Source organism: Kitasatospora sp. NPDC096204 (assembly GCF_044763205.1).
Lineage (GTDB): Bacteria > Actinomycetota > Actinomycetes > Streptomycetales > Streptomycetaceae > Kitasatospora.
This window is the reverse complement of the sequence record NZ_JBIWFT010000008.1, coordinates 53,784-109,225: the sequence shown is the minus strand read 5'-3', so window position 1 is coordinate 109,225 and position 55,442 is coordinate 53,784. Positions and strand designations below refer to the sequence as shown.

Genomic DNA, 55,442 nt, shown 5'->3' with positions numbered 1-55,442 from the left:
AGCCGGAGTCGATCAGCCAGCGGACGTGCTCGGCGTAGGCGTCGTAGTCGACGGAGTGGTCCGGGCGCAGCGGAAGCGTGGTGGCGACCATGATGCCGCGCCAGGGACGGGTGGTGTCGTGCTGGGTGGTGGACACATGAGCTCCTTGATGAGGTGTGACATTTTACTAGAGCGGGCAGGCCGGAGACAAGGTCCCCGGCCCACCGTTCGGCGGCGGACCGGTTACGCCTCGGGCGCGGGCCCGGCGGCCAACTGGGAGAGCGGCACCGGACAACCCAGTGGCCGCCGGTCCGGCCCCGGCTCACCCGAACCGGCCAGGCAAGCCACGGCCGGACCGCACATCCGGCCCTGGCACCAGCCCATCCCGGCCCGGGTGAGCAGCTTGACGGTGCGCGGATCGCCCGCGCCCAGCTCGTCGACGGCCTCCCGGATCGCCGCGACCGGCACCTCCTCGCACCGGCACACGTCGGTGTCCGGGCTCAGCCAGCCGGTCCAGCCGGGCCCCGGCCGGTGGGCGGCGGCCATCAGGCCGGCGAAGGCCCGCAGCCGCGAGCGGCGGCGCAGCAGCGCGGCCGCGGGCAGCTCCCCGGCCACCGCGTGGGCGGCCAGCTCGCCCTCGGCGAGCGCGAGGTCCGCGCCGCCGACGCCGTTGGTCTCCCCCGCCGACCAGAGGCCGGGCACGCTGGTGCGCAGCCGGGCGTCGACCTCCAGCGCGACGGCGCCGTCCGGCCCGGTCACGGTCCGCGCGCCCAGCTCGGTGGCCAGGTCGATCTGCGGCAGCAGGCCGTGGCCGACGGCGAGCGCGTCGCAGTCGATCCGCCGCCCGGTGCCGGGCACCGGCCGCCAGTCGGCGTCCAGCCGGGCCACCGTGACGCCGGTGACCCGGTCCGTCCCGTGCGCCTCGACCACCGCGCTGCGCGGGCGCAGCCGCACGCCGTGCCGCAGCAGCGCGCCACCGTGCCCGGCGCCCTCGACCAGCTTGCCGGGGACGCCCGCCAGCACATCGGGGCGCCGCACGTACCCGAGGTAGGCGGTGGCCTCGACCACGGCGGGCACCTCGGCCCCGGCGGTGACCAGCGAGGAGGCGGCCGCGAGCAGCAGCGGGCCGCTGCCGGCCACCACGATCCGCTTCCCGGGCAGCACCAGCCCGGCCTTGAGCATGGCCTGGGCGCCGCCCGCGGTGACCACCCCGGGCAGGGTCCAGCCGGGGAACGGCAGCTGCCGCTCGTACGCGCCGGTGGCGAGCAGCACCGACCGGGACCGGACGGTGGCCCGGTCGGTGCTCTCCGGCCCGCGGGTGACGTGCGCCGCGAAGCCGTCGCCGGTGCGCTCCAGCGCCCAGACATGGTGCCCGGCCAGGAAGGCGGCCCGCCCGGCGCGCTCGTGCGCGTCGAGCCGGCCGGCCAGACCGGTGTAGGCGGACCAGTGGTGGTGCAGCCGGTCGGGGCGGGCCGCGCCGAGGCCGGGCGCCGGGTGGCGGTAGTACTGCCCGCCGGTGCTCTGTCCGCCGTCCAGCAGGGCGCAGCGCAGCCCGAGGTCGGCGGCGGTGACGGCGGCGGCCAGCCCGGCCGGGCCGGCGCCCACCACGACGAGGTCGAAGGTCTCAGACGGCGAGGTCGGCACGGCCGTGGCCCTCCTGGGTGGTGACGGTGGTGCCGGGCTCGGCGGGGAGCAGGCAGGTGCGCTGGTTGGGGCGGCCGTCGACGGTGGCCAGGCAGTCGAAGCAGGCGCCGATCCCGCAGAACGCCCCGCGCGGCCTGCCGCCGACCCGGGTGGTGCGCCAGGCGAGCACGCCGTCGGCCCAGAGCGCGGCGGCGATCGACTGCCCGGGCAGCGCGGGGACGGGCCGCCCGTCGAACTCGATGTGGTGGGCGGGCCCTGGCTCGGCCTCGACCAGCCCGGCGGGGGTGCGGCGGCGCATCGGCGGCTTCTCCAATCCTGGACGGAATCTCATGTCTGGCGGTCGCGGGGCCGGTGGTCGCCCGGCCGGGCCGTCACCCGGCCGGGCTGTCCTCGGCGGGGCTGCCTTCGGCGGGGCTGTCCTCGGCGGGGCTGCCACTCGGCAGGAACCGGTCCGCCCGGAACGGCGCGACGTCCAGCTCCGGCCGCTTGCCGGTGAGCTGCTCGCTGATCAGCAGACCGGTCGCCGGGGCCAGCCCGATGCCGGCCCCCTCGTGCCCGCAGGCGTGGTACAGCCCGGGCACCCTGGGGTCCGCCCCGATGGCCGGCAGGTGGTCCGGCAGGTACGGGCGGAAGCCCCGGTAGGTGCGCATCACGGTGACTCCGGCGAGCACCGGGAACAGCGCGGCGGCCTGGGCGGCGAGCCGGCTCAGCACCTCCTGGGAGAGCGTGCGGTCGAAGCCGACCCGCTCCCGGCTGGCGCCGATCAGCACCGGCCCGCCCGGGGTGCCCTCGATCACGGCGGAGGTCTCCAGCCCGGCGGATCCGCTGGCCACGTTGGCGACGTAGTCGGCCGCGTAGACCTTGTGCCGCACGACCCGCGGCAGCGGCTCGGTGACCAGCACGAAGCCGCGCCGGGGCAGCACCGGCAGGTGCACCCCGGCCAGTGCGGCCAGCTCGCCGCCCCAGGTGCCGGCCGCGTTCACCACGGCACCGGCGGCCAGGCCGCGCCGGTCGGTCCGCACGCCGCGCACGGCGCCGTCCGGGCCCCGGTCGATGGCGGTGACGCTCTCCCCGGTGATCAGCCGGGCGCCCATCCGGCGGGCCTCGCGCAGCAGGTGGGCGGCGGCGAGGGCGGGCTGGACCTGGGCGTCCTGCGGGTAGTGGAAGCCGCCGGCCAGGCCCTCGGCCAGGTGCGGCTCCAGCTCGCGCAGCCGCTCGCCGGGCACCTCCTCGGCCTCGACCCCGACGGCCCGCTGCCCGGCGGCGAAGGCCCGCAGCGCGTCCTGTCCGGCGGCGGTGGAGGCGACCACCACGCCGCCCTTGGGCTCGTACTCGACGGCCGGGCCGAGCCGCTCGGCGAGTTCGCGCCAGAGCCGGGTGCTGAGCAGGGCGAGGTCGAGTTCGGGGCCGGGTTCCTTGTCGGAGACCAGCAGGTTGCCCTCGCCCGCGCCGGTGGTGCCGCCGGCCACCGGGCCGCGGTCCACGACGGCGACGGCGAGCCCGGCGCGGGCGGCGTAGTAGGCGCAGGCGGCGCCGACCACACCGGCGCCGACCACGACGACGTCCAGGGGAGGTCTCTCGGTCTTCAGCACGTCAGTAATATGTCACATGCCATGAGAGCTGCCAAGCCCGCCGCCCGAAACCGGGAGCGCCCCCGACCAGCGGAAAGTCCCGAACGCCGAGGAGCCCCGGCCCACCGCTCGGCAGAGCGGCGGACCGGGGCTCCCTCAGGGCCTACCGGCTCGGGCGGCTCAGGTGATGTCGTCCATCTCCTCGCGGCGGGACGCCGGCACCGCCGTGCCGGCCGCCGGGGCCGCCGAGGCCTCGACGGACTCCGCACCGGCCACCGGCTGCACCGAGAGGTCCAGGTGCGAGGCCTCCTCGTCGTCCAGCCCCGCGTCCGGGTTGCGGCGCGCCTTCCGCTTGTCGTTGAAGAGGGCGATCGCCACCGCGATGAAGTACAGCCCCCAGATCGGCGCGGCCAGCGCCAGCATGCTCAGCGGGTCGGCACTCGGCGTGGCGAAGGCCGCGAACACCGTGATGCCCATGACCATGCCGCGCCACCAGCCCAGCAGCCGCTTGCCGGTGACCATGCCGATGACGTTCAGCATCACCAGCAGCAGCGGGAACTCGAAGGCCAGACCGAAGACCAGCACCATCCTGGTGGCGATGTCGAAGTAGTCCTCGGGCGGCAGGATCGGCGTGGTGTTGTTCGGGGTGAACGAGATCAGCACGTCGATCGTGGTCGGCAGCACCAGGATGGCCACGGCCACACCGGCCAGGAAGAGCGGCGTCCCGCAGAGCAGGAAGACGACCGTGTACTTCTTCTCGTGCTTGTGCAGGCCGGGCGCCACGAAGGCCCAGACCTGGTAGAGCCAGATCGGCACGGTCGCGACCACACCGGCCGTCAGGGCCACCTTGAGCATCCAGGTGAAACCGGCGGTCAGACCGATGTTGGAGACCTGGGCGCACTTGCCGTGGTAGTGCTTGGCCAGCTCCGGGGTGTTGCACTGCGGCAGCGGCTTCAGCAGCAGGTCCTCGAGCTGCTTGTGGTAGATCGCCGCCACGATGGTGATCACCACGATCGCCAGGACCGACTTGACCACGCGGTTGCGCAGTTCCCGCAGGTGGTCGGCGAGGGCCATCCGCCCCTCAGGATCCTTTGACGCCTTCGGCGCCTTGGAGAGCTTGCTCAACCCCGGTCCTCAACTCGTGCGTGGGGGCCCGCCGGTCGACGGGCCTCCGAAGTCGCGTACGTCACGTGCGCCGCGCTCAGTGCGGGCGGTCGCCGTCGGGCGCGGAGGCCCCGGCGGCGGACTCGTTCACCGGACGGGCCGTGGCCGCCGCGCCCGGGGCGGACCGGACGGTCTTGCCCGCACCACCGTCGACCGGAGCCGGAGCGGGAGCGGGCTGGGCCGGCTGCTCGGACTCGCCGTCCGAACGCATCGCCTGCGCCTCGCTCTTCAGGATCCGCATCGACTTGCCCAGCGAGCGCGCCAGGTCCGGCAGCCGCTTGGCTCCGAACAGCACGATGGCGAGAACCACGATCACCACGATCGCGGTCATCGAGATGCGCATGCGCGACCACCTTCAGTCATGGCGGCCCGACGGGCCGTCCGCTGCGGATGGTAACCGCTGCGGATGACGCCACGACGACGGCCGCCCGAACAGGACAGCGGCCCCCGGAACGCGGTTCAGGAGCCACCTCAGAGCGTAACCCGACCCCACCCGCGCGCAGCAGCCCCCGTACCGCCGCCGGCCCGGCCGTGCTATGCGGAACTACGCGACCGGGACGGTCCGCTCCTCGACCGGGGCGTTCGCCGCCGGTATCGCCTCCGCCAGGTCCTCGGCCGCCGCGGCCAGTGCCCGCGAGGCCCGGTCCACGCCCTTGGCCAGCGCCCGCACGTCCAGCCAGAGCCGGATCGCGAGGACCCCGAGGACCAGCAGGCCCGCGGTGGCGAGCAGGACGGCGGCGACGAGCATCCAGGACATGCGCCCCACCCTATACGGGGGTCACCCCTCCGCCGGGACGAGCCGCATGGTGCGCACCCCGGCCCCGGTGAGCGCCTCGACGATCTTCTCCCCGGCCGGCTTGCGCACCGCCGCCCCGCACCGCGGGCAGCCGAAGCTGTAGTGCGCCTGGGCCGGGGTGCGACCGAGGGTCAGGCGGAAGTCCTCGGCCGGGAGCTCCACCTTCTCCCGGCATTCGGAGCAGTACACCTTGAATCTGGTCCCGGGTTCCACCGCTCAGACCCGCCCCTCCCCGTAGGCGGCCAGCGCCTCCCGCCCGGCCGAGCGCGCCTGCTCGGCCAGTTCGGGCGGCGAGACGATCCGGCCGTCCCGGCCCAGCCGCAGCGCCAGCGGGCGCAGCTGGGAGGGGTCGGCACTGCGCAGGGTGATCCGCAGCCCGCCGTCGGGCAGTTCCTCGGCCCGGTCGTGGGTGTAGTACTCGGCCACCCAGCGCCCGCCGGAGGAGACCTCGACGACCACCTCCGGGTCGTCCGCCGCCGGGTTGACCAGCCCGCCGCTGAGGTCGCGCGGCTCGCGCCGGGGCGGGTCGGCCGGGACGTCCAGGACGCGGATCTCGGCGACCCGGTCGAGCCGGAACATCCGGTGGTCCTCGGAGGTGCGGCACCAGGCCTCGAGGTAGGTGTGGCCCTCGGTGAGCAGCCGGATCGGGTCGACCTCCCGCTCGGTCATCCCGCCGCGCCCGTGCGAGTAGTAGCGCAGCCAGAGCCGGCGGCCCTCGCTGAGCGCGCGGTCGATGTCGGCGAAGACGTGGCTCTCCGCCTCGAAGGTCACGCCGACCCTGGCGCTGCCCTCGGCGCTCTCCCCCGCCGCGTTCTCGATCTTGGCGACGGCCCGGGTGAGCGCCTCGCGGTCCCCGGCCCGCAGGCCCGGCAGCCCGGCCACCGCGCGGGCGGCCACCAGCAGCGCGGTCGCCTCGTCGGCGGCCAGCCGCAGCGGCTGGGCCACGTCGTCGACGTTGTGCCACCAGATCCGCTCGCCGTCGGTGTCGATGTCGAGCAGGTCGCCGCCGCGGAAGCTGGTGCCGCACATCGGCAGCACGTTGAGGTCCGCGATCAGCTCGCGCTCGCTGATCCCGAACGCCCGGGCCACCTCGGCGACCTCGGCCCCGGGCCGCTCGCGCAGGTAGGTGACCAGCGACAGCATCCGCCTGGTCTGGTCGATGGCGTTACTCATGCGTCCACCTCGCTGCGCTCGGCGGGCGCTTCGCACAGTACGCGCCCTTCCATGGCTCGCTCGCTCCGCTCGCTCACGCACCTTCTCCTTCAAGCCCCGCGACCGCCCGCAGCCGGTCGACCACATCCGCCCGCAGCTCCTCCGGCCCGAGCACCAGCACGTCCGGCCCGAACTCGGCCAGGTCCGCGCCCAGCCCGTTGCCGTACGGGATCTCCAGCTCGTCCCAGGCCTCGTCCACCCGGGTGCTGCTCAGCGCCTTGGTGCGCAGCGGGAAGCCGGCGCCCCGGCGGACCCGGACGGTCGCGGTGGCGGTGGCCCCCTCCCCCGCGAACTTCGCCACGGTGGCCCGGACGTCCACGTGCTCGGGCACGGTGCCGAGGAAGGCCCCGGACCGCGCCTTCACCCGGCCGGTGATCCGGCTGAGCCGGAACACCCGGGCGTCGCCCCGGTCGCGGTCGTACCCGGCCAGGTACCAGTGCCCGCGCCAGCACTCCAGCGCCCACGGCTCGACGCTGCGCTGCTCGACGGCGGCGGCGCCGGCCTTGCGGTACTCGAAGGTGACCGGACGGCGGTCCCGGGCGGCGGTGAGCAGCGGCTCGAACGCGGCCTCCCTGGCGGGGATGCGCGGCTCCAGGGCGGTACGGCCCTCGGCCTCGGTGAACGGCACCCCGGCCGCGCGCAGCTTCTGCAGGGCGCCGCTGGCCGCGCCGGACATCTTCGCCTGCTGCCAGACCCGGGCGGCCAGGGTCAGCGCGGCCGCCTCCTCGGCGTCCAGGGCGATCTCGGGCAGCCGGTTGCGGTCGGCCCGGGCCAGGTAGCCGAGCTCGCCGTCCAGGGTGCTCTCGTCGACGTCGATCACCAGGCCGAGCTCGCGCAGGTCGTCCTTGTCCCGCTCGAACATCCGGTTGAAGGCGTCCTCGCTGCTGGTCTGCCAGGCCTCGCGGTACGCCTCGATGGATTCCCGCAGCTCCTTCTTGGAGAGCGGACGTCTGGTGTTCATCAGGCACAGGGCGAGATTCATCAGCCGCTCTGCCTTGGCGATCGCCATCGCTGACCCTTCCGGTGTGCCGCGCCGCGCGCGGGGTGCGCCAACCGGGCGATCTCCACCCGGCGGGACCGACCGTACCGGTAGCGGTACGCACTGCAAAAGCCGCCTCCGGGAACGCCCCCGGACACGGCCGTGGGCCGGGCCCCCGAAGGGGTCCGGCCCACGGTCACGGCAGGCTCAGACGCCCAGCAGGTCGACCACGAAGATCAGGGTCGAGTGCGGCGGGATGGCCGGGGTCGGCGACTGGGCACCGTACGCCAGGCGCGACGGGATGGTCAGCTCGCGGCGGCCGCCGACCTTCATGCCGGCGACGCCCTGGTCCCAGCCCTTGATGACGCGGCCCTTGCCCAGCGGGAACTGGAACGGAGCGGTGCCCCGGTTCCAGCTCGCGTCGAACTCCTCGCCGGTCTCGAAGGTCACGCCGACGTAGCGGACGCTGACGACCTGGCCCGGCTTGGCCTCCTCGCCGTCACCGACGACGATGTCGCGGATCTGCAGCTCCGTCGGGGCGTCGCCGATCGGGAAGTCGATCTCGGGCTTCTCGTTGAGGTTGACGCTCACAGTCCCTCTTCTCACATTCGCTTGCATTCACGACCAAGCGGCGGGCACCCGTACCGGGTCCGCCCCGACAGAAGTCTCGGCAAACCACCGTACGCGCACCCGCCGCCCGTTCCGGTCCGGCCACACGGCCGGACCGGAAGGTCACACGTGCACCATTGTCACCCGAAAGTGGATCAGCCCTGACCGGCGTCGAGGATGTCCACCACGAAGACCAGCGTCGCGCCGGGCGGGATGTCGCCCTGGCCCTTGTCGCCGTAACCCAGCGAGGCGGGGATCACCAGCTCGACCCGGCTGCCGACGGTCTGGCCCTCCAGGCCCTGGTCCCAGCCCTGGATGACCTGGCCGCCGCCGACCGGGAAGGTGAACGCCTGGCCCTTGCTGAGCGAGGAGTCGAACACCTTGCCGTCCTTGAACAGCGCGCCGGTGTACTGGACGACGACCTTCTCGCCCTTCGCCACCACCGGCCCGGTGCCCTTGATCAGGACGTGCGACTTCAGCTCGGTCGGGTCCTTCGCCCCGGCCACCGGGGTGATCTCGGCCGGCTTCTTGCCGTTGTCCTTGACCTGCGGGAAGTCCGCCGGCGGCGGGGTGACCGTTCCGCTCACCACGGAGTCGGGCGCGTTGGCGTTGCGGATGTCGATCACGAAGATCAGGTCGTCCTTGGGGCCGATCGACATGTCGGCCTTGCCCTGGGCGCCGAACGCGGCGGCCGGCGGGGCCACCACCAGCAGCCGGCTGCCGGCCTTCTTGCCGATCACGGCCTGGTCCAGGGCCGGGATCAGCGAGTCGGTGCCGGCCTGGAAGATCTGCGGCTTCCCGTTGGCGTCGTACGAGCTCGGGATGTCCTTGCCGGTGTTCCAGTCCTTGGCGGTGTAGTCCACCGAGGCCCAGGAGTTCTTCTCGACCTTGGCGCCGCTGCCCTCGGTGAGCACCTTGACCACGAAGGAGCCGTCGGAGGCCTCGCCCGGCACCTGGATCTCGGCCTTCTTGCCGAAGTCGCCGGCGACCGTCGGCAGCACCTTGGCGCTGTCCTTGATCGGCGGGACCGGGTCGGCGGTCGGCGTGGGCGGCGCGGTCTTGGCCGCGTCCGGCTTGGCCGCGGCGCTGTCCTTGGAGCCGTCCTTGTTCACCATGTAGAGCGTGACGCCACTGCCGACCAGCAGCAGGGCGATCACCGTGCCGAGGATCACACCCAGCTTGCCGACACCGGGCGGGTTCTCGTCGTACCCGGCCTCCGAGGTGTCGGACTTGCGCACGTTGGAGGCGAAGATCTGCGGGGCGTCGTCCGTCTTGGTCCCGCCCGGGGCGCGCGGCGCCTCGCCGGGCTGCGCCCAGCCGGCCTGCTGCGCCAGGATCGCCGGGGGGACGACGATCGACTCGCGGTCCCCGCCGACCGGGCCGCCGGGACGGGAGGCGGCCGGGTCCGCAGAGCCGTCGTTCGCCGCGGTGCCGGCCCCGCCCGGGCTCGGCGTCTTCTCAGTCATGACTCCCCATCCATCTCGCCACGAGGTCTTCCAGGTCTGCGCCCGGCGTGGGCACGCCGGCCTGCGGTCGCACCGCCCGCCCCAGGCCTCGGCGCCGGGCGGCGCCTGCCACAGTGCGTGGGCAGTATGACAGCTCAGGATGAGGGCGGACGCTTCGTTGTACGAGCGTCCGCCCAAGCGTACGGAATCCCCGGGGTGAGTTCGAGGGGCTGTGCCCGGTGGATCCCACCAGGCACAGCCCCGTCGATCCCCGCCGACCGCTAGACCGCTTCGAGGATGTCGATCACGAAGACCAGGGTCGAGTTCGCGGGCACCGAGCCCTGCGCCTTGTCCTGGTAGCCGAGCGCCGGCGGCACCACCAGCAGGACCCGGCTGCCGACGTTCTGCCCGACCAGGCCCTTGTCCCAGCCCTCGATCACGCTGCCGGTGCCGATCTGCACCGCCTGGGCTCCGCCGTGCGTCCAGGAGGAGTCGAACTGCTGGCCGTTGGCCCACAGCACCCCGGTGTACTGCACCACCAGGGTCTGCCCGCTCTTGACCTGCTTGCCCTCGCCCTTGATCAGCACCGCCTGCTGGAGCTCGTTCGGCGGGGCCTGCCCGGCCGGGATCGTGATCGTCGCCGGGGCCTTGCCGTTGTCCTTGACCTGCGGCATCGTCGCGGGCAGCTCGGTCATCGTCCCGCTCAGCGTGGAGTCCGGCGGCAGGCTCTCCATGATGTCCAGCACGAACACCACCGTGTCGCCCTTGTTGACGCCCAGCTGGGTGGAGCCCTGCTCGCCGAAGGCCGCCGCCGGCGGGGCCACCACCAGCAGCCGGGAGCCCACCTTCTTGCCGATCACGCTCTGGTCCAGCGCCGGCACCAGCTGTCCGCTGCCGGCCTGGTAGAGCTGCGGCTTGCCGTTGGCGTCGTACGAGCTGGGCAGGTCCTTGCCGGTGGTCCAGTCCTTGGCGGTGTAGTTGACCGTCACCCAGTCGCCCTTGTTGACGGTCGCCCGCTCGCCCTCGGTGACCGTGTTCACCACGAACTGGCCGCTGGGCTGCTGGCCCTCGGGGATGGTGATGGTGGCCTTGCTGCCGTACCCGCCACCCGAAAGGGTGGGCATCGGTGACGCCTCGCTGACCGGCGCCGGCACCGTCGGGGCGGCGCTCGCCGTGGTCGGCGTCGCCGGGCCGGCCGCCGGGGGGGAACTGCTGCAGGCGACCGCGAGCAGCAGCGGCAGGGTGAGAAGCAAACCGGCGGTGCGGCGCACGGTGGTCCTAACTGTCGGTCGAAGTCGGCTCTCCTGACTCGACGGACAGCGTATGCCCGGCACGCGTCCGGCCCCGGTAGACACCACCGGGGCCGGACGCCTCCTTGATCACAGCATTTTGGTCACCCTGAGTGACCGTTCGGCCTCAGTGGGTTCACATCCCCGCGATCAGCTTCTCCACCCGCTCGTCCACCGAACGGAACGGGTCCTTGCACAGCACCGTGCGCTGGGCCTGGTCGTTCAGCTTCAGGTGCACCCAGTCCACCGTGAAGTCCCGGCGCTGCTCCTGCGCCCGGCGGATGAAGTCCCCGCGCAGCCGCGCCCTGGTGGTCTGCGGCGGGATCGACTTGGCCTCGAAGGTCCTGAGGTCGGTGGTCACCCGCTGCGCCTGGCCCTTGCCCTGGAGCAGGTAGAACAGGCCGCGGCGACGGTGGATGTCGTGGTACGCGAGGTCGATCTGCGCCACCCGCGGGTTGGACATGCTCATCTGGTGCTTCTCGCGGTAGCGCTCGATGAGCTTGTACTTCATGATCCAGTCGATCTCCTGGGCCACCCCGTCCAGCCGCTCGGTGCGGACGGCCTCCAGGGTGCGGCCCCACAGGTCGAGCACCCGGGCGACCGTCCCGGTGTTGATGCCCTTGCGGTCCGCGAACTCCAGGGCCTTGGTGTAGTACTCCTCCTGGATGTCCAGCGCGCTGGCCTCCCGGCCGTTGGCGAGCCGCACCTGATGGGTGCCGGTGAGGTCGTGGCTGACCTCGCGGATCGCCCGGATCGGGTTCTCCAGGGTGAGGTCGCGCATCACCACGCCGGCCTCGATCAGCCGCAGCACCAGGTCGGTGGAGCCGACCTTGAGCAGCGTGGTGGTCTCGGACATGTTGGAGTCGCCGACGATCACGTGCAGCCGGCGGTAGCGCTCGGCGTCCGCGTGCGGCTCGTCCCGGGTGTTGATGATCGGTCGCGAGCGGGTGGTGGCGGAGCTGACGCCCTCCCAGATGTGCTCGGCCCGCTGGCTGACGCAGTACACCGCGCCGCGCGGGGTCTGGAGCACCTTGCCCGCGCCGCAGATCAGCTGGCGGGTGACCAGGAACGGGATCAGCACGTCGGCCAGCCGGGAGAACTCGCCGTGCCGGGCCACCAGGTAGTTCTCGTGGCAGCCGTAGGAGTTGCCGGCCGAGTCGGTGTTGTTCTTGAAGAGGTAGACGTCCCCCGCGATGCCCTCCTCGTGCAGCCGCCGCTCGGCGTCCACCAGGAGCCCTTCGAGGATGCGCTCGCCGGCCTTGTCGTGCGTCACCAGCTCGACGACGTCGTCGCACTCGGGGGTGGCGTACTCGGGGTGGGAGCCCACGTCGAGGTACAGGCGGGCGCCGTTGCGCAGGAAGACGTTGCTGCTGCGCCCCCAGGAGACGACCCGGCGGAACAGGTACCGCGCCACTTCGTCCGGCGACAGCCGCCGCTGCCCGCGGAACGTGCAGGTCACGCCGTACTCGTTCTCCAGCCCGAAAATCCGGCGGTCCATGAGCACTCCATTCTCTGTCGGAGCTGTCCGAAACCGCCTCCACGACGACTGGGCCGCCGCAGGGGCACCGGAGTCCCGTACGGGCGGCAGGCCGCCGTACGGGACTCCGCAGGAACTGCTACACCGGCGTGCCGTCCGCCGGGTTGTCCTCGTCGTCCGCCTCGGCGGACTGGTCACCGTCGAGCAGCCGGCCCAGCTGGTTGCCCAGGATCCGCTTGAACTTGCGCTGCTGGAACCGCTGGCGGTCGAGGACCGCGACCTCCAGCTGCTCCGTCGTGAGGCTGCGCGGGCTGCCGCCGCTGGGGTCCCGGGCGAGCGAGTCCACGGCGAGCCTCACCGCCTCGGTGAGGCTCATGCCGGCCCGGTGGCGCTGGCCCAGGTAGTTGCCGATCGAGTCGGCGTTGCCGCCGACCACCACGTAGTTCTTCTCGTCGACGACCGAGCCGTCCGGCGTGAGCCGGTAGATCTGGTCGTTGTCGGAGGTGCGGCCGACCTCGGCCACGATCAGCTCGACCTCGTACGGCTTCTCGCCGACCGAGGAGAAGATGGTGCCCAGGGTCTGGGCGTACACGTTGGCCAGGCCGCGGGCGGTGACGTCGGCCCGGTCGTAGGAGTAGCCGCGCAGGTCGGCGTAGCGGACGCCGCCGATGCGCAGGTTCTCGAACTCGTTGTAGCGGCCGACCGCCGCGAAGGCGATCTTGTCGTAGATCTCGGAGACCTTGTGGAGCGCCCTGGAGGTGTTCTCCGCGACGAAGACGATGCCGTCGGCGTAGGTGAGCACGACCACGCTGCGACCGCGGGCGATGCCCTTGCGGGCGTACTCCGCGCGGTCCGCCATGGCCTGCTGGGGTGAGACGTAGAACGGTGTCGACACCGGCGGTCGTCCCTTTCCTGTGAGGGGGTGGCTAGATCAGCGGGGCCTGCGGGCCGTTGGGCCGGGTCAGGCGCTCGTCGGTGATGGCCACGGCGACCTCCGTGACCTCCGCCTCGGTGAGCCGGCGGAAGCCGTCCTCGGTGATCAGCGAGACGATCGGGAAGATCTTGCGGGCGAGGTCGGGACCGCCGGTGGCGGAGTCGTCGTCCGCGGCGTCGTACAGCGCCTGGACGACCATGGTGACGGCCTGGTCGGCCGTCAGGTCCTCGCGGAAGAGCTTCTTCATCGAGCCGCGGGCGAAGACCGAGCCCGAGCCGGTGGCGGTGAAGCCGCGCTCCTCGGAGCGCCCGCCGGTGACGTCGTAGTTGAAGATCCGGCCGCGGCCGAGGTCCAGGTCGTAGCCGGCGAACAGCGGCACCACCGCGAGGCCCTGCATCGCCATGCCCAGGTTGCCCCGGATCATGGTGGTGAGCCGGTTGGCCTTGCCCTCCAGGGAGAGCGTGGTGCCCTCGATCTTCTCGTAGTGCTCCAGCTCCAGCTGGAACAGCCGGACCATCTCGATCGCGAGGCCCGCGGTGCCGGCGATGCCGACCGCGCTGAACTCGTCGGCCGGGAACACCTTCTCCATGTCGCGCTGGGCGATCACGTTGCCCATGGTCGCCCGCCGGTCACCCGCGATCACCACGCCGCCGTCGAAAACCGCGGCCACGATCGTGGTCCCGTGCGGGGCCTCGACCATGACGCCCTCGGGGAGCCCGCGGCGGCCGGGGAGCAGTTCCGGCTGGTGGTCGGCGAGGAAGTCGATGAAGGACGACGACCCCGGGGTCAGGAAGGCGGCCGGCAGACGCCCGGTGCCGCGAGTGTTGGCTTCCACACGATTCCTTCCAGGTAGCTTGAAGCGCGCGCTGCCCGCACCCTACCCGTCCGACGATCACCGTGAACGCGTGGAGGGGCCGGTGCCGGACGGCCGGGCGGTGTTCTCCGCCCGGCCGCCGGGGACGATCGCGACCGTGAATTCCGGAATGCCCGGGGCCGGACTATTGCCCGCCCTTCTGGACGAATCCCCGAACGAAATCCTCCGCATTGGATTCGAGGACCTCGTCGATTTCGTCCAGCACCGCGTCGACGTCGTCACTCAGCTTTTCCTGGCGCTCCTTGAGGTCGTCGGAATTCTGGCTTTCCGCGGCCTGCTCCTCGACCTCCTCGGAGGAACGGTTCGCCCGCTGCTGGCCGCCGCCGGTGTCCTTGCTCGCCATTTCCCTCACCCCGCTCGATTCGTCTGGCACGGTTCGGTCGTTGCTTGCTGCACCGACCCTATACACAAGGTGCGACTGCTGCTCCCGGTTTGCCGGTGGCGCTTCCTGTCCAACACCCGCTGCCACCCCGGATGATTCCCATTCGGCGGACGTTCACCCATGGTGATCGAAAAGTTACCCGCCGGACAGCACCCGGAGCAGGTCCTCGGCCGTGCGGCAGCGGTCCAGCAGCTCCTTGACGTGGTTGCGGGTGCCGCGCAGCGGCTCCAGGGTGGGTACCCGCTGCAGGGAGTCCCGTCCGGGCAGGTCGAAGATCACCGAGTCCCAGGAGGCCGCCGCGACGTGCTCCGCGTACTGCTCCAGGCAGCGCCCGCGGAAGTACGCCCTGGTGTCCTCCGGCGGCTTGGAGACGGCCCGCTCGACCTCGTCCTCGGTGAGCAGCCGCTCGAACCTGCCGCGCGCCACCAGACGGTTGTAGAGGCCCTTCTCGGGCCGTACGTCGCTGTACTGGAGGTCGACCAGGTGCAGCCGCGGGTTGTCCCACTGCAGGGCGTCCCGGCTGCGGTAGCCCTCCAGGATCTCCCGCTTGGCGATCCAGTCCAGCTGCCGGGAGAGCGACATCGGGTCGCGCTCCAGCCGGCCCAGGACGTCCTCCCAGCGCGCCAGCACGTCCACCGTCTGCTCGTCCGCGTCGGTGCCGAAGCGGTCCTCGACGTACTTGCGGGCCAGCTCGAAGTACTCCAGCTGGAGCTGGACGGCGGTGAGCTTGCGCCCGTTGCGCAGGGTGATCAGGTGCTTGAGCGTCGGGTCGTGGGAGACCCGGTGCAGGGTGCGCACCGGCTGGTCGACGGCGAGGTCCGCGGCGATGAACGAGTCCTCGATCATCGACAGGACCAGCGAGGTGGTGCCCAGCTTGAGGTAGGTGGAGATCTCGGAGAGGTTGGCGTCCCCGATGATCACGTGCAGCCGGCGGTATTTCTCGGCGTCGGCGTGCGGCTCGTCCCTGGTGTTGATGATCGGGCGCTTGAGCGTCGTCTCCAGGCCCACCTCGACCTCGAAGTAGTCCGCCCGCTGACTGATCTGGAAGCCGTGCGCCGAGCCGTCCTGGCCGATGCCGACCCGGCCGGCGCCGGTGACCACCTGGCGGGAGACGAAGAACGGGGTGAGGTGGCGGACGATGTCGGCGAACGGTGTCGCCCGCTTCATCAGGTAGTTCTCGTGGGTGCCGTAGGAGGCGCCCTTGTTGTCGGTGTTGTTCTTGTACAGGTGGATGTTCTGGCCGTTGGGCAGCTCCAGCGCGCGCTGCGCGGCCGCCGCCATGATCCGCTCGCCGGCCTTGTCCCAGAGCACGGCGTCACGCGGGTTGGTCACCTCGGGCGAGCTGTACTCGGGGTGCGCGTGGTCCACGTAGAACCGGGCCCCGTTGGTGAGGATGACGTTGGCGAGGCCGATGTCCTCGTCGGTCAGCTGGCTGGCGTCCGCGACCTCGCGGGCCAGGTCGAACCCCCGTGCGTCGCGCAGCGGATTCTCCTCCTCGAAGTCCCAGCGGGCCCGCCGTGCCCGGTGCATCGCCGCCGCGTACGCGTTGACGATCTGGGACGAGGTGAGCATGGCGTTGGCGTTGGGGTGCCCGGGCACGGAGATCCCGTACTCGGTCTCGATGCCCATCACGCGCCGTACGGTCATGCGGCCCTCCTTGCCCGGTGCACCGCCCCCGACGGGCGGAGCACGCTGACGTACCGCCGAACAACACCGGCCGGGCCTCTGCCCGCGGACGGTGGGTCGAGCCTAGAACCCGGCGCCGAGCGGCGGGCCCGGAGACGCGCCGTCCGGCTGTGGGGCCGCGAGGCGCCACAGCCGGACGGGGTGCGTACAGCTCCGGGGACCGCTGCCGGCCCGGACAACCGCGTGCTTACAGGTACTGCCCCGTGTTGGCGACAGTGTCGATCGAGCGGCCGGACTCGGCGCCCTGCTTGCCGGTGACCAGCGTGCGGATGAAGACGATCCGCTCGCCCTTCTTGCCGGAGATGCGGGCCCAGTCGTCCGGGTTGGTGGTGTTCGGGAGGTCCTCGTTCTCCTTGAACTCGTCCACGCAGGCGGCGAGCAGGTGGGAGACGCGCAGACCGCGCTGACCGTGGTCGAGGAAGTCCTTGATGGCCATCTTCTTCGCCCGGTCGACGATGTTCTGGATCATCGCGCCGGAGTTGAAGTCCTTGAAGTACAGGACCTCCTTGTCACCGTTGGCGTAGGTGACCTCCAGGAAGCGGTTCTCCTCCGTCTCGGAGTACATCCGCTCCACGACCGACTGGATCATCGCGGCCACCGTGGTCTCGACGGAGCCGTCGTGCTCCTTGAGGTCGTCCGGGTGGAACGGCAGCGAGTCCTTGAGGTACTTGGAGAAGATGTCCTTCGCGGCCTCGGCGTCCGGGCGCTCGATCTTGATCTTGACGTCCAGGCGGCCGGGCCGCAGGATCGCCGGGTCGATCATGTCCTCGCGGTTCGAGGCGCCGATGACGATGACGTTCTCCAGGCCCTCCACGCCGTCGATCTCGGCGAGCAGCTGCGGGACGATGGTGTTCTCCACGTCCGAGCTGACCCCGGAACCGCGGGTGCGGAACAGGGACTCCATCTCGTCGAAGAAGACGATGACGGGCGTGCCCTCGCCCGCCTTCTCCCTGGCCCGCTGGAAGACCAGCCGGATCTGCCGCTCGGTCTCGCCCACGTACTTGTTGAGCAGCTCGGGGCCCTTGATGTTGAGGAAGTAGCTCTTCCCCTGGGGGCGGCCGGTGACCTCGGCGACCTTCTTCGCCAGCGAGTTGGCGACCGCCTTGGCGATCAGCGTCTTGCCGCAGCCGGGCGGGCCGTAGAGCAGCACGCCCTTGGGCGGGCGCAGCTCGTACTCCTTGAAGAGGTCGGCGTGCAGGTAGGGCAGCTCGACCGCGTCGCGGATCTGCTCGATCTGGTTGCTCAGGCCGCCGATCTGGCGGTAGTCGATGTCCGGGACCTCCTCGAGGACCAGCTCCTCGACCTCGGACTTCGGCACGACCTCGAACACGTAGCCGGAGCGGGGCTCCAGCAACAGGGCGTCCCCGGCCCGGATGGTCATCCCGCGCAGCGGCTCGGCGAGGCGCACCACGCGCTCCTCGTCGGTGTGACCGAGGACCAGGGCGCGCTCGCCGTCCTCCAGGAGCTCCTTGAGGGTGACGATCTCGCCGATGTTCTCGAAGGCCATCGCGTCCACGATGTTGAGGGCCTCGTTGAGCATCACTTCCTGGCCGCGCCGCACCTCGTCGAGGGCGACGTTGGGACTGACGTTCACGCGGAGCTTGCGCCCCCCGGTGAAGATGTCCGCGGTGCCGTCCTCGTTCGCGTCGAGGAAGGTGCCGAAGCCGGCCGGGGGCTGTGCGAGCCGGTCCACTTCCTCCTTGAGGGCCACGATCTGGTCGCGGGCCTCGCGCAGGGTGGAGGCGAGCCGTTCGTTCTGGGCGGTCACGCCCGCCAGGTTGGTCTGGAGCTCGACGATCCGCTCTTCGAGGATCCTCGAATTGCGCGGCGAGTCGGCGAGCTTGCGGCGCAACACGGCGATTTCCTGCTCAAGGTACGAGACCTGAGCGGCCTCGTCGGAACCACGAGCGGGCCTGCCGGTGCTGCGGTTGTAGTCGTCATCGTGGGCTGCCACGGTCCTCACCTCCTCCGGGGAGCTGGACGCTTCCAGACCCTACCTGGGACCAGGGGTCCGTAAACCCCTAGATCAAGAAAGATGGAACGGGCGTGTCCGATCTTCGCCCCAGCGCGCTTCCCCTCTGCTAAGGGGGATACCCACCGCGCACCACCCAAAGCGGGCCAGATGTATCGTCGAGCGAAGTGATATCCGATCGCGACCACAACTCGAGGTCCGATCGTTGTACGAATGGCGGGATTGCTCCAGGAATAGGGGCGACCCGGGACAGAAACGGCAGGGGACCATGTCGGTGACCGAGCAGACGGCGGCAGCGGCCGAGGAGCTGGAGGTGTGGATCGACCAGGATCTGTGCACCGGCGACGGCATCTGTGCGCAGTACGCACCCGAGGTCTTCGAGCTCGACATCGACGGGCTGGCCTACGTGAAGGGGCCGGACGACGAGCTGCGCCAGCAGCCCGGGGAGACCGCCCCGGTGCCGCTGACGATCCTTCAGGACGTGGTGGACTCGGCGAAGGAGTGCCCCGGCGACTGCATCCACGTGCGCCGGGTCGCCGACCGGGTCGAGGTGTACGGGCCGGACGCGGAGTAGCCGGGTCCGCGGTGTCCGCGGCGTAGTCGGTCCGTCACACGGCGGAGACCGGGGCGGCGGTCTGGGAGCGTTCCCAGCCGCCGCCCCGGTGCGTCCAGGTGAGGTCGACCGAGATGTCCGGCCGGAACCGCGGCACGTCCTCGCTCGAATACCCCTGCGCGTGGCCGGTGATGGCGCCGTCCGACCTCACCGCGAGCCGGCTCACGGTGAGGTTCTCGCGTTCGGCGAGCAGGGTGGCCACCACCTCGGGGCGCTCGCCCGGGCCGAAGCCGAGCAGGAAGACGGCGTCCGGCGGGGTGCCGGTCTCGGCGGCGCAGTGCGCGGTGACCACCGTGCCGGGGCGGCCGTCACCGAGCCGCGCGGGCACGGCCAGCGTCGTCTTGACCGGGAACGGACCGCAGTCCAGCGGGAGTTGAGCCCGGGCCGGGTCGGGGGCGGCGGTCGCGGCGAGGGCCTTGGGGGTCTCGTGGGCGGGCACCGGGGTGCCGGTCGCCGGGGAGGCGGCCAGCGCGGCCCCCACCACCGCGCCGCAGCCGGCCAGGGCGACGGCCCAGTGCCAGGGGGCGGTGCGCGCGTGTCCGGGCCCGGAACGGCCCCGCGGTGTCCGCTGTCCAGTCGTCGCCGTCGTCGTCCCGACCGCGGTCTCCACCAGGCGTCCCCTCCAGGGCTCCACAAGCCGCTCTGCGTGAGCGAGCATCGTCCCACACCGTGTTCGGCGGCATGCGAAAGGGGTGGTGCGAGCACGGTGCTCGCACCACCCCTTCTCGGTGGGTCCGGGTCAGCCCAGGTCGGGCTGGTCCGCGTCCGTGGCGCGGACGGCCTTGCGGGCCGCGGCGCGCTCCTGGAGGGTGGGCTCGGGCGCCCCGTTGTCGTAGTCCTCGCCGTACGCGCCCTTGGCCGGGCGGCGGCGGCGCAGCGGCGGCTCCACGCCGTCCGCCAGGCGGCGGGCGGTGAGCAGGAAGCCGGTGTGGCCGATCATCCGGTGGTCCGGGCGGACGGCCAGGCCCTCCAGGTGCCAGGTGCGGACCATGGTCTCCCAGGCCTGCGGCTCGGTGAAGGTGCCGTGCTCGCGCAGCGCCTCGACGGTCTTGGACATCTGCGTGGTGGTGGCCACGTAGCAGCAGATGAGGCCGCCGGGGACGAGCGCCTTGGAGGCGACGTCCAGGCACTCCCAGGGGGCCAGCATGTCCAGGATGACGCGGTCGACGTCGGTCTCGACCAGGTTGTCCTGGAGGTCGCCGACGGTGAGCTTCCACGCCGGGTGCGGGCCACCGAAGTAGCGCTCGACGTTCCCCTGGGCGATGTCGGCGAAGTCCTGCCGACGCTCGTACGAGGCCAGCAGGCCCTGCTCGCCGACGGCGCGCAGCAGGTACGTGCTGAGCGCGCCCGAGCCGACACCCGCCTCGACCACGCGGGCGCCCGCGAAGATGTCGGCCATCGCCAGGATCTGCCCCGCGTCCTTGGGGTAGATCACGGCGGCGCCGCGCGGCATGGACAGGACGTAGTCGGGGAGCAGGGGGCGCAGCGCGAGGTACGGGACGTTCCCCGTGGTGCGCACGACCGTGCCCTCGGGAGCGCCGATCAGCTCGTCGTGCGGGAACGCACCCTTGTGGGTGTGGAACTGGTTCCCGGCCTGGAGCGTGAACGTGTAGTGGCGACCCTTGGGGTCGGTCAGCTGGACCTGGTCCCCGACCTGGAAGGGCCCGCGTCGGCGGGCGGCACCGGTCGGTTCGGACATGCCGACAATCCTAAGGGAAGCGGACCGGCCCGCGGGACGCGGGTGATCGTCGGCCGGTCGGTCAGCGGCCGGTGAGGGCGGCGGTCAGCCGCTGCTCGATGTCGCTGAGCGCGGCGACGCCGTACACCCGGCCGTCCGACTCGACCACCAGGTACTCCCCCGCCGGCGTGGCCTGGACGGCCCGCAGCAGGTCCTCACCGCCGAGGTCGGCGTCCAGCCGCATGCCGGGTTCGAGGTCGCGGGCGAGCGGTCCGACGGCCACCCAGGGGCGGCGGTGCTCGGGCACCGAGCGGACGGCGGACTCGCGCACCAGGGCGATCGGCTCGCCCCGGCCGTCGACCACGATCACCGCGCCGGCCTGGGCCTCGCGGGCGCGCCGCAGCGCCTCGCCGAGCGGGGTGTCGGCGGTGACCTCGACGGCCCGCCGGGCCAGCTCGCGCAGCCGCAGGCCGGGCAGCACCTCCTTGAGCCGGGCGTTGCGCAGGCTGCCGGTGGCGCCGTTCCAGATGATCGCGGCGAGCACCGCGGCCAGCACCGCGTCCACCAGGGTGTCGGTCGTGGTGCGCTCGACCCCGCGGGAGGCGCTGAGCAGCGGCAGGCCGATCAGCACGGCGACGGCCAGCCCGCGGCCGACCCAGGCGGCGGCCACCGTGCCGGCCATCGGCTTGCCGGTGACCGCCCAGACGAGCGCGCGCAGCATCCGGCCGCCGTCCAGCGGCAGGCCGGGCAGCAGGTTGAAGGCGGCGACCACCAGGTTGGAGACCATCAGGCCGGTGAGCAGCACCCCGGGCACGGTGGACGGCTCCACCGCCCGCACGGCGAGGTAGAACACGCCGCCGAGCGCCAGCGAGAGCAGCGGGCCGACGAAGGCCAGCCAGAACTCCCGCCAGGGGCGCTCCGCCTCGTTCTCGATCTCGGAGACCCCGCCGAAGAACTGGAGCTGGATCCGCCGCACTCCCAGCCGGTAGCGCAGCGCGACCAGGGTGTGGGCGAGCTCGTGCACCAGGACGGAGGCGTAGAAGGCGACCGCGAAGAAGAACGCGACCAGGTAGCGGGCACCGCCGAGGTCGGGCAGCACGTCGCCCAGCTGTCCGCCGAACACCCAGGTGATCAGCGCGGCGATGACGAACCAGGAGGGGGTGACGTAGACGGGCACGCCGAAGGGCCGGCCCATCAGGATGCCGCTGCGGCGGTCGGGCGGCGGCCCGGCCGGGCGCCCGTCGCCCGCCTGCGGTGGCTGGTCGGAGGACTGCTGCCCCCTGCTGTCGCTCACCGTGATCCCTTCGGTCGTCTCCCCCGTCGTGCCCGGTGCGCCCACGCTACGTGATCGTGGCCCTCCGGCGCTGCGCGGCCCTGCTTCCAGCTTCCTACCCACTCTCGGCGGCCGTGGCAGCACCGTGGCAGCGGGATGACGGCGAAGGGCAATAGGGTCGTAGCCATGCAGCACACCGAGACCAGCAGTGCCACCGCGCGACCGGCGGCACCCCCGACCGGGCTCTCCCCGTCCCGAGCGGGGGACTTCCTCACCTGTCCCCTGCTGTACCGGCTGCGGGTGATCGACCGGCTGCCCGAGCCGCCGAGCTCGGCGGCGACCCGGGGCACGCTGGTGCACGCGGTGCTGGAGCGGCTCTTCGACAGCCCTGCGGCCGAGCGGACGCCGGAGCGGGCGCTGGGCCTGCTGCGCCCGCAGTGGGAGCGGCTGCTGGGCGAGCGCCCGGAGCTGGGCACGCTGTTCCCGGACGACCCGGACGGTGCGGCGCTGACCCGCTGGCTGGCGGACGCCGAGAAGCTGGTCGGCCAGTGGTTCCGGCTGGAGGACCCGACCCGGCTGCACCCGGTGGAGCGGGAGCTCTACGTGGAGACGGCGCTGGATTCGGGACTGCTGCTGCGCGGCTACATCGACCGGGTGGACGTCGCCCCGACCGGCGAGGTCCGGCTGGTGGACTACAAGACCGGCCGCGCGCCCTCGCGGGACTTCGAGGGCAAGGCGATGTTCCAGATGAAGTTCTACGCCCTGGTGGTGTGGCGCTGGAAGGGCGTGATCCCCAAGCGCCTCCAGCTGGTCTACCTCGGTGGCGGCGGGGACGTGGTCAGCTACGACCCGGACCAGGCGGACCTGCTGGCGGTGGAGCGCAAGCTCCTGGCGCTGTGGGAGCGGATCGGCCACGCGGTGGCCACCGGGGACTTCCCGGCCACCCGCAACCGCCTCTGCGACTGGTGCGACCACCAGGCCAGCTGCCCGGAGTTCGGCGGCACCCCGCCGCCGTACCCGCTGCCGGTAGCCCGTACGTCGGACGAGAGCGATCCCACGGGGGATCCGATGAGCAAGGAGTCCTAGGTGACGATCCGAGTGCTGCTGGTCGACGACCAGCCGTTGCTGCGCACCGGTTTCCGGATGATCCTGGAGGCCGAGTCCGACCTGGTGGTGGTCGGCGAGGCCGGCGACGGCCAGCAGGCGCTGGACCAGGTGCGGGCGCTGCAGCCCGACGTGGTGCTGATGGACATCCGGATGCCCAGGATGGACGGCGTCGAGGCGACCCGCCGGATCGCCGGCCCGGGGCGGGACGGCCCGGCGAAGGTGCTGGTGCTGACCACCTTCGACCTCGACGAGTACGTGGTGGAGGCGCTGCGCGCGGGCGCCAGCGGCTTCCTGCTGAAGGACGTCCCGGCCGAGGAGCTGGTGCAGGCGATCCGGGTGGTCGCGGACGGCGCGGCGATGCTGGCGCCGAGCATCACCCGCCGGCTGCTGGACATGTACGCCACCAAGCTGCCCTCGGGCGACGAGGCGCCGCCGCAGGCGCTGGGCGCGCTGACGGAGCGCGAGCTGGAGGTGCTGAAGCTGGTGGCGCGCGGGCTGTCGAACGCGGAGATCGCGGCCGAGCTGTTCGTCAGCGAGACGACCGTGAAGACGCACGTGGGCCACGTGCTGACCAAGCTGCAGCTGCGCGACCGGGTGCAGGCGGCCGTGTACGCCTACGAGAGCGGGCTGGTGCGCCCCGGCGCCCTGTAGCGGTTCCGGCGGCCCCCGGGACCTCCTGGGGGCCGCGGAAACGTCACGGCGGCCCGCCCGCTCCCCGTACCGACGGGGATGCGGGCGGGCCGCCGTGCTGCGGGCGCTACTTGTTGGTCCGGCTGATCTCCCAGAAGCGGAAGTAGCCGGTGGTGTCGACGGTGGACTCGACGCCGGTGACGTACGAGCGGGCCGCGAAGAAGGACTTGTTCTGGTACAGCGGGATCAGCGGCACGTTCTCGGCCTCGATCGCCTGGATCTGCGCGTAGGTGGAGGCCGCGGCGCTGCGGTCGGTCTGCTTGAGGCCCTCCGGCACCAGCCGCCCGCTGATCCGCGGGTCGTCCCAACCGTGGTGGTACGCGCCGCCGTTGATCAGCAGCGGGGCGAGGTAGTTGTCCGGGTCCGGGTAGTCGGCGAACCAACCGATGACGTACGCCTGGTACTTGCCCTCGGTCCAGCCCTTGCGGTACGAGTCCCAGTCCGGCTCCTGGACGAGCGTCACCTGGAAGAGGCCGCCGGTCTCCAGCTGCTTCTTCAGCGTCTCGGCCTCGTTGCTGCCGGCCCGCGAACGGGACCAGGTGAGGGTGAACTTGACCGGGGTCTGGATCTTGGCGTCGGCCAGGATCTTCTTGGCCTTGTTCACGTCCTGGTCGCCGTAGCGGTCGAAGAAGGCCGTGGTGTGGCCGGGCAGGCCGGCCGGGACCATGGAGTAGAGCGCCTGGACGGTGCGGGCGAAGACGTCGCGGGCCAGCGCCTTGCGGTCCATCATCTGGGCGACGGCCTGGCGGACGGCGACGTTGCTCATCAGCGGGTCCTTGGTGTTGAGGACCAGCGAACGGGTGTCGTTGCTGTCGCCCTCGGTCACCTGGAGGTCGGTCTTGCCGCCCTGCTGGTCGGAGCGGACCTGGGCGGCGGTGTTCGGCTCCAGGCTGTTGTCGGTGAGGTCGATCTCGCCCTTGTCCAGCGCCGCCTTGAGGTCCTCCGACTTGTCGAAGAACCGCACGGTGAACTTGTTGTTCCGCAGCTTGGCCTCGCCGCCGTACTTGTCGTTGGCCGACATCACGACCTTGCCCAGCTGCTTGCCGCCGCTCAGGTTCTCGACCGCGTCGAAGCGGTACGGGCCGGAGCCGATCAGCTTGTCGTTCGGGACGACCTTGTCCGCGGGGTAGACCTGGTGGTCCACGATGGCGCCGACCGGGCTCGCCAGCTTGGCCGGCAGGGTGGCGTCGGGCGTGGAGAGGTGGAAGATCACCTCGTTGTCGCCCTTGGCCTCGACGGACTTGATCGAGTCGAGCAGCTCGACCGGACCGGTCTGGTCGTTGATCTTCTTGGTGCGCTCGATCGAGAAGACCACGTCCTGGGCGGTCAGCGGGTGACCGTTGGAGAACTTCTGGCCGGGCTTCAGGGTGCAGTGGTACTCGGTGGCCTCGGCGCTGGTGAACTCGCAGGACTGCGCGGCGTCCGGGGACGGCGAGCTGGCCGCGGCCTGGAAGGTGAGCAGCGACTGGAAGGTGTTGCGCAGCAGCAGCCAGGAACCGGCGTCGTAGGCGGCCGCCGGGTCCAGGACACCGGTCAGCTGACTGGTGCCCATGGTGATCGACTTGCCGCCGTCCCCCTTGACCACGTCGGTCACCGATCCGCAGCCCGCCACCGACACGGCGACCAGGCCGGCGCAACCGAGTACTGCCAGGCGTTCAGCTGAAGTCTTCACGAGGCGCGTCCTTTTGGGTGGCACGAACTGGAGTAGCGTGCCACATCGAACACGTACGACCGATACCCGCGCTGATGACGTTTGGGACACGGCGGTTCAGGGCATCACGGCGCGCCCGACGAGTTGTCAGCCATTGCCCGTTTTCTCCCCCGGCGACTTCGACCCGGAGGCCCGTCGGGCCGTTTACCGGCCGGTAAGGCCGGGTCGCAATGAGACGACAATCACACCCGAGAGGCGACCAGGGAGCGCAGCAGATCGAGGTCGACCTGCTCCAGCGACGGCAGCACCAGCCGCCCCGGAGCCGGCTCGATCGCCGCCACCGAGGGCACCGCGATCACCGGGCAGCCGGCCGCCTCGCCCGCCCGCACGCCGGTCGGGGTGTCCTCGATCACCACGCAGCGGGCCGGCTCCGCGCCGAGCCGCCGGGCGGCCTCCAGGTACGGGTCGGGGAAGGGCTTGGTGCGCGGCACCTCGTCCCCGCCGATGGTGAAGGCGAAGTGGTGGGCGCCCAGCGAGCGCAGCACGATGTCGATCACGTGCCGGTGCGAGGCGGACACCATGGCGGCCGGGATCCCGTGCGCGGCAAGGGTGTTGAGCAGCCGCTCGGCACCCGGCATGAGCGGCACGCCGCCGGCCAGCAGGTCGACGAAGCGCTGGTTGACCAGCACGCCCAGGTCCGCCGGCGCGATGTCCGCGCCGGTCCTGGCGACCAGGTACTCCATCACCCTGGTCATCGGGCCGCCAACCACGTGGGCGCGGTCCGCCTCGTCCAGCTCGTGGCCCAGCTCGGCGAAGAGCGAGGCCTCGGCCTGCCACCAGAAGTCCTCGGTGTCCACCAGCGTCCCGTCCATGTCCAGCAGCACCGCCTGGAGCCCGCGGTCGTCCCCGTGGTCGAGGATGCGCGTGGCGGTGGAGCTGGTCGTCATGGCGGGGGTCCTTCCGGCAGGCCCGGAGCGTCTCCGGGGAAGGCACGGGCCGGCCCGCAGGTGAGCGGACCGGCCCGTTCAGGATCATCAAGGATACGCCCGCTTCGTCCGGAAAGAGCGAACGCAACGGAAACCGGGAGTTACCGGGCGTTGAAGTACTTCGCCTCCGGGTGGTGGATCACGATCGCGTCGGTGGACTGCTCCGGGTGGAGCTGGAACTCCTCGGAGAGCACCACGCCGATCCGCTCCGGCTTCAGCAGCTCGGCGATCTTGGCCCGGTCCTCCAGCTCGGGGCAGGCCCCGTAGCCGAGCGAGAAGCGGGCGCCGCGGTACTTGAGCGCGAACATGTCCTTGACGTCCTGCGGGTCCTCGCCGGAGAAGCCCAGCTCGTAGCGGACCCGCGCGTGCCAGAACTCGGCCAGCGCCTCGGCCAGCTGCACCGAGAGGCCGTGCAGCTCCAGGTAGTCCCGGTAGGAGTTGCCGGCGAACAGCTCGTTGGCCGCCTCGGAGATCCGGTTGCCCATGGTGACCACCTGGAGGCCCACGACGTCCCGCACCCCGGCCTCCTCCGGGCGGAAGAAGTCGGCCAGGCAGAGCCGGCGGCCGCGCCGCTGGCGCGGGAAGGTGAAGCGGGTGCGCTCGGTGCCGTCCTCGTGGAAGACGATCAGGTCGTCGCCCTTGGAGTTGGCCGGGTAGTAGCCGTAGACCACGGCGGCCTCCAGCCAGCCCTCGGTCTGCAGGCGGTCCAGCCAGGCCCGCAGCCGCGGCCGGCCCTCGGTCTCCACCAGCTCCTCGTAGGACGGCCCGTCACCGGCGCGGGAGGCCTTCAGCCCCCACTGCCCCTTGAACAGCGCGTCCTCGTCCAGCCAGGAGGCGTAGTCCGCGAACGGGATGCCCTTGACGATCCGGTCGCCCCAGAACGGCGGCACGGGCACGGTGTTGTCGACGGCGACGTCGGAGCGGATCTGGCCGAGGTTGACCTCGGGCTCCGGCTCCTCCACCTCGACCCGGGCGTGCCGGCGCTGCTTGAGCTCCGGCAGGGTCGCGCCGGGCACGCCGCGCTTGACCGCGATCAGCGCGTCCATCAGCCGCAGGCCCTCGAAGGCGTCCCGGGCGTAACGGACCTCGCCCTCGTAGATCTCGTGCAGGTCCTGCTCGACGTAGGCGCGGGTGAGCGCGGCGCCGCCGAGGATCACCGGGAAGCTGGCGGCCAGCTTGCGCTGGTTCAGCTCCTCCAGGTTCTCCTTCATGATCACGGTGGACTTCACCAGCAGGCCGGACATCCCGATGACGTCCGCGTTGTGCTCCTGCGCGGCGTCCAGGATCGCCGAGACCGGCTGCTTGATGCCCAGGTTGACCACGTTGTAGCCGTTGTTGGACAGGATGATGTCGACCAGGTTCTTGCCGATGTCGTGGACGTCGCCCTTGACGGTGGCGAGCACGATGGTGCCCTTGCCCTCGCTGTCGGACTTCTCCATGTACGGCTCCAGGTGGGCCACCGCGGTCTTCATCACCTCCGCGGACTGGAGCACGAACGGCAGCTGCATCTGGCCGGACCCGAAAAGCTCGCCGACCACCTTCATGCCGGCCAGCAGGGTGTCGTTGATGATCTCCAGCGCCGGGCGGACGGTCAGCGCCTCGTCCAGGTCGGCCTCCAGGCCGCCCCGCTCACCGTCGATGATCCTGCGCTGCAGCCGCTCCTCCAGCGGGAGCGCGGCCAGTTCCTCGGCCTTGGAGGCCTTCACCGACGCGGCGGAGACGCCCTCGAACAGCTCCAGCAGGCGCTGCAGCGGGTCGTAGCCGTCCCGGCGGCGGTCGTAGACCAGGTCGAGGGCGGCCTCGCGCTGGTCCTCGGGGATGCGGGAGATCGGCAGGATCTTGGAGGCGTGCACGATCGCCGAGTCCAGGCCGGCTTCCACGCACTCGTGCAGGAAGACGGAGTTGAGCACCACCCGGGCGGCCGGGTTGAGGCCGAAGGAGATGTTGGACAGGCCGAGGGTGGTCTGCACCTTCGGGTGGCGGCGCTTGAGCTCGCGGATCGCCTCGATGGTCTCGATGCCGTCCCGGCGGGACTCCTCCTGACCGGTGGCCAGGGTGAAGGTGAGGCAGTCGACCAGGATCGAGCCCTCGTCGATGCCGTAGTCGGCGGTGAGTTCGGCGATCAGCCGCTCGGCGATCGCGACCTTGGTGTCGGCGGTACGGGCCTGGCCCTGCTCGTCGATGGTCAGCGCGATCAGGCCTGCGCCGTGCTCACGGGCCAGCGAGGCGATCCTCCCGAAGCGCGAGTCGGGGGCGTTGCCGTCCTCGTAGTTGACCGAGTTGAGCACCGCGCGGCCGCCGAGCGCCTCCAGACCGGCCTGCAGCACCGGCGGCTCGGTGGAGTCCAGCACGATCGGCAGGGTGGAGGCGGTGGCCAGCCGGCCGGCGATCTCCTTCATGTCGGCGACGCCGTCGCGGCCGACGTAGTCGACGCAGAGGTCCAGCAGGTGGGAGCCGTCCCGGATCTGGTCGCGGGCGATCTCCACGCAGGCCTGCCAGTCGCCGGCCAGCATCGACTCGCGGAACTTCTTCGAGCCGTTGGCGTTGGTGCGCTCGCCGATCGCCAGGTACGAGGTGTCCTGACGGAACGGCACCGCCTGGTACAGCGAGGCCGCCGAGGGCTCGGGCCTGGGGTCGCGCGGGGCGATCGGGCGGCCCTGGACCCGCTCGACCACCTGGCGCAGGTGCTCGGGGGTGGTGCCGCAGCAGCCGCCGACCAGCGAGAGCCCGTACTCGCGGGTGAACACGTCGTGGGCGTCGGCCAGTTCGGCCGGGGACAGCGGGTAGTGGGCGCCGTCCTTGCCGAGCACCGGCAGGCCCGCGTTCGGCATGCAGGACAGGCCGATCCGGGCGTTCTTGGCCAGGTAGCGCAGGTGCTCGCTCATCTCGGCCGGGCCGGTCGCGCAGTTGAGGCCGATGTAGTCCACGCCCAGCGGCTCCAGCGCGGTGAGCGCGGCGCCGATCTCCGAGCCGAGCAGCATGGTGCCGGTGGTCTCCACCGTCACCTGCACCAGCACCGGCAGGTCCAGCCCGGCCTCGGCCAGCGCCCGCTTGGAGCCCAGGATCGCGGCCTTGGTCTGCAGCAGGTCCTGGCTGGTCTCGACCAGCAGCGCGTCGGCGCCACCGGCGATCAGGCCGGCCGCGTTCCGCCGGAAGCCCTCGCGCAGCGTCTCGTACGGGGCGTGGCCGAGGGTCGGCAGCTTGGTGCCGGGGCCGATCGAGCCGAGCACCCAGCGGGTGCGGCCGTCGGCGGCGGCGTGGGCGTCGGCCACCTCGCGGGCGATCCGGGCGCCGGACTCGGACAGCTCGAAGATCCGCTCCGCGATCTCGTACTCGCCGAGGGCGCTGAAGTTGGCGCCGAAGGTGTTGGTCTCCACGCAGTCCACGCCGACCCCGAAGTAGGCCTCGTGGACGGACCGGACGATGTCCGGGCGGGTGATGTTGAGGACCTCGTTGCAGCCTTCGAGGTTCTGGAAGTCCTCCAGCGTCGGATCCTGCGCCTGGAGCATGGTGCCCATGGCACCGTCGGCGACCACCACTCGGGTGGCGAGGGCCTCACGCAGTGCGTTCGCACGGCTCTGCTGAGTGATGGACGGGGTGGCTGCTGTGGCCATGGGGCTTCTCCCTGGTGCGACGGCTGTCGGCTTTGCGAGCCCGCTTGGTCGGGCACGCACGTGGCCAGGGTATCCGGCCCACGGGTCGGCCCGCCGGGGCATTCCGTATCCTGAGCGCTCGAACGCAAGGGGGGAGCGAGCGCGTGGCCGGATTCCGGACCTCCGCGCGGCGTGCCGGCCGGGCCCTGACGGCCCCGTTCCGCGCGCTGCGCGACCGCTGGCGGGCCTGGTCCAGGTGGCGGCGGGCACTGCTGGTACTGACCCTGGTGGCGGCCGTGCCGGCCGCCGCGCTGGGCTCGGTGTTCGTGGTGTTCCGACTGCACTACACCGGCACGCCCGCCGCCGACGCCCGCACCCGGGGGCGGGACGCGCTCTGGCTCGGCCACGCCTGGGTGGACGGCCGCAAGACGGAGGCGGACGTGGCCGAGCTGGGCCGGCAGCTGGCCGGCACCGGCATCCGGGACCTCTACGTGCACACCGGCCCGCTGGAGCACGACGGCTCGCTGCCGCCCTCCGTCCACCCCCGGGCCCGCTGGTTCACCGACACCGCGCACCGGGAGCTGCCCGGCGTCCGGGTGCAGAGCTGGCTGGGTGACGAGGTCAAGCCGGAGAAGGACGCCCTGGACCTGGAGGACGGCCCCACCCGCGACCGGGTCACCGCCTCCGCCCGCCAGGTGCTGGACCTCGGCTTCGACGGCGTGCACTTCGACATGGAGCCGATCCGCCCCGGTTCGGCGGGCTGGCTGGCGCTGCTCGACCAGGTCCGGCCGGTCACCGCGGCCCGCGGCGCCAAGCTGTCGGTGGCGGCCCCGCAGATCGACCCCGTCCCCGGACTGCACACGGCCGGCATCCTGCTCACCGGCCACGGCAAGTGGTGGGACCGGGCGTACTTCACCGAGACCGCCCGCCGGGTCGACCAGATCGCGGTGATGAGCTACGACACCTCGATGCCCACCGAGCCGCTGTACGGCGGCTACGTCGCCCGACAGACCGAGCTCGCCCTGCGGGCCACCCCGGCCGGCGTGGACCTGCTGATGGGCCTGCCGTTCTACTGGGACGACAAGTGGGGCCACCGGGGTGACGCCGAGACCGTCCGGGCCGCCGTCCGGGGCGTGCGGCTCGGCCTGGGCCGGGAGGACCGGCGGCGGGCCGACTTCGGCGTCGCGCTGTACGTGGACTTCGCCGCGCTGCCCGAGCACTGGGCGGCGTACCGCGAGGGCTGGGCGACGGCGGGGCAGGGCGGGTAGCGCCTCCCCGGCGGACCGCGCGGTCGGGCGGCCGTCACGCCGCGTCGCCGATCGAACACCCTTCGCCCTCGCCGGACACCTGACGGACCGTCGGCCCGGACCCCGCCGATATCCGGTGGATCGCGGCGGTCCGCTCCCCCAGACTGTCCCGGTGCCCGGCCGTGGTGCGCATCAAAGCCCGTAGGCTGGGCAGGTAGGGACCATGGGGCGAGGCGTTCCATGGGAGACGAGAGGTTCGACAGTCGGCAGCCGGCCCGTCGGCGCCCCGGCAGGCCAGCCGGGGCGGCGCAGGTCCGACCGCCGACCGGAGGGAGACGCTGGGTGATCGAGCTGGAAGATGTTCCCGAGTTGATCGACCCGGTGATGGTCTGCGCGTTCGAGGGCTGGAACGACGCGGGCGACGCCGCGTCCGCGGCTCTGGCGCACCTGGACGAGACCTGGGGCGGCAAGGTGTTCGCCGCCCTGGACGCGGAGGACTACTACGACTTCCAGGTCAACCGGCCCACGGTCTGGCTGGACGGCGGCATCCGCCGGATCACCTGGCCGACCACCCGGCTCTCGGTGATCCGGGTGACGGAACCGACGACCAGGGACGTCGTGCTGGTCCGCGGCATCGAGCCGAGCATGCGCTGGCGCTCGTTCTGCAACGAGCTGCTGGGCGTCGCGCACGAGCTGGGCGTCGAGCTGGTGGTGATCCTGGGCGCGCTGCTCGGCGACACCCCGCACAGCCGTCCGGTGCCGGTCAGCGGCGTCACCTCCGACCCCGAGCTGGCCCGCCGGCTGGACCTGGAGGAGAGCCGCTACGAGGGCCCGACCGGCATCGTCGGGGTGCTCCAGGAGGCCTGCACCCACGCCGGGGTGCCGGCCGTGACGCTCTGGGCGGCGGTGCCGCACTACGTCTCGCAGCCGCCGAACCCCAAGGCGACGCTGGCCCTGATCAACAAGCTGGAGGACCTGCTGGACCTGCGCATCCCGCCGGGCGAGCTCGGCGAGGACGCCCGGGCCTGGCAGATCGGCGTGGACCAGCTGGCCGCCGAGGACAGCGAGGTGGCCGAGTACGTCCAGCAGCTGGAGGAGGCGCAGGACACCGCGGAGCTGCCGGAGGCCTCCGGCGACGCCATCGCCCGCGAGTTCGAGCGCTACCTGCGCCGCCGGGAGAACGTCGGGCCGACGGGCGAGAAGCCGGTGGCCGGGCACGCCACGGCGGAGCGCCCTGCCGATCCGGAGACGCCGGGCGGCGGCGCCCGGGAGGGCCAGGACGGCGCCGAGGAGGAGTGACCTCCGTACGGCCGAAGGGGCGTCAGGACCAGGTGTCCTGACGCCCCTTCGGCGTGTGGTGCGGGTGCGGGTTACAGCGCGACGCCGAGCAGGGCGTCCACGGTGCGGGTCACCAGGCCGGGAGCGCCGGTGTCGGTGCCGCCCTCGGCCTCCTGGCCGGCCGCCCAGCGGTCGACCGCGGCCAGCGCGGCGGGCGTGTCCAGGTCGTTCGCGAGCGCCTCGCGCACCTCGGCGAGCAGCCGCTCGGCCGACGGGCCGTCCGGGCGGGAGACCGCGGCACGCCAGCGGGCGAGACGCTCGACGGCCTCGTCCAGGGTGCTCTTGGTCCACTCCCAGTCCGCGCGGTAGTGGTGCGAGAGCAGCGCCAGGCGGATCGCCGCCGGGTCGACGCCCTCACGGCGCAGCGCCGAGACGAAGACCAGGTTGCCGCGGGACTTGGACATCTTGTGGCCGTCCAGGGCGACCATCCCGGCGTGCACGTACGCCTTGGCGTACGGGTGGGTGCCGGTGGCGACCTGGGCGTGCGCGGCGCCCATCTCGTGGTGCGGGAAGGAGAGGTCGCTGCCGCCGCCCTGGATGTCGAAGGACATGCCGAGGTACTGCAGCGCGATGGCGACGCACTCGATGTGCCAGCCGGGGCGGCCGTGGCCGAGCTCGGTGTCCCAGGCGGGCTCGCCCGGGCGGGCGGCCAGCCAGAGCAGGGCGTCCAGCGGGTTGCGCTTGCCGGGGCGCTCCGGGTCGCCGCCGCGCTCGGCGAAGACCGGGCGCATGGCCTCGCGGGTGAGACCGGAGACCTCGCCGAAGCGCGGGTCGGCGTCGACCGAGAAGTAGATGTCACCGTCCACCTTGTAGGCGGCGCCGGAGGCCAGCAGCTTCTGGACGATCGGGACGATCCACGGGATCGACTCGACGGCGCCGATGTAGTGGGCCGGCGGGAGCATCCGCAGCGCGGTCATGTCCTCGCGGAACAGGGCCGTCTCGCGCTCGGCCAGGGCGGTCCAGTCCTGGCCGGTCTCGACCGCGCGGGCGAGCAGCGGGTCGTCGACGTCGGTGACGTTCTGGATGTACAGGACGTCGTGGCCGGCGTCCTTCCAGACGCGCTGCACCAGGTCGAACGCGTTGTAGGTGGCGGCGTGGCCCATGTGGGTCGCGTCGTAGGGCGTGATGCCGCAGACGTAGATCCGGGCGGTGCCGTCCTGCGGCACCACCTCGCGGACCGTGCCCGCTGCGGTGTCGTGGATACGGAGGGGGAGCCCCTGACCAGGCAGGGCGGGAACCTCGGAGGCGGGCCAGGCATGCATGGAAACAACTTTAACCTTGCGAACATTTGAAAGCCTAACCAGTACGAAAGATCGACTGGATTCGCTTCCCGGCGTTGCCCGACTGTTTCCCGACTGGTATTGCACGGAACCGGCGGGCGTGACGCCCGTGCCGTACGGGGCCTGCCGTGCCGTACGGGACCGGCGCCGGGCACGGGTGAGCGCCCGGTCGGCCCTGCCGCCGACCGGGCGCCCGGCGCCCCCGGGGGACGCGGTCGGAGCCGCTACGACCGCTGCCAGAGGGCCGGCACGTTCGGCGGCTCCCAGCCCACCATGGCGGTGTGCGCCTGGAGGCAGGTGTAGGAGACGCCGGAGTAGGTGACGCGGTCGCCCGCCTGGTACGAGGTGCCCGCGGCCCAGGTCCCGCCCGGCGGCGGGGTGCTGGGCCCGCCGGTCGGGGTGGGGGTGGGGCTCGGCGTGCCGGGGGTCTGCGGGACGTCCAGCACGAAGTCGAAGCTCGCCTCGCGGGTCTGGCCGTTCTGGCGGACGTTCATCAGCAGCCGGGGGTCGTAGATGCTGTCCGTGCTGTTGCGCGGCTCGCCCGGGAAGTACAGCTGGGTGGTGACGATCGAGCGGCCGGGGGCCTGGAGCTTGACGTGCAGGTGCCGGGTGCGGCCCGGGTAGAGGCCGGGCACGATGGTGTCCAGCCGGTACGCGCCGTTGGCGTCGGTGAACTGGTGGCCGCGGAAGGTGTAGGTGACGTTGTCGTAGTTGCCGCCGTTGTCGGCCTGCCAGAAGTCCAGCAGCACCCCGGAGATGGGCCGGCAGGCGCGGCCGAAGACGTAGCCGCTGACGACCAGGTGGGTGCCGGGCCCGTCGTTGACCATCGAGCCGCGCAGCGGGGAGTTGGGCTTGAAGTAGGGACCCTCGATCTGCTCGACGGTGGGGGCGTCACCGTCGTGGCACTCGGGGGTGAGAGCGAGCGGTTCGCCGCTGTCGACCTGGTCCCGGGCCAGGGCCACTCCGCCGCCGACCAGCAGCGGGGCTGCCCCGAGCGCGGCGGCGGCCTTCAGGACGGTCTTGCGGCTGATCATGCCGTCGGGCGTGGGCATGCGCCGTCTCCTTCTCGTGAGGCGGGGGGGGTGGGGGCGGCCCTTGTCATGGTGGGGGCATGACAAGGGCCGGACCGATCGCCCGTCCGCGCGCGCCGGACCGGCCACCGGTGGCCACCAGCAAAGTTACGGGCCGTCCGGCGCGGCCGCGATGGACATGATCCGGGGATCGTGGTGATTTCCGTCGACCCTGGCCCGGAACTCCCCCGGGGTCATCCCGGTCTCCCGGCGGAAGAACCGGCAGAAGTACGCCGGGTCCACGAAGCCCGCCTCCTTCGCGACCTGACGGATCGTCAAATCCGTGCAGGCGAGCAGACGTTTGGCCTCCAGGGTCTGCTGGTGGCGGATCAGCCCGCCGGGGGTGCGGCCGGTGGCCTGCTTCACCAGGGTCTGCAGGTGCCCCGGGGAGACGCCGAGTTCCTGCGCGGTGGAGGCCACCGAGTGCCGAACCCCGCCCGGCCGGGCGATCAACCGGGTGAAGGCGGCCGCCACTTCGGCCGGGCGACTGGGCACCGCCGGGCGGTCGGCCGGGGCGCAGGCGCGCAGTGCCCTGACGATCAGGATGTGCAGACTGGCCCGCAGCACCCCCTGGTAGCCGGGCGCTCTGGTCCGGTACTCGTGCTCCATGTCGGTGAGCAGCGCGTCGATCGCGTCGGCCTGCTCGCCGAGCGCGAGGGCGGGGCGGGTGGCCAGGGCCCGCAGGGCGGCGAGGTCCTGGGGGTGGCCGAGCAGGAAGTCCTCGTTGAACAGGACGACCCGGCCGGCCAGTTCCTCGGTGTCCGCCCAGTAGTGCACCTGGCCGGGCGTGATCACGCACAACTGCGGTGGCGCCAGCGGCCGGTGGACGAGGTCCAGGGCGTGGGCGCCGTGGCCGCCGGTGACGTGGACGATCTCGTAGAACGAGTGCCGGTGCGGGAATCCGGCCCGGGACAGCGGGCCGATCGCGTCGAAACTGCCGACGGCGAAGGGGAGCAGGTGCGGCAGCGGGACCTGTAACCGGTGCAACGGCAGGTCCGGCGTGGTTCGGGGGGTGGGGGTGGTCCGTCGCACATCCATCGGAGCAGTGTGCGACCTGTTCCGGCGACAGGTCCAGACCATCTGTCGCCGTTTTCGAGAACCGGTCCAGACCACTGGTGGTCCAGGGCGGTCGGGAGCGGAACGCCCGGGCGGGCCGCGACCCCGGTCCCGAGCCGGAGCACCGGGGCGCCCGCGGGCGCCCCGGTCGTACCGGCGGCACGTGTTACACCGGCGGCCAGGGGATCGCGGGCCAGTCCTCGGGCGGCAGCGGGTGCCGGCCGGAGCCGCGCAGTCCGGCCACCCGGGCCCGGGTGGCGTCCAGTTCGGCCGCCGTCAGGTGCGGGGCGAGCCGCTCGGCCAGCTCCCCGTCCAGCTGCTCGGCCAGCCGGGCCAGCACCTCCAGCGCCTCGGCGGGCAGCGGGTCCCCGGCCCAACCCCAGAGCAGGGTGCGCAGCTTGTCCTCGGTGTTGAAGGTGACGCCGTGGTCGATGCCGTACACCCGGCCGTCGGCGGCCGGGATCAGGTGGCCGCCCTTGCGGTCGGCGTTGTTGAGCACCGCGTCCAGGACGGCGAGCCGGCGCAGCCGCCGGTCGTCGTGGTGCACCAGCAGGGCCGTCCGCCCGCCCTCGACCTCGGCCCGGACGATCGGCAGCCAGCCCGCCTCCGGGCCGCGCGGGTCCTGCAGCGCCAGCAGCGGCTCGGCCCCCGGGTCCGGCTCGACCCACAGCTGCACCATGCCGACCCCGTGCGGGCCCTCGCGCAGCACGGTGGGCGGGATCAGCTCCCAGCCGGTCGCGGCGGACAGCTCGTACGCGGCGACCTCGCGCCCGGCCAGCGTGCCGTCGGGGAAGTCCCACAGCGGGCGTTCACCGGCCACCGGCTTGTAGACGGCCTGCGCGCTGAGCGAGCCGTGCGCCACCGTGCAGTACAGCGCGGCGTTGGAGGCGTCGGTGAGCCGGCCGTGCACGGTCAGCTCGCCCTGGCGCAGCAGCGCGAGGGCGGTGGGCGCGTCGGCGGCCAGCGCGGCGGCGGCCGACGGGTCGGCCTGCGGCGGAGTGTCGGTGTTCAGCGCCGGTAGCCGTTCGCGCGCGGGCACAGGTGGCCCTCCGGGTCGAGCGGAAGGTTGCAGAACGGGCAGGGCTTGCGGCCGGCCGCGACCAGGTCCAGCGCGCGCTTGGCGAAGACCCTGGCCATCGCGCCGGACAGCCGCACCCGCAGCATGTCCGGGCCGTTCTCGTCGTCGACGAAGACCGCCTCGGCGGCCTCCTCCTCGTCCTCCTCGACCAGCGCCTGCGCCTCGACCACCAGGCAGGCCTCCACGCTGTCCCAGGCCAGGGCCATGGTGCCGACCCGGAACTCCTGCTCCAGCGGGAGGTCCAGCGGGGCGGTGTCGAGCAGGTCCTTCGGGGCGGCGGCCGGGATGGCGGCGTCCCCGCCGCTGCGCCGCAGCGCCTCGTCCAGGACCTCCTCGATGCGCTCGGCGAGCGCGGCGACCTGGGTCTTCTCCAGCAGCACGCTGGTGATCCGGCCCCGGGCGCTGGCCTGGAGGTAGAACGCCCGGGCACCGGGCTGGCCGACGGTGCCGGCCACGAACCGCTCGGGCTGGTCGTAGAAGAAGACCTGACGGGGCACGCTCTCGCTCCGGATCGTGTCGGTCGGCGCGGTTCCACAGGGGCGGATCGCGGCCGGATGGACTCATCAGTCACCCTACGACCTTCGGGCTCCGGCCGGGGAGCCGAGCCGTCGGCCGCGGGCGGGGTGGCACCCGGGGAAGCGAACGGTGCCGCCCGGACGGCGCCTCCCCGGGCGGCCCGTCCGCGGCGCGGGTCAGACGGTGCCGCCGACCACCGCGTCGCCGGCCGGGGTGGCCCCGGCCGGGTGGGGCCTGGGAGCGAGCGAGGCGAGGTCGCCGGTGTCGCCCATCCTCAGCACGAAGGGCCGTTGGGGGGTGTAGCGGATCGCGGTGACCGAACAGGGCTCGACGCTGATCCGCTGGAAGTGGTCCAGGTGCAGCCCGAGCGCGTCGGCCACCACGGCCTTGATCACGTCCCCGTGCGAGCAGGCGACCCAGACCGCGTCCTCGCCGTGCTCGGCGGCGATCTTCCGGTTCCACTCGCGCACCGCGTCCACCGTGCGGTGGCTCAGCGCGCGCAGCGACTCCCCACCGGGGAAGGCGGCCGCCGCGGCGTGGTCCTGCACCGTACGCCAGAGCGGCTCCTCGGCCAGCTCGGCCAGCGGCCGGCCGGTCCAGTCGCCGTAGTGGCACTCCCCCAGCCGCTCGTCCTCGGCCGCCGGGCCCAGCTCGGGGCGGACCGCCAGCAGTGGCTCCAGCGTCTGCCGGCAGCGCTCCAACGGGCTGCTGACCGCCTGCACCAGCGGGATGCCGGCCAGCCGGCCGGCGAGCGCGGCGGCCTGCGCACGACCGGTGTCGTCGAGGTCCACGCCGGGCGTCCAACCGGCCAGGATCCCGGCGGTGTTCGCGGTGGAGCGGCCGTGACGGACGAGCAGCAGCGTGGGCATGGGGTCAGCCTACGGCCTCCGGGCCCCGCGATGGGCCCCGCTCTCCCCTCCGGACGTCCCGCCCGGTGGGCCGAGTTGCCCCGGCTCCGTGCCGGACGTCCCCGGCCGGGTGACAATGGCCCCCATGATCGTCCACTGCGCCGCCTACCACGACGGCCACCGGATCGAGGCCCCCGAGGATCCCGCCGGCGCGCTCGCCGCCGCCCGCGCGGCCGGGCCGGGCGGCTTCGTCTGGATAGGCCTGTTCGAGCCCACCGCCGAGGAACTCGGCCGCGTGGGCAAGGAGTTCACGCTGCACCCGCTGGCCGTCGAGGACGCCGTCAGCGCCCACCAGCGCCCCAAGATGGAGGCCTACCAGGGCTCGCTGTTCGTCGCCCTGAAGACGCTCGGCTACCACTCCGGCGGGCACGTCGTCACGGTCGGCGAGGTGATGGTCTTCCTCGGGTCGGACTTCGTGATGACCGTCCGGCACGGCGAGGACAGCCCGCTCAGCGGCCTGCGGGCCACCCTGGAACAGGATTCCGGGCAACTGCGCTACGGGCCCAGCTCGGTGCTGCACCAGGTCTGCGACACCATCGTGGACGGCTACATGGACGTGGCGTCCGCGCTCCAGTCCGACCTGGACGAGCTGGAGGCGGACATCTTCTCCCCCGGCCGGGTCGGCCGGGACACCGCCGGCCGGATCTACGGCTACAAGCGCCAGGTGATGTCCGTACGCCGGGCCGTCGGCCCGCTGGTGGAGCCGATGCTGGCCCTGGAGCGCGACACCCGCTTCGTCCGCCCCGAGGCCGCGCCCTACCTGCGGGACGTCGCCGACCACGTGGCCCGGGTGAACGACCAGGTGGAGGGCATGGACCGGCTGCTGTCCGACATCCTGAACGCCAACCTGGCGCAGGTCAGCGTCCAGCAGAACAACGACATGCGGAAGATCTCGGCCTGGGCGGCGCTGGCCGCCGTGCCGACGATGATCGCGGGCATCTACGGGATGAACTTCGAGCACATGCCCGAGCTGCACCAGGTCTGGGGGTACCCGGCGGTGCTGGTGCTGATGCTGGTGGTCTGCCTGGTGCTGCACCGGGTGTTCAAGCGGCACGACTGGCTGTAGTGCCGCCCGCCCACCGGCCGCCCAGGCCCGACCGGTGGGGCCGGTCAGGCCAGGCCGGCGCGCTCCAGCGCCTCGACACCGGTGCGCAGCGCCCGGATCCGCTCGTCCAGGGTGAAGCCGGACGGGGCCAGGGTGAGCGTGGTGACGCCGGCGTCGGCGTAGGCCTGCATCCGGGCGGCGATCCGGGCGGTGTCGCCGATCAGCGAGGTGGCGTCGATCAGGTCGTGCGGGACGGCGGCCGCGGCGCCCGCGTAGTCCCTGGCCAGGTACTTCTCCTGGACCTCGTCGGCGGCCTGCTCGTAGCCCATCCGCCGGGCGAGCTGGTTGTAGAAGTTCTTCTCCTTGCTGCCCATGCCGCCGATGTAGAGCGCGGCGTAGGAGCGCAGGCCGTCGACCCCGGCCTTGATGTCCTCGCCGACGGCGAGGTTCACCGTCGGGCAGAGGTCGAAGCCCTCCAGCGTCTTCCCGGCCTTGGCGCGGCCCGCCGTCAGCGGGTCGAGGGAGAGCGCGGAGTGCTCGGGCGAGAAGAAGATGCCGAGCCAGCCGTCGGCGATCTCGCCGGTCAGCTCCAGGTTCTTCGGGCCGATCGCGGCGATGTACAGCGGGATGTGCTCGCGCACCGGGTGCACGGTGAGCTTGATCGGCTTGCCGGGGCCGCCGGGCAGCGGCAGTGTCCAGTTGGCGCCCTCGTGCACCAGGCGCTCGCGGGACATCGCCTTGCGGATGATCTCCACGTACTCGCGGGTGCGGGCGAGCGGCTTGTCGAACTTCACGCCGTACCAGCCCTCGGACACCTGCGGGCCGGAGACGCCGAGGCCGAGCCGGAACCGGCCGCCGGACAGGGTGTCCAGGGTGGCGGCGGTCATCGCCGTCATCGCCGGGGTACGGGCCGGGATCTGGAAGATGGCCGAGCCGACGTCGATCCGCTCGGTCTTCGCGGCGACGAAGCTGAGCACCGTCGCGGCGTCCGAGCCGTACGCCTCCGCCGCCCAGCAGACGGAGTAACCGAGCCGGTCCGCCTCCTGGGCCACGGCGATGTTGTCGGCGTCCATACCGAGTCCCCAGTAGCCGAGGTTGATCCCGAGTCGCATCTGCCGCACCTTCCAGTGGGTTGGGGTTGTGGCGAGGGTAACCGCGCCCGCGCCGGACATGCTACTGACGGGTAGGGGTGGTCTGGGTCACAGTCGCGCGGGTTCGTGCCGCAGTGATCGTTCTGCGGGTCTGCACCCCTGTCCGGGTACCGGCCGCTACGCTCAGCCGGGGTGGGGCGCACTCTCCCCACCTGCGCGTTTGCACGGCTGCCGGGCCTCCCGGGGCCACCGGCCAGTGAAGGGCCCGTCCGATGGAAAAGCGTCACCTCGGCCGTACCGGCCTGCAGGTCTCCCGGCTCGGCCTCGGCACCATGACCTGGGGCCGGGACACCGACGAGCAGGAGGCCGCGGAGCAGCTCAAGGAGTTCGTCGACGCCGGCGGCAACCTGGTCGACACCGCCGACGTGTACGCGGACGGCGGCGCGGAGTACCTGATCTCCCGGCTCACCGACAACCTGATCCCGCGCTCCGAACTCGTCATCGCCACCAAGGCCGGCAGCGCCCCCGAGTCCGCCCGCCGCTTCGACGGCTCGCGCGGCCACCTGCTCGCCGCCCTGGACGCCTCGCTGCGCCGGCTCGGCACCGACCACGTCGACCTGTGGCAGGTGCACTCCTTCGACCCTGGCACCCCGGTCGAGGAGACGCTCAGCGCCCTCGACATCGCCGTCTCCTCCGGGCGCGCCCGCTACGTCGGGGTCTGCGACTTCAGCGGCTGGCAGCTCGCCAAGGCCGCCACCTGGCAGTACGCCCACCACGGACGGGTGCCGCTGGCCGGGGCGCAGCTGGAGTACTCGCTGCTCCAGCGCGGCATCGAGCGGGAGGCCCTGCCCGCCGCGCGGGACGCCGGGGTCGGGGTGCTGGCCGGCTCGCCGCTCGGGCGCGGCGTGCTCACCGGCAAGTACCGGCACGGCATCCCGCAGGACTCGCGCGGCGCCTCGCCGTACCTGACCGGGTTCGTCCAGCCCTACCTCGGCGAACGCTCACGGCGGATCGTGGACGCCCTCGCCACCGCCGCCGACGGCCTCGCCAGCACCCCGCTGGAGGTCGCGCTGGCCTGGGTCCGGGACCGGCCCGGGGTCGCGAGCGCCCTGGTCGGGGCCCGGACGGTGGTCCAGCTGCAGGCGGCGCTGTCGGTGGAGGCGCTTACGCTTCCGGATGAGATCCGTGGCGCGCTGGACGACATCTCGTCGCCGGTGCACCACTACCCGGACCAGGGGTGGACCGAGCTGTGACCCCAGGCCCGGGTTGTCGAGCAGAACCTGCAGTGGAGTGACCTTTGGAGCGGACGACGATGACTGACACGGGGAACGGCGCTCCGGAGGTGACCGACGGGGCCCAGCTGACCCCGGAGGAGAAGGCCGCGAAGGTCGCCGAGGTGGCACGGCGGATGCGGGAGATCGCCGCCCAGGGGCCCACGCCCGGGGCTACGGTCCTGGGGGCCCCGGCCGCACGGATCCCCGCGCCGCAGGCGTCGGGGCCGCAGACGCCGGGGCCCGCGGAGGAAGGGCCCACCGCCTCGGGACCCGCCGCGTCCGGACCTGCCGCATCGGGACCGCAGGCTCCCGCAGTGGCCGCCCCGGCCGCCCCGGTGCCCGAGCGGCAGCACGGCGACGCGCTGCGCGCCACCGCCGAGGTGCTGGCCGCCGGCGGCGCCCCGGCCGAGCTGGCGGCCGCCGCCGTGGCCGCGCTCGGCGAGGAGGCCCCGGAGCGGCTGCGCGACGACCCGTGGGCGGTGCTGGGCCTGCCCGGCGTCCGGCCCGAGCACGCGGACGGCTTCGCCCAGAAGCTGCTCGGCCCCGAAGCCGCCCCGGGCGACGAGCGCCGCGCCCGGGCACTGGTGCCGTGGCTGCTGGAGCAGGCGGCACTGCGCGGGCACTCGGCCCTGGAACTGCCCGAGGTCGCGGCCGGGCTCACCCGGCTCCGGATGCCCGACCCGGCCGCCGCGATCCAGGCCGCCGTCGCGGACGGGCGGGTGCTGCCCTTCCAGGAGGAGCTGACCGGCGCCGAGGCGCACGCGGCGGGCGGCGACGAGGACGAGGTGCCGACCCGGACGCTGCTCGCGCTGGAGGGGCTGGCGATGGCCGAGGACAGCCTCGCCGAGAAGCTGCTCCAGCTGATGGCCACCTTCGTGCCGGGCGAGGACCCGCAGGAGGCCGGGGACTCCGAGGAGACCGAGGAGACCGAGGGGGCCGAGGAGACCGAGGACGGGGACGGCGAAGCGGCCGTCCCCGCCGAGGACTCCGCCGAGCAGCCCCCCGTCGACCCCGGCCCGACCGCCTGGGCGGCCGCCGCCGGGGCCGCGCCGTCCTCCTCCGCGACCGCCCTGGTCAAGGCGGTCGCGGAACACGCCCTGGTGCTGCACACCGGCGGCGAGGCGGCCCGCGCCGAGCCGGCCGCGCTGGTCACCACCGCCCGCGGCCTCGGGCTGCGGGCCTGGGCCGCCACCTGGACCGACCAGGGCCGGGACTCGCTCGCCGCACTCGCCGGCCCGGGCGCCGGCGGCGAGGCCCCCGTGGTCACCCTCGCCGACCTGCTCTCCGGTGCCGCCGGCCCCGGCCGCGCCCCGGACGGCACGCTCGCCCTCGACCTGCTGGTCGTGCTGGACGCCCCGCTGCTGGACGTCGAACTGGCCGCCACCGTCCTGGAGTCGCTGGCCGACGGCACCCGACTGGTGCTCAGCGGCGACCCGGGCCAGCTCTGGTCGGCCGGCCCCGGCCGGTTCTTCGCCGACCTGCTGGCCGCCAAGGCCTGCCCGGCGGTCGCCTCCCGCACCCCGGACTTCGGCCCGATCGGCGAGCTGGTCTCCGGTGTCGGCATCGGCGAGCTCCAGCCGGTCGAGGCGCCGGACAAGGAGGTGGTCATCCTGACCGCCAAGGACGCCGGCGAGGCCGTCCACCGGGCCGTCCAGCTGCTCACCGACTCCATCCCGCGCGCGCTGGGCATCCCGGTCGAGCAGGTGGTGCTGCTCACCCCGGGCCACGGCGGCCCGGCCGGCACCCGCGCGCTGAACGCCGCCGCCAAGGCCAGGCTCAACCCCGGCCCCGGCCGGTTCGGCGGCTTCGACCCGGGTGACCGGGTCGTCGACTCCCCCGCCCCCGGCGTCACCCGCCCGGCCCGGGTGCTGGACGGCGACGCCACCGGTCTGCACCTGGAGTACGCGGACGGCTCGCGCCGGACCGTCCCGCCCGCCGAGGCCGCCCGGCTGCGGCACGGCTGGGCGCTGACCGTCCACCAGGCCCTCGGCCGGCGCTGGCCGGGCGCGGTGGTGGTGCTCCCGGAGGACGCCGCCCCCGCCCTCACCCGGCAGTGGGTCTACACCGCCTTCGGCCGCGGCGAGCGGCACCTGTCCGTGGTGCACGCGGCGGGCCCGGCGCTTGCCCAGGCCGTCGCCGAGCGTCAGGCGCAGCCGCGCACCACCCGCCTGCGGGCGGTCCTCGCCGAGAACACCGCGGCCTCGGAGTACTGAGGCGCGACGCACGACGGGCGGGCCCCGGTGATCCCGGGCCCGCCCGTCGGCCGTCTTCCGGACGGCGTCAGTCGTCCGAGTCCTCGTCGTCGTAGACCTCGCTCACGTCGAACCGGCAGATCAGCAGCTGCGGATCGGCGTGCTCGAAGGGTTCCGGCAGCCACTCGCCCGGCTCGGTCGGCTCGGCGGCCGCGACCCAGAGCGTCGAGTCGGCCTCCTCCAGGCCGAACTCCTCGCTGCGGGCCGCGATCTCGTCGGGCTCGTACTCGCCGAACAGCACGCCGATCGCGGCGTTCACCCCGCCCGCGCCGGCCCCGCCCGGGGTCAGCGACTCGTCCAGCCGCTCGGCCTGGGCACGCAGCCGCTTGGGATCGACGACGTGGTAGTCGCGGCGGATCAACACGCTGATCGCCTCGGGCTGTTCGGGGCCGTGATACCCGCCGGGGCCCTCGTCCCCCGGGATCTCGAAGGGCGTGACCTCGTCGTAGGCCTCGTACAGGAGCTGGTCGTAGGCGATGGCCGCCGTCGCGAGCTGCTCGTAGGCGGCGGAGACGGCGGGATCATCGGCTGCGTTGGGGCTTGACACCGCTTCCAGATGACGGTCGATGGCGGCCTTGACCGCCTCAGCGGCGGCGCGTACCTCGGCAATGGTGGGCTGCGCGGCATCAGACATGGTGCAGACGCTATCTCCCCGCGACGCCGGTACGCACAGCGGTTGTCATCTACACCCGCGATTTCACCGCAACTTCCCCCCTGATGTCCGATCCATGGCGTTTCGTCCTCGCACGGCACCGGCGCGAAACGGGCGCGGAGGGCGCGCACCGGGCCCGCCGGGGCCGTCCGGATGCCGCTTCGCGCGCCGGGATCGGGGTATCCCCTCCACGGCGGCAACGGGACTGATCCACTGTCAGTCGACGGGCCCGGGTGGCACCCCTTCGGGCCGCCGCTCCCCCGCGGGAGGACGGCCGGAAACACCCGGGCCGCCCGTCCGGGGCAGGCCGTAGGCTTGCCCTTCAGGTGATCCCCAGGAGGAGCGTTTTGATCCCACGGAAGCCGGTCCGGCAGCCGGAGTACGAGTACCAGTCCCTGCGCATGCCGCGCGGCACCACGCGCAACGCGGCGCGCCAACTGCTCACCGAGCACGCCGAGTACGGGCACTGGGAGCTCGACCGGCTCAGGCTGTTCCCCGACGGCAGCCGGACGGTCCGACTGAAGCGGCGGATCATCCGGCAGGTCCGGAGCTGGTGACCGGCGGGGCACCGCGCCCCCTGGCGGAACCCACACCGGGGTTTCACGCACCCGCGGCCGCCCGTTCACCCGGCGCCCGCGGGTGTGCCGTTCCCACGGCCGGTGCACCCGGCCCTGGTTCGGCGCATGCCGCAGGGCCCGTCCTCGGACTCGCCCCGAGGGCGTGAGTCCGAGGACGGGCCCCGATCCCCGACCGAGCGCGTCAGCGGGCGCCGGCGCGGGCCCGGCGGTAGAGCACGCCGCCGCCGAGCAGCAGCGCGAGACCGGCGGCCCCGAGCAGCTCGACGTTCCCGGCGCCGGTGGAGGCCAGCTGAGCGGCCGGAGCCGCGGCGGGCGCCGCGACGGCGGTCTCGGCGGCGGTGTCCGGAGCGCCGGTGCGCGCGACGTTCGGCACCTCCTCGGCGGAGACCTGCGGCGGGGTCGGGCAGGCCTCGGCGCAGCCCTCGGCCGGCGGGGCCGGGGTGACCGCGACGGCCTGCTCGACGTTGGCGCACTCGTTGCCGAAGGCCGGGTTGCCGACGCCGGCCACGTTCGCCGAGTTGCCGCAGGCGTTGACCGGGACGTCGACCGGCGCCTGGACGCTGTTGCCGGAGAGCACGCCCGGCGAGTTGGCGGCGACACCCGAGGCACTCGCACCCGGCACCGTGGCGGCGTCCGGGATGCCGGCGGTACCCGGGATGCCCGTGGTGCCGGGGACTCCGGTGGTGCCGGGAATCCCGCTCGTACCCGGAACCCCACTGGTGCCGGGGATCCCGCTGGTGCCCGGAATCCCGGTGGGGCCGGAACCGCCGGTGCCGCTGCCGGTCTGGCCGCCGCCGGTGGCGCCCGAGCCGCCGGGCAGGCCGCCCTGCGAGGGCTTGGACGCCTGGTGGCCCCCACCGCCGTTGACGTTGGCGCAGTGGTTGCCGAAGGACGGGTTCAGCAGGCCGACCACGTCGAGCGTGTTGCCGCAGGCGTTGATCGGCACCTCGATCGGCACCTGCACCGAGTTGCCCGAGACGACGCCTGCCGAACCGGCGGCGACCCCCTGTGCCTCGGTTCCCCCCGCGTAGGCGTAGCCGGCGGTCGAGGCCAGCACACTGCCGGTGGCCACGGCCGTGAGGATCCCCTTCTTGGCTACATTCCTCATGTTTTCCCCTGACATTTCGAGACGACGTGTCGACCTTGACGTGAACCTTCAAAAAAGTCGGAATTTCGATGGATCCGTAAATCACGCAAGGGCTTCGACTGCACACGAGTTAACGAGGGGCCAACGGGGAGGTTGAGTCGAACGAATCGGCTTCACCCGATCGAGCGATTGTGTCGGGCCCCGTGTATCCGTCGGGGACGCGAACGCCCCCGGTGCGGCGCGTCCACCGCCCGGGGGCCGGATCGAGTCGACTCAACAGGCCTCGCCGGCCCGGAGGTCGACTCAGACGTTGGCGCAGTAGTTGCCGAACGCCGGGTTCAGCAGCCCGACGACGTTGATGGTGTTGCCGCAGACGTTGACCGGGATGTGCACCGGGACCTGGATCTGGTTGCCGGACAGGACACCCGGGGAACCGGCGGCCACACCCTCGGCGCTGGCGTGAGCCGACGCGACGCCGGCGGCGGCGAGCACCAGGCCACCGGTGGCGGCGGTGACAGCGGCGATCTTCTTGACCTTCATCATTCCTCCTGTATGGACAACGCAACCCGTTCGGCGGGCTGCACAGGGATGAACGACGCTGCGGCAAACGGGGTACGGAACGGATCTCCCATTCACCCGCAACGGTGAGGTCTCGCACAAATGATCAGCTTGGAATTCCCAGCAGAATCGCTTCTGTCGATCTTCTGCTTCCCGTCCCACAATCATCAGCTCCGACAATGCGGTCGGCCCGCTCCCGAAGCTCCGGGAACGGGCCGACCCAGTCGCCTGATCAGGCCTCCGGCAGTGCCGTCAGCAGGGCATCCGGCACGCGCTCAGCAGGCGTCGATGAAGCGGTCCAGCACCCGGGCGCCGAACTTCAGGCCGTCCACCGGCACCCGCTCGTCCACCCCGTGGAACATCCCGGCGAAGTCCAGCTCCGGCGGCAGCTGGAGCGGCGCGAAGCCGAAGCAGCGGATGCCCAGGTCCTGGAAGGACTTGGCGTCCGTCCCGCCCGACAGGCAGTACGGCACCGCGCGGGCGATCGGGTCCTCGGCGCGCAGCGCGGTCTGCATCGCCTCGACGAGCGCACCGTCGAAGCCGGTCTCGATCGCCTTGTCCGAGTGCAGGCTCTCGCGCTTCACGCGCGGACCGAGCACGCTGTCCAGCTCGGCCAGGAACTCCTCCTCGTAGCCGGGCAGGAAGCGCCCGTCCACGTGCGCGGTGGCCTGACCGGGGATCACGTTCACCTTGTAGCCCGCGCCGAGCATGGTCGGCTGGGCGGTGTTGCGCAGCGTGGTGCCGATCATCTTGGCGATGCCGCCGAGCACGCGCAGCGTCTCGTCCATGTTCTCCGGGTCCAGCTCGACCCCGAGCGCGTCCGACAGCTCGTCCAGGAAAGCCCGGACGGTCTTGGTGATCCGCAGCGGGAACTGGTGCCGGCCGAGCCGGGCGACCGCCTCGCACAGCTCGGTGATCGCGTTGTCGTCGTTCTCCATCGAGCCGTGGCCGGCCCGGCCCTCGACCGTCAGGCGCATCCAGTGCATTCCCTTCTCGGCCGTCTCCACCAGGTAGAGGCGGACCTGGTCGTTGACCGTGAAGGAGAAGCCGCCGACCTCGCCGATCGCCTCGGTCACGCCCTCGAACAGCCCCGGGTGCTTGTCCACCAGGAAGCGCGCCCCGTAGGTGCCGCCGGCCTCCTCGTCGGCGAGGAAGGCCAGCACGATGTCGCGCGGGGGCTTGCGCCCGGTGCGCAGCCGGTCGCGGATGACCGCCAGGGTCATCGCGTCCATGTCCTTCATGTCGACCGCGCCGCGCCCCCAGACGCAGCCGTCCGCGATCTCGCCGCCGAACGGGTCGTACGTCCAGTCCGCGGCGTTGGCCGGCACCACGTCGGTGTGGCCGTGGATCAGCAGGCCCGGACGGGAGCGGTCCTCGCCCTCGATCCGGACCACGGTGGAGGCCCGCCCCTTGGCCGACTCGAAGATCTTCGGCTCCAGCCCGAACTCGGCGAGCTGTTCGGCCACGTACTCGGCGGCCTTCCGCTCGCCCGGCCCGGAGCCGTCCCCGTAGTTGCTGGTGTCGATCCGGATCAGATCGCGACAGATCTCGGCGACCTCCGACTCAGCCGTCACCTTCGGGGCCGCCGACTCGCTCCGCTCGCTCACGGTCACTCCTCGTCTTGGGCCCGCACCGACGCACCAGCGCGCCACCCCCGGGACCTGCACCCGGGCCGTACGAGCACGTCCGCCCATCCTCCCCCAGCCCCCGATCCCGATCCAGCCCCCGCACGTTCCCGAAACCCCCTGGTCACGCCCCCGCCACACGCCTCCCCTTGCCCCCGCCACCGGCCCTGCCGGTCCTCCGGGAACCGTTTTGGGACCCCAAGCCGATCTTTGCTACAGTTACATCTGTCAGCGCGACGGACGAGAGATCGGAAGCCGCGAGGACGACACCCGGTCCGGGTGGCGGAATGGCAGACGCGCTAGCTTGAGGTGCTAGTGCCCTTTATCGGGCGTGGGGGTTCAAGTCCCCCCTCGGACACCGGCAGAGACCCTTGTTTATCAAGGGTTTTTTGCTTTTTTAGGCACTCGCGTGACCAACGGCGTGACCAACAGAGATGATCTTGGTCAGACCAGGGTCGCGAGACCAATGCGGCTGGCACTCGAAGCGGCCAGCTTGATGGCGCCCTCGGGGCGCCGACGCCCGTACCGGGCCATTGTGTAGCCCGGCGAGTGGTGCCGTGCGTTGGCGGAGACCTCTACCGGGTTCTCCTTGTTGTCGAGGTCGTTCGTGATCTTCGATCCTCGCCAATCGTGCAGCCGGAAGTCCTCCGGCAGGTTCATCCGAGCCCTCGCCGTCCGCCACCGAGCGGACACCTTCTCCGGGTCCTGCGGCCCACCGGCCTTGGCAGCCTTCTGGAGCTTGAACCCGTCCCTGGCGAATACGAGCCCGTGATCAACCCACGCGGTCCCGAGAAGGGCCCTCTCCGCATCCTGCCGGGCCTTCTGCCACTTGAGGACGTTCAACAAGGCCTGATCAACGTAGATCACTGCATCGTCGTCACCGTCCTTCGTGAGCTTCCGCAGCCGGTACGAGTTGCCTTCCTCGACCACCACCCACCGGAGCTTGATGGCTCCCGTGTCCCAATCGATAAGGTCCCACATCCATCCCAGCACCTCGCTTCGACGGCACGAGGTTGCCGCGTAGGAGGTCCACAGCGGGGCGTCCCGAAGGCAGTGATGGGTGAGGCCGGCATCACAGGCCCGGTTACCACAGGGCTTCCATATCTCACCGAGGAAGTGAGCCGTCTCCGCGTCATTCAGAGTCGGGAAGGTGGGCTCCGCGGCTTTGATCTGCCGCTCGGTCGGAGGGTTCGCCGTGTGGGCCGGGTTGGCCTTCAACAGCTTCCGAGGACCGGTGACGGTCTCGAAGGCCGCCGAGATCGCGTTGTGGATGTGGCGGACGCTCTTCGGCCCCAGTGGCTTCCCGCCGTTCGTCGGGCTGGGGGTCGTCTCCAGCATCCGATAGAAGTCGTTCAGCCGATCATCGGTGACTTCCACCACCTTCACGGAGCCAAGATGCGGCTTGATGTGCAGTCGCACCTTCGGCTCATACCCCTGCTTCGTGGTGTCCTCGCCTCGGTGCTGCTTCAGCCACCGGTCCATGAGCTGTCCCATGGTCATGTCCGATCGAGGGGTGAGGTCTCCTTCGTCAAAGTCAGCGATCCACTTGCTGAGCGCCTTCTCGGCCTCGGTCTTGTTCTTGTAGTCCCGGCCTATCCAGTACCGATCCTTCCGGCCGGTGGCGGGGTTGAAGTGGTGGGGCGTACGGACACCCCAGGTGTTCGGTCGGCCCTTGCGGGGGATCTCCACTGGAGTCCCCCCGAGCCCGTTACCGCGCTTTGCCACTGCCTCTACTACCCCTCTCGTTCTTTCTTCCACTCGACAAGCAGAGCTGACGCCTTGTCCGTCAGCTGCTTCCCGTCCCACAGATCGAGTGCCCTGGCTCGCTTCACTCGCTCCGACAGGGTTGCCTTGCCGATCCCCAGACGGTCCGCAAGGGACTGCTGAGGCGCCGTGGTTCCCGTCGCCCTCATTCGAACCAGCTCAGCCACCAGGAGGACGTAGTCCAGTTCGGTCCGGCAGCGCGCCGGCACCGGCCACGGCTCGTCCGACTCCCGACTCTGCCCCTGCGCCAGCACGGCACGGGCCTGGGCCTTGATCTCCGCCAGCGGGATCTGCCGCAGCAGGCTGGCGGGGATACCGTCCGTCTCCCGCGCCTGAGCAACCCGGTCGGCTACACCGGATGCCGCGCCAACGGACAGGCTGATGGTCAGCTTGGACGGTCCGACGAACGGCTCGCCGCCGGCCGGAAGCCGGGCTTCCACGCGCCAAGGCCCGTAATCGGCCTGCCACACCAGCTCGCCGCCGACGTCCATCCGCACGTGCGGCTCGCTCGTTCCTGAGGTCATGCCATGACCTTAGATCATCTTGAACTCACTGCCGTAAGTTCGCCTATGTGGCGCACGTCACTCTTCTGAACATGTCGCATCTCGTTCACTTCCCTGGGCGCCCGCGCCAAGGGGCCGCCCGCAGGGGCGGCCCCTTCCTCTGTCAGAGGCTGTCGAGCCACGTCTCCAGGTCGACAGGCCGGCAGCGGAGCTGGTTGCCCACCCTCTTGAAAGGGATGCGCTGCTGGCGCCAGTTGCCATAGACCCACGACCGCGGCTTCCGCAGAAAGGAGGCCACGTCATCCACGCTCAGCATCCGGTCCAACTTACTCCTCCTCCGCTTCATCCTGAGGAGAGGCCTCGCCCATCTCCAGGTCCCAGTAACCGGCCGCCATGGCCTGCGCCAGGTCCGCCGGCACGCCGCTACTCACTGCCGCCCGGTAGACCGCCCCGGAGAACTCTGCGACCAAGACGGCGGTCTCGGCGCGCTGCACCAGGAGGGCCTTGCCGAACTGGTCCTCCAGGCCGGCCAGCAGCTCGGTGAAGTTCTCGTTCTCGCTCTTCTCGCTCATTCGCAGTCCCTTACTCCGAGGTTCTCAGCACACAGCCAGCACAGGCCGGCCTCACCGTCATCGATGTCAAAGAGCCCGTGCGAATCGTAGTTCTGACACCATTCGCAGTCTTGTAGCTCCAGGTCGGATTCTTCGATCAGTGCTTGCTCCCTTCCTTGTCGAGCACGCTTCCCCAGCTCCTTTCTCCGATCTCGCCTTCGGCCGGCACCTGGACGCCGCGGACGGTGAATCCCATGATTTCGGCGGCCTGCTTGGTCAGTTCCTCGGCCCGTTCTCTCGGGAACGAAAAAACGATCTCGTCATGAATCACGAGTCGAATCCAGGGGGTGAACCCAGCCTTATGCAGTTCCAGAACTCCTCGGACAGTAATATCCCGGCTCCCGCTCTGCACAAAATAGTTCTGGGCCGCGTATGCACGCCCACGGTCGACGGGCAGCCTCCGGCCGGTGACGGTAAAAATGTGACCGAACTTGCGGGCCTTCTCTGAGAGCTTTTCGGCCAGCTCGCCGACCCGGGCATAGGTCGAGTTGAAGGCGTCGAGCGTCCTCTTAGCGACCGTCTGACTGATGCCGGCCTGTTGGGCCAGGGCCCTGGGCCCTCCGCCGAATACCGTCAGGAAATTAGCCATCTTCCCGACCTTCCGAGACACCTCAGCAGCATCAGCCGTGATCTGGTGCAGGTCTTTTTCATGCTCGAATGCGTCGATCATGACTGGATCACCAGACTCCGCTGCCAGAAACCGGAGTTCCATATTGGCGTAGTCAATGGAGACGGTGACATGGCCTTCTTCCGCCAGAAACATATGCCGCACGTACCCGTCTCCGGCGGGGAATGTCTGCGCCGCGATGCTGCCGGAAATTGACATGCGTGCCGTCCTGGCACCGACGGAATTGATCGAGGCGTGCACCCGCCCTTGCGAATCCCGCCCCTTCAATGCATTTTCAAACCAGGTGGCCCGCCACTTTCCGGCCTTCGACGCCTTCTTGACTGCCTCGGCAAGAGGGTGCCCGATGCTGTCCAGGACTTCCGCATCCATGGCAAGGTTCCCCTTGCCGGTCCTCTTCGTCAGCTTGAAGCCGAACCCCTGGAAGGCTTCGATGAGCTGCTGATTCGAGTTGACGTTTTCTACGCCGAAGCTGCGGGCAACCGCCTCCCACTTCTCTTCCTCGGCCAGCAGCTCCGCTATTCGAGCCTTGGCATACTCCTCGTCCACCAGGTAACCGGTCCGTTCGACCAGCGCCATGACGAAGGCCAAGCGGTGTTCCCAGCCGAAAAGCCCCTTGCGTTTCGACCGGAGCGGGATCAACGGGTAAAGGATGTGGAATAGCCGATAGGCGAGAACGGGGTCCATGCCCGCGTAGAGGAGGTATTCCTCATCGAACGTCCAGACCCGAGACCAGATCTCCTCCTTCTTGACCCGGTAGCGTTTGGCGATTTGGGTCATGGAGCCCTTGACCTTGGTAGCCAGCTCGGCCGAGATGTAGTACTTGGTCAACTCCTCCAGCTTCAGGCCGGGTCCGTGCTCCTTGACGGCCCGAGGATCAACAAGGTGGGCAGAAATCTTGGTGCAGAGAAGTCGCGGGGCCAGTTCCTCCAGAGTGACCCCAAATGCGACCTCGGCCACGTGTGCATCGAAATTGGCGTTGTGGGCGATGACCCGGCGAGCTGTCCGCAGAGCCCAGGCAGCAGCCTCAGCGAACTCCGGGTCGATCTCAACCGGGAGCACCCAGGACTCCACGGCGTTTCCGAACTGGGCGAGCCGACACCGGAACTCCCGATCCCAGTCCCACCAGTTGAGGCCGGTGGTCTCGGTGTCGTACCCCAGAACTGGGTTGGCGTGAACGAAGTCGATGAATTCCCAGAGATCCATGACGTCTTCGCAGACGTTTATTCGGACCTGCTGTCGTTTGATTCGATAGGTGATGACCTGAATGGGTTTCTCCTAAGTCGGCTCCTCCTCGCAGGAGTGCAGTTCGCTGGCTTCGACCAGTTGAGCCAGGGTCACGGTGTTGTCGTCGCAGCAGTAGCAGCCGCCGGCCGCGGCGAGGCCATCGCAGGGCGCATGCGTCAGGACCACGCCACCGTTGTCCAAGCCCTCAACCAGGTACTCGTCAGCACCCATCAGCGCTCCAGCAGGCAGCGGGCCGGCATGTCGCCGACGCGGGACCAGGACCACAGCGAGCAGGGGGCCGACGACCAGATCCAGAGGGATGACATCAGCAGTGCGAGTACGGCCACGGCGGCGGCAAATGCCTTGAGCACAGAACTCCTTGGGGGATAGAAGAGGGGGCCGGGCCTCTGCCCGGCCCCCGAGCTCACGGGGAATCCCTCTTACTTGGCCTTGAACGAGCCGTCGTCCTGCTTCCACAGCGGGGCGCACTGTGCGGCCTTGTTCGGGGCCTGGCAGAACATCGCGCTCCAAGTGCCCTTGTCGACGAGCTTTCGGCCGTGCTCGCACTGGTCGTCACCCAGGCCAGCCGGCGGCTTGCTGACCACCCGACCACCCTCGAACCGCTTCTGCGTCGCAGCGGGAGTGCCGCCACTGCCCTTGTGCTGATCCCGGGTGTACTGGGCAGCCTTGGCGGTGAGGTCGATCAGTCCGGTCGCCTTCAGCGCGGTCAGCAGCTCGACACCACGCTCCGCGGTCTCCTGTGCGGTGTGCCCCCACACGGTAGGGGTCAGCCATTCGGCTTCGAAGCCCCCGGCGGCCTTGAGCGTGAATCCGATCTTGAACGGGGCAGAGCTGGTGACTGCGGTCGGGGTCTGGGTCACGGGCGCCTCCTGGGCGTTGGGGATAGGGGAATTCGCGGCCGGGGACGATGGCTCGTCCCACGGGCTCCGCTCGTCGAACGGGTCGGGGTAGTTCAAGTTGGGGGGCTCCTTAGAACGGGGCGGGGGTGGCGTACTCGGCCTCGGACAGCATCCGGACCAGGGCCCGGACGTCCGTGTCGGTCAGCAGGACCTCCAGGACCCCGGACTGAGCCGAGATCATCAGGTAGGTCTGGCTGTCGGGCTTGTCGTCGTAGATCACAGTGGCCGCGAACTCGGCGGCGTCGGCTACCCGGGTGTACTGCTTGCGGGTCTCGGTCACCGGCCAGCCCTCGCCTTGCTGCGGATGTGGGAGTTCATCGCGACGGCCAGGGCGTCGACACCGCGCTGAGCGGTCTTGGACTCGCCCGACGAGGCCGGCGGCAGGCCGTAGATGTAGGTCCGGGTGATGGCCTCCCGGTATTCGGGCTTCAGCTTCCGCATGGCCGCTCCGGCATCAATCCGAGCACTCGTGATGTTGTCCGAAATCCGGCACTGGGTGAGATCATCCTTCCTGCCAATCATCTCTCCGATTTCCTCATCCGTGTAGACGAAGGACTTCAGCGTCATCCGGACCTCATCCGGCGTGTAGAAGTACTGGCCGTCCATCAGGTCCTTCTGCATCTGCTCGCGAGAGGCGTAGGACTTGGCGGCCCTCCAAGCCACCTGTCGCAGGAAATCGGAGTCGTCGGCCCGCTGTTCCAGGTGGCTCCGCTGTTCCATCATGTGGAGCATGATTTCCTGGTGGACGTCATCGACCTCGACCACCGGCCACTTCCGGGCCAGCTCGCCAGCCACCTTGCGGGAGATCTCATTGACCTTCTCCCAGTTCATTTCTGCCACTAGGCAGCCTCCCCCTTTCGTGGTGCGAACTTTCCGCCCGCCCGCTTGATCTCCCCATATCGCTGGCCCTCGACCACAAAGGACCCATCCCGTTCCACCGGAATGGCCTGCGGCGTGGCCGAGTACTTCCCGGCGTAAAGCAGACCGAATCCGCTCTGCCAGTTGGCCGGACCGTTCCGCAGGTATCCGGCCTGTCGAACGTCCATCAGGTGTCCAACCTCGAATCCGTAGATCGTGGTCAACCGCCCGTTGTGGCCGGTGGTGTGGGGCGAAATGGCCAGTCGGTGAGTGTGACCCATGATCACGCTCGTTCCAGCCTTAACGGCCTTGAGCCTCGCGGTTGCCCCCGGCACCTGGCTCATCCCGGGCGACTCGTGCCCGTGGACAGCCACCCACCCAGGCGCGATCGGGTAGTACGGGGGCGCCTTCTCCCAACCATGGTCAGCCAAGGCCAGCAGGTTTTCCATCTTGTACGCGGTATCGTCTCGGCCGAGCGCCGGCGCCCGGGACAGGAGGTACTTCTCGGGGCGCTCGTCGTGGTTTCCGCCGAGAATCTTCTTCGGCCCGGCGAATACCTCGCTGATCGGCTGGATCAGGTTCTTGATGGTGTAGCACGAATCCCGTTGCACACCACCGTCGTACTCGGCCGCGGTACCAGCCGACCACCGCGACGGAGCCGGGTAGTCGGTTGCA

At 71.5% G+C, this 55,442-nt stretch carries 56 protein-coding genes and 1 tRNA gene (2 of these 57 cut by a window edge); 10 read left to right on the top strand and 47 right to left on the bottom strand.

The window, feature by feature from the left end; genetic code table 11:
• The 19 genes from ACIQ87_RS11215 to arc form a co-directional block, all read right to left on the bottom strand.
• Positions 1-91 carry the start of a dihydrodipicolinate synthase family protein gene (locus ACIQ87_RS11215; RefSeq protein ID WP_402405141.1) on the bottom strand. The gene continues 773 nt to the left of window position 1, outside the view, so 91 of the gene's 864 nt are visible here — the first part of the coding sequence; it begins with the start codon at positions 89-91; its stop codon lies beyond the left edge, outside the window.
• Positions 92-222: 131 nt separating this feature from the next.
• The gene (locus ACIQ87_RS11210; RefSeq protein WP_402404864.1) at positions 223-1,623 is read right to left on the bottom strand and encodes an NAD(P)/FAD-dependent oxidoreductase; all 1,401 of its coding nucleotides are present in this window, start codon (positions 1,621-1,623) and stop codon (positions 223-225) included.
• On the bottom strand, positions 1,604-1,921 hold the full coding sequence (locus tag ACIQ87_RS11205; RefSeq protein ID WP_355250421.1) for a (2Fe-2S)-binding protein: 318 nt from the start codon (positions 1,919-1,921) through the stop codon (positions 1,604-1,606). Before ACIQ87_RS11205 ends, ACIQ87_RS11210 begins: the two co-directional genes overlap by 20 nt.
• Before the next feature lie 73 nt (positions 1,922-1,994).
• A complete protein-coding gene (locus tag ACIQ87_RS11200; protein ID WP_402404861.1) occupies positions 1,995-3,215 on the bottom strand; it encodes an NAD(P)/FAD-dependent oxidoreductase in 1,221 nt (406 codons plus the stop codon).
• Between the two features lie 159 nt (positions 3,216-3,374).
• The gene (gene tatC / locus ACIQ87_RS11195; protein WP_402404858.1) at positions 3,375-4,268 is read right to left on the bottom strand and encodes a twin-arginine translocase subunit TatC; all 894 of its coding nucleotides are present in this window, start codon (positions 4,266-4,268) and stop codon (positions 3,375-3,377) included.
• Between the two features lie 127 nt (positions 4,269-4,395).
• On the bottom strand, positions 4,396-4,701 hold the full coding sequence (tatA, locus tag ACIQ87_RS11190; protein ID WP_402404855.1) for a Sec-independent protein translocase subunit TatA: 306 nt from the start codon (positions 4,699-4,701) through the stop codon (positions 4,396-4,398).
• Between the two features lie 201 nt (positions 4,702-4,902).
• A complete protein-coding gene (locus ACIQ87_RS11185) occupies positions 4,903-5,115 on the bottom strand; it encodes a hypothetical protein (protein WP_402404852.1) in 213 nt (70 codons plus the stop codon).
• A gap of 21 nt (positions 5,116-5,136) precedes the next feature.
• On the bottom strand, positions 5,137-5,343 hold the full coding sequence (locus tag ACIQ87_RS11180; RefSeq protein ID WP_375876040.1) for a hypothetical protein: 207 nt from the start codon (positions 5,341-5,343) through the stop codon (positions 5,137-5,139).
• Positions 5,344-5,370: 27 nt separating this feature from the next.
• Positions 5,371-6,327: a helix-turn-helix transcriptional regulator gene (locus ACIQ87_RS11175; protein WP_402404849.1), complete on the bottom strand. Its 957-nt coding sequence runs from the start codon at positions 6,325-6,327 to the stop codon at positions 5,371-5,373.
• 73 nt (positions 6,328-6,400) lie between these two features.
• On the bottom strand, positions 6,401-7,375 hold the full coding sequence (locus ACIQ87_RS11170; RefSeq protein WP_402404846.1) for a helix-turn-helix transcriptional regulator: 975 nt from the start codon (positions 7,373-7,375) through the stop codon (positions 6,401-6,403).
• Positions 7,376-7,552: 177 nt separating this feature from the next.
• The gene (locus ACIQ87_RS11165) at positions 7,553-7,963 is read right to left on the bottom strand and encodes an FKBP-type peptidyl-prolyl cis-trans isomerase (RefSeq protein ID WP_402404843.1); all 411 of its coding nucleotides are present in this window, start codon (positions 7,961-7,963) and stop codon (positions 7,553-7,555) included.
• Between the two features lie 146 nt (positions 7,964-8,109).
• The gene (locus tag ACIQ87_RS11160) at positions 8,110-9,420 is read right to left on the bottom strand and encodes an FKBP-type peptidyl-prolyl cis-trans isomerase (RefSeq protein ID WP_402404840.1); all 1,311 of its coding nucleotides are present in this window, start codon (positions 9,418-9,420) and stop codon (positions 8,110-8,112) included.
• Between the two features lie 260 nt (positions 9,421-9,680).
• On the bottom strand, positions 9,681-10,523 hold the full coding sequence (locus tag ACIQ87_RS11155) for an FKBP-type peptidyl-prolyl cis-trans isomerase (RefSeq protein ID WP_402404837.1): 843 nt from the start codon (positions 10,521-10,523) through the stop codon (positions 9,681-9,683).
• A gap of 301 nt (positions 10,524-10,824) precedes the next feature.
• Positions 10,825-12,186 carry a Pup--protein ligase gene (pafA, locus tag ACIQ87_RS11150; RefSeq protein ID WP_402404834.1) on the bottom strand — a complete coding sequence of 454 codons (1,362 nt, stop codon included), beginning with the start codon at positions 12,184-12,186 and terminating at the stop codon, positions 10,825-10,827.
• Between the two features lie 118 nt (positions 12,187-12,304).
• Complete coding sequence (gene prcA, locus ACIQ87_RS11145; RefSeq protein WP_402404831.1) at positions 12,305-13,060, bottom strand: proteasome subunit alpha; 756 nt, start codon at positions 13,058-13,060, stop codon at positions 12,305-12,307.
• A gap of 31 nt (positions 13,061-13,091) precedes the next feature.
• The gene (prcB, locus tag ACIQ87_RS11140; protein WP_402404828.1) at positions 13,092-13,934 is read right to left on the bottom strand and encodes a proteasome subunit beta; all 843 of its coding nucleotides are present in this window, start codon (positions 13,932-13,934) and stop codon (positions 13,092-13,094) included.
• 163 nt (positions 13,935-14,097) lie between these two features.
• The gene (locus tag ACIQ87_RS11135; RefSeq protein WP_188299085.1) at positions 14,098-14,316 is read right to left on the bottom strand and encodes a ubiquitin-like protein Pup; all 219 of its coding nucleotides are present in this window, start codon (positions 14,314-14,316) and stop codon (positions 14,098-14,100) included.
• 174 nt (positions 14,317-14,490) lie between these two features.
• Positions 14,491-16,002 (bottom strand): depupylase/deamidase Dop, encoded by a 1,512-nt coding sequence (gene dop, locus ACIQ87_RS11130; protein ID WP_402404825.1) that lies wholly within the window; start codon positions 16,000-16,002, stop codon positions 14,491-14,493.
• Between the two features lie 226 nt (positions 16,003-16,228).
• Entirely contained in the window at positions 16,229-17,995 is a 1,767-nt protein-coding gene (gene arc / locus ACIQ87_RS11125; RefSeq protein ID WP_402404822.1) for a proteasome ATPase, read from the bottom strand.
• A 286-nt stretch (positions 17,996-18,281) separates the two neighbouring features.
• On the opposite strand from arc, the gene ACIQ87_RS11120 reads away from it, so the two are divergent.
• A complete protein-coding gene (locus tag ACIQ87_RS11120) occupies positions 18,282-18,587 on the top strand; it encodes a ferredoxin (RefSeq protein ID WP_392874377.1) in 306 nt (101 codons plus the stop codon).
• A gap of 34 nt (positions 18,588-18,621) precedes the next feature.
• On the opposite strand, the gene ACIQ87_RS11115 is transcribed toward ACIQ87_RS11120, so the two are convergent.
• From ACIQ87_RS11115 to ACIQ87_RS11105, 3 genes are all read right to left on the bottom strand, one after another.
• Positions 18,622-19,284, bottom strand: coding sequence for a hypothetical protein (locus ACIQ87_RS11115; protein ID WP_402404820.1), 663 nt, complete (start codon positions 19,282-19,284; stop codon positions 18,622-18,624).
• Between the two features lie 81 nt (positions 19,285-19,365).
• Positions 19,366-20,325 carry a tRNA (adenine-N1)-methyltransferase gene (locus tag ACIQ87_RS11110; protein ID WP_402404817.1) on the bottom strand — a complete coding sequence of 320 codons (960 nt, stop codon included), beginning with the start codon at positions 20,323-20,325 and terminating at the stop codon, positions 19,366-19,368.
• Between the two features lie 61 nt (positions 20,326-20,386).
• The gene (locus ACIQ87_RS11105) at positions 20,387-21,598 is read right to left on the bottom strand and encodes a site-2 protease family protein (RefSeq protein ID WP_402404814.1); all 1,212 of its coding nucleotides are present in this window, start codon (positions 21,596-21,598) and stop codon (positions 20,387-20,389) included.
• Positions 21,599-21,763: 165 nt separating this feature from the next.
• Between ACIQ87_RS11105 and ACIQ87_RS11100 the strand changes: the two genes are divergently transcribed.
• Together ACIQ87_RS11100 and ACIQ87_RS11095 are read left to right on the top strand one after the other, a co-directional pair.
• A complete protein-coding gene (locus ACIQ87_RS11100) occupies positions 21,764-22,663 on the top strand; it encodes a RecB family exonuclease (protein WP_402404810.1) in 900 nt (299 codons plus the stop codon).
• Positions 22,664-23,335: a response regulator transcription factor gene (locus tag ACIQ87_RS11095; RefSeq protein WP_049650980.1), complete on the top strand. Its 672-nt coding sequence runs from the start codon at positions 22,664-22,666 to the stop codon at positions 23,333-23,335.
• 106 nt (positions 23,336-23,441) lie between these two features.
• Here ACIQ87_RS11095 and ACIQ87_RS11090 read toward each other — a convergent pair whose 3' ends face one another.
• The 3 genes from ACIQ87_RS11090 to metH all read right to left on the bottom strand — a co-directional run bounded on the left by ACIQ87_RS11090 (position 23,442) and on the right by metH (position 29,625).
• Positions 23,442-25,046, bottom strand: coding sequence for an ABC transporter substrate-binding protein (locus ACIQ87_RS11090; RefSeq protein ID WP_402404807.1), 1,605 nt, complete (start codon positions 25,044-25,046; stop codon positions 23,442-23,444).
• A 221-nt stretch (positions 25,047-25,267) separates the two neighbouring features.
• A complete protein-coding gene (locus tag ACIQ87_RS11085; protein ID WP_402404805.1) occupies positions 25,268-25,972 on the bottom strand; it encodes an HAD family hydrolase in 705 nt (234 codons plus the stop codon).
• A gap of 140 nt (positions 25,973-26,112) precedes the next feature.
• Entirely contained in the window at positions 26,113-29,625 is a 3,513-nt protein-coding gene (gene metH, locus ACIQ87_RS11080) for a methionine synthase (RefSeq protein ID WP_402404802.1), read from the bottom strand.
• Between the two features lie 143 nt (positions 29,626-29,768).
• On the opposite strand from metH, the gene ACIQ87_RS11075 reads away from it, so the two are divergent.
• Together ACIQ87_RS11075 and ACIQ87_RS11070 are read left to right on the top strand one after the other, a co-directional pair.
• Positions 29,769-30,872, top strand: a complete 1,104-nt coding sequence (locus tag ACIQ87_RS11075; protein ID WP_402404799.1) for a hypothetical protein — start codon at positions 29,769-29,771, stop codon at positions 30,870-30,872.
• A gap of 321 nt (positions 30,873-31,193) precedes the next feature.
• Positions 31,194-32,150 (top strand): PAC2 family protein, encoded by a 957-nt coding sequence (locus tag ACIQ87_RS11070; RefSeq protein ID WP_402404796.1) that lies wholly within the window; start codon positions 31,194-31,196, stop codon positions 32,148-32,150.
• A gap of 71 nt (positions 32,151-32,221) precedes the next feature.
• Here ACIQ87_RS11070 and mshC read toward each other — a convergent pair whose 3' ends face one another.
• The 6 genes from mshC to ACIQ87_RS11040 all read right to left on the bottom strand — a co-directional run bounded on the left by mshC (position 32,222) and on the right by ACIQ87_RS11040 (position 38,058).
• Positions 32,222-33,451 carry a cysteine--1-D-myo-inosityl 2-amino-2-deoxy-alpha-D-glucopyranoside ligase gene (mshC, locus tag ACIQ87_RS11065; RefSeq protein ID WP_402404794.1) on the bottom strand — a complete coding sequence of 410 codons (1,230 nt, stop codon included), beginning with the start codon at positions 33,449-33,451 and terminating at the stop codon, positions 32,222-32,224.
• A 242-nt stretch (positions 33,452-33,693) separates the two neighbouring features.
• Positions 33,694-34,521 (bottom strand): carbohydrate-binding protein, encoded by an 828-nt coding sequence (locus tag ACIQ87_RS11060; protein WP_402404791.1) that lies wholly within the window; start codon positions 34,519-34,521, stop codon positions 33,694-33,696.
• A 126-nt stretch (positions 34,522-34,647) separates the two neighbouring features.
• Positions 34,648-35,526, bottom strand: coding sequence for an AraC family transcriptional regulator (locus tag ACIQ87_RS11055; protein WP_402404788.1), 879 nt, complete (start codon positions 35,524-35,526; stop codon positions 34,648-34,650).
• 235 nt (positions 35,527-35,761) lie between these two features.
• Positions 35,762-36,559: an SCO1664 family protein gene (locus ACIQ87_RS11050; RefSeq protein ID WP_402405139.1), complete on the bottom strand. Its 798-nt coding sequence runs from the start codon at positions 36,557-36,559 to the stop codon at positions 35,762-35,764.
• A 44-nt stretch (positions 36,560-36,603) separates the two neighbouring features.
• The gene (locus ACIQ87_RS11045) at positions 36,604-37,170 is read right to left on the bottom strand and encodes a DUF3090 domain-containing protein (RefSeq protein ID WP_402404786.1); all 567 of its coding nucleotides are present in this window, start codon (positions 37,168-37,170) and stop codon (positions 36,604-36,606) included.
• A 195-nt stretch (positions 37,171-37,365) separates the two neighbouring features.
• On the bottom strand, positions 37,366-38,058 hold the full coding sequence (locus ACIQ87_RS11040) for an MSMEG_4193 family putative phosphomutase (protein ID WP_402404783.1): 693 nt from the start codon (positions 38,056-38,058) through the stop codon (positions 37,366-37,368).
• Positions 38,059-38,182: 124 nt separating this feature from the next.
• On the opposite strand from ACIQ87_RS11040, the gene ACIQ87_RS11035 reads away from it, so the two are divergent.
• Positions 38,183-39,163: a magnesium and cobalt transport protein CorA gene (locus ACIQ87_RS11035; RefSeq protein ID WP_402404780.1), complete on the top strand. Its 981-nt coding sequence runs from the start codon at positions 38,183-38,185 to the stop codon at positions 39,161-39,163.
• Positions 39,164-39,207: 44 nt separating this feature from the next.
• Here ACIQ87_RS11035 and ACIQ87_RS11030 read toward each other — a convergent pair whose 3' ends face one another.
• Positions 39,208-40,254 (bottom strand): LLM class F420-dependent oxidoreductase, encoded by a 1,047-nt coding sequence (locus ACIQ87_RS11030; protein ID WP_402404777.1) that lies wholly within the window; start codon positions 40,252-40,254, stop codon positions 39,208-39,210.
• Positions 40,255-40,505: 251 nt separating this feature from the next.
• Between ACIQ87_RS11030 and ACIQ87_RS11025 the strand changes: the two genes are divergently transcribed.
• Both ACIQ87_RS11025 and ACIQ87_RS11020 read left to right on the top strand, forming a co-directional pair.
• Entirely contained in the window at positions 40,506-41,486 is a 981-nt protein-coding gene (locus ACIQ87_RS11025) for an aldo/keto reductase (protein WP_402404774.1), read from the top strand.
• Positions 41,487-41,545: 59 nt separating this feature from the next.
• Positions 41,546-43,720 carry a helix-hairpin-helix domain-containing protein gene (locus ACIQ87_RS11020; RefSeq protein ID WP_402404771.1) on the top strand — a complete coding sequence of 725 codons (2,175 nt, stop codon included), beginning with the start codon at positions 41,546-41,548 and terminating at the stop codon, positions 43,718-43,720.
• Between the two features lie 67 nt (positions 43,721-43,787).
• On the opposite strand, the gene ACIQ87_RS11015 is transcribed toward ACIQ87_RS11020, so the two are convergent.
• The gene (locus ACIQ87_RS11015; RefSeq protein WP_402404768.1) at positions 43,788-44,393 is read right to left on the bottom strand and encodes a hypothetical protein; all 606 of its coding nucleotides are present in this window, start codon (positions 44,391-44,393) and stop codon (positions 43,788-43,790) included.
• Positions 44,394-44,761: 368 nt separating this feature from the next.
• Here ACIQ87_RS11015 and ACIQ87_RS11010 point away from each other — a divergent pair, with 368 nt between their 5' ends.
• On the top strand, positions 44,762-44,968 hold the full coding sequence (locus ACIQ87_RS11010; RefSeq protein WP_360261758.1) for a DUF5703 family protein: 207 nt from the start codon (positions 44,762-44,764) through the stop codon (positions 44,966-44,968).
• Between the two features lie 202 nt (positions 44,969-45,170).
• On the opposite strand, the gene ACIQ87_RS11005 is transcribed toward ACIQ87_RS11010, so the two are convergent.
• The 3 genes from ACIQ87_RS11005 to ACIQ87_RS10995 form a co-directional block, all read right to left on the bottom strand.
• A complete protein-coding gene (locus tag ACIQ87_RS11005; protein WP_402404765.1) occupies positions 45,171-46,097 on the bottom strand; it encodes a chaplin in 927 nt (308 codons plus the stop codon).
• Positions 46,098-46,379: 282 nt separating this feature from the next.
• The gene (locus ACIQ87_RS11000) at positions 46,380-46,619 is read right to left on the bottom strand and encodes a chaplin (RefSeq protein ID WP_402404762.1); all 240 of its coding nucleotides are present in this window, start codon (positions 46,617-46,619) and stop codon (positions 46,380-46,382) included.
• Between the two features lie 290 nt (positions 46,620-46,909).
• Positions 46,910-48,241, bottom strand: a complete 1,332-nt coding sequence (locus ACIQ87_RS10995) for a M20/M25/M40 family metallo-hydrolase (RefSeq protein ID WP_392914098.1) — start codon at positions 48,239-48,241, stop codon at positions 46,910-46,912.
• Between the two features lie 291 nt (positions 48,242-48,532).
• Here ACIQ87_RS10995 and ACIQ87_RS10990 point away from each other — a divergent pair.
• Positions 48,533-48,617, top strand: a tRNA-Leu gene (locus ACIQ87_RS10990).
• Positions 48,618-48,703: 86 nt separating this feature from the next.
• On the opposite strand, the gene ACIQ87_RS10985 is transcribed toward ACIQ87_RS10990, so the two are convergent.
• From ACIQ87_RS10985 to ACIQ87_RS10935, 11 genes are all read right to left on the bottom strand, one after another.
• A complete protein-coding gene (locus ACIQ87_RS10985; protein ID WP_402404759.1) occupies positions 48,704-49,948 on the bottom strand; it encodes a tyrosine-type recombinase/integrase in 1,245 nt (414 codons plus the stop codon).
• Between the two features lie 44 nt (positions 49,949-49,992).
• Entirely contained in the window at positions 49,993-50,547 is a 555-nt protein-coding gene (locus tag ACIQ87_RS10980; protein ID WP_402404756.1) for a helix-turn-helix domain-containing protein, read from the bottom strand.
• 142 nt (positions 50,548-50,689) lie between these two features.
• On the bottom strand, positions 50,690-50,842 hold the full coding sequence (locus ACIQ87_RS10975; protein ID WP_402405136.1) for a helix-turn-helix domain-containing protein: 153 nt from the start codon (positions 50,840-50,842) through the stop codon (positions 50,690-50,692).
• A 10-nt stretch (positions 50,843-50,852) separates the two neighbouring features.
• Complete coding sequence (locus ACIQ87_RS10970; RefSeq protein WP_402404753.1) at positions 50,853-51,098, bottom strand: hypothetical protein; 246 nt, start codon at positions 51,096-51,098, stop codon at positions 50,853-50,855.
• 136 nt (positions 51,099-51,234) lie between these two features.
• Complete coding sequence (locus tag ACIQ87_RS10965) at positions 51,235-52,968, bottom strand: DNA polymerase (protein WP_402404750.1); 1,734 nt, start codon at positions 52,966-52,968, stop codon at positions 51,235-51,237.
• Positions 52,969-53,040: 72 nt separating this feature from the next.
• On the bottom strand, positions 53,041-53,220 hold the full coding sequence (locus tag ACIQ87_RS10960) for a hypothetical protein (protein ID WP_402404748.1): 180 nt from the start codon (positions 53,218-53,220) through the stop codon (positions 53,041-53,043).
• Positions 53,220-53,360, bottom strand: coding sequence for a hypothetical protein (locus ACIQ87_RS10955; RefSeq protein ID WP_402404745.1), 141 nt, complete (start codon positions 53,358-53,360; stop codon positions 53,220-53,222). The genes ACIQ87_RS10960 and ACIQ87_RS10955 overlap by 1 nt, the downstream gene beginning before the upstream one ends.
• Before the next feature lie 69 nt (positions 53,361-53,429).
• Positions 53,430-53,966: a hypothetical protein gene (locus ACIQ87_RS10950; RefSeq protein WP_402404743.1), complete on the bottom strand. Its 537-nt coding sequence runs from the start codon at positions 53,964-53,966 to the stop codon at positions 53,430-53,432.
• Between the two features lie 13 nt (positions 53,967-53,979).
• Entirely contained in the window at positions 53,980-54,189 is a 210-nt protein-coding gene (locus ACIQ87_RS10945) for a hypothetical protein (protein ID WP_402404740.1), read from the bottom strand.
• Positions 54,186-54,740, bottom strand: a complete 555-nt coding sequence (locus tag ACIQ87_RS10940) for a hypothetical protein (RefSeq protein WP_402405133.1) — start codon at positions 54,738-54,740, stop codon at positions 54,186-54,188. The genes ACIQ87_RS10945 and ACIQ87_RS10940 overlap by 4 nt, the downstream gene beginning before the upstream one ends.
• Before the next feature lie 8 nt (positions 54,741-54,748).
• On the bottom strand, positions 54,749-55,442 hold the 3' portion of the coding sequence (locus tag ACIQ87_RS10935; protein WP_402404738.1) for a metallophosphoesterase. The gene runs 86 nt beyond the window's last position; only the last 694 of its 780 coding nucleotides appear in the window; its start codon lies beyond the right edge, outside the window — the gene reads right to left on this strand; its stop codon occupies positions 54,749-54,751.

What these genes read in the sequence shown, in the direction of transcription:
- ACIQ87_RS11205 (WP_355250421.1), bottom strand. Translation starts at nt 1,921, where the DNA reads ATGCGCCGCCGCACCCCCGCCGGGCTGGTCGAGGCCGAGCCAGGGCCC.
- tatC (WP_402404858.1), bottom strand. Translation starts at nt 4,268, where the DNA reads ATGGCCCTCGCCGACCACCTGCGGGAACTGCGCAACCGCGTGGTCAAG.
- tatA (WP_402404855.1), bottom strand. Translation starts at nt 4,701, where the DNA reads ATGCGCATCTCGATGACCGCGATCGTGGTGATCGTGGTTCTCGCCATC.
- ACIQ87_RS11185 (WP_402404852.1), bottom strand. Translation starts at nt 5,115, where the DNA reads ATGTCCTGGATGCTCGTCGCCGCCGTCCTGCTCGCCACCGCGGGCCTG.
- ACIQ87_RS11175 (WP_402404849.1), bottom strand. Translation starts at nt 6,327, where the DNA reads ATGAGTAACGCCATCGACCAGACCAGGCGGATGCTGTCGCTGGTCACC.
- ACIQ87_RS11170 (WP_402404846.1), bottom strand. Translation starts at nt 7,375, where the DNA reads ATGGCGATCGCCAAGGCAGAGCGGCTGATGAATCTCGCCCTGTGCCTG.
- ACIQ87_RS11165 (WP_402404843.1), bottom strand. Translation starts at nt 7,963, where the DNA reads ATGCAAGCGAATGTGAGAAGAGGGACTGTGAGCGTCAACCTCAACGAG.
- ACIQ87_RS11160 (WP_402404840.1), bottom strand. Translation starts at nt 9,420, where the DNA reads ATGACTGAGAAGACGCCGAGCCCGGGCGGGGCCGGCACCGCGGCGAAC.
- ACIQ87_RS11155 (WP_402404837.1), bottom strand. Translation starts at nt 10,523, where the DNA reads ATGCCCACCCTTTCGGGTGGCGGGTACGGCAGCAAGGCCACCATCACC.
- pafA (WP_402404834.1), bottom strand. Translation starts at nt 12,186, where the DNA reads ATGGACCGCCGGATTTTCGGGCTGGAGAACGAGTACGGCGTGACCTGC.
- ACIQ87_RS11135 (WP_188299085.1), bottom strand. Translation starts at nt 14,316, where the DNA reads ATGGCGAGCAAGGACACCGGCGGCGGCCAGCAGCGGGCGAACCGTTCC.
- dop (WP_402404825.1), bottom strand. Translation starts at nt 16,002, where the DNA reads ATGACCGTACGGCGCGTGATGGGCATCGAGACCGAGTACGGGATCTCC.
- ACIQ87_RS11120 (WP_392874377.1), top strand. Translation starts at nt 18,282, where the DNA reads ATGTCGGTGACCGAGCAGACGGCGGCAGCGGCCGAGGAGCTGGAGGTG.
- ACIQ87_RS11115 (WP_402404820.1), bottom strand. Translation starts at nt 19,284, where the DNA reads ATGCTCGCTCACGCAGAGCGGCTTGTGGAGCCCTGGAGGGGACGCCTG.
- ACIQ87_RS11110 (WP_402404817.1), bottom strand. Translation starts at nt 20,325, where the DNA reads ATGTCCGAACCGACCGGTGCCGCCCGCCGACGCGGGCCCTTCCAGGTC.
- ACIQ87_RS11100 (WP_402404810.1), top strand. Translation starts at nt 21,764, where the DNA reads ATGCAGCACACCGAGACCAGCAGTGCCACCGCGCGACCGGCGGCACCC.
- ACIQ87_RS11085 (WP_402404805.1), bottom strand. Translation starts at nt 25,972, where the DNA reads ATGACGACCAGCTCCACCGCCACGCGCATCCTCGACCACGGGGACGAC.
- metH (WP_402404802.1), bottom strand. Translation starts at nt 29,625, where the DNA reads ATGGCCACAGCAGCCACCCCGTCCATCACTCAGCAGAGCCGTGCGAAC.
- mshC (WP_402404794.1), bottom strand. Translation starts at nt 33,451, where the DNA reads ATGCATGCCTGGCCCGCCTCCGAGGTTCCCGCCCTGCCTGGTCAGGGG.
- ACIQ87_RS11060 (WP_402404791.1), bottom strand. Translation starts at nt 34,521, where the DNA reads ATGCCCACGCCCGACGGCATGATCAGCCGCAAGACCGTCCTGAAGGCC.
- ACIQ87_RS11040 (WP_402404783.1), bottom strand. Translation starts at nt 38,058, where the DNA reads ATGCCCACGCTGCTGCTCGTCCGTCACGGCCGCTCCACCGCGAACACC.
- ACIQ87_RS11035 (WP_402404780.1), top strand. Translation starts at nt 38,183, where the DNA reads ATGATCGTCCACTGCGCCGCCTACCACGACGGCCACCGGATCGAGGCC.
- ACIQ87_RS11030 (WP_402404777.1), bottom strand. Translation starts at nt 40,254, where the DNA reads ATGCGACTCGGGATCAACCTCGGCTACTGGGGACTCGGTATGGACGCC.
- ACIQ87_RS11025 (WP_402404774.1), top strand. Translation starts at nt 40,506, where the DNA reads ATGGAAAAGCGTCACCTCGGCCGTACCGGCCTGCAGGTCTCCCGGCTC.
- ACIQ87_RS11020 (WP_402404771.1), top strand. Translation starts at nt 41,546, where the DNA reads ATGACTGACACGGGGAACGGCGCTCCGGAGGTGACCGACGGGGCCCAG.
- ACIQ87_RS11015 (WP_402404768.1), bottom strand. Translation starts at nt 44,393, where the DNA reads ATGTCTGATGCCGCGCAGCCCACCATTGCCGAGGTACGCGCCGCCGCT.
- ACIQ87_RS11005 (WP_402404765.1), bottom strand. Translation starts at nt 46,097, where the DNA reads ATGAGGAATGTAGCCAAGAAGGGGATCCTCACGGCCGTGGCCACCGGC.
- ACIQ87_RS11000 (WP_402404762.1), bottom strand. Translation starts at nt 46,619, where the DNA reads ATGATGAAGGTCAAGAAGATCGCCGCTGTCACCGCCGCCACCGGTGGC.
- ACIQ87_RS10980 (WP_402404756.1), bottom strand. Translation starts at nt 50,547, where the DNA reads ATGACCTCAGGAACGAGCGAGCCGCACGTGCGGATGGACGTCGGCGGC.
- ACIQ87_RS10975 (WP_402405136.1), bottom strand. Translation starts at nt 50,842, where the DNA reads ATGCTGAGCGTGGATGACGTGGCCTCCTTTCTGCGGAAGCCGCGGTCG.
- ACIQ87_RS10970 (WP_402404753.1), bottom strand. Translation starts at nt 51,098, where the DNA reads ATGAGCGAGAAGAGCGAGAACGAGAACTTCACCGAGCTGCTGGCCGGC.
- ACIQ87_RS10965 (WP_402404750.1), bottom strand. Translation starts at nt 52,968, where the DNA reads ATGGATCTCTGGGAATTCATCGACTTCGTTCACGCCAACCCAGTTCTG.
- ACIQ87_RS10960 (WP_402404748.1), bottom strand. Translation starts at nt 53,220, where the DNA reads ATGGGTGCTGACGAGTACCTGGTTGAGGGCTTGGACAACGGTGGCGTG.
- ACIQ87_RS10940 (WP_402405133.1), bottom strand. Translation starts at nt 54,740, where the DNA reads ATGAACTGGGAGAAGGTCAATGAGATCTCCCGCAAGGTGGCTGGCGAG.